41 protein-coding genes (1 of these 41 cut by a window edge) are annotated in these 47,702 nt (G+C 63.0%); 26 read left to right on the top strand and 15 right to left on the bottom strand.

What is annotated here, in order from left to right:
• Positions 1-755, top strand: partial view of a PAS domain-containing sensor histidine kinase gene (locus tag M5G18_RS27665; RefSeq protein WP_273897127.1) — the 3' end only. The gene continues 2,011 nt to the left of window position 1, outside the view; the window shows 755 of its 2,766 coding nt (coding positions 2,012-2,766); its start codon lies beyond the left edge, outside the window; the stop codon is at positions 753-755.
• On the opposite strand, the gene M5G18_RS27670 is transcribed toward M5G18_RS27665, so the two are convergent.
• The 5 genes from M5G18_RS27670 to M5G18_RS27690 all read right to left on the bottom strand — a co-directional run bounded on the left by M5G18_RS27670 (position 725) and on the right by M5G18_RS27690 (position 5,144).
• On the bottom strand, positions 725-2,704 hold the full coding sequence (locus M5G18_RS27670) for a pilus assembly protein TadG-related protein (RefSeq protein ID WP_273897126.1): 1,980 nt from the start codon (positions 2,702-2,704) through the stop codon (positions 725-727). The two genes, M5G18_RS27665 and M5G18_RS27670, sit on opposite strands and share 31 nt — an antisense overlap.
• Before the next feature lie 149 nt (positions 2,705-2,853).
• The gene (locus tag M5G18_RS27675; RefSeq protein WP_007951006.1) at positions 2,854-3,411 is read right to left on the bottom strand and encodes a DUF4136 domain-containing protein; all 558 of its coding nucleotides are present in this window, start codon (positions 3,409-3,411) and stop codon (positions 2,854-2,856) included.
• Positions 3,412-3,465: 54 nt separating this feature from the next.
• Positions 3,466-4,080 carry a DUF4136 domain-containing protein gene (locus tag M5G18_RS27680; protein ID WP_085748621.1) on the bottom strand — a complete coding sequence of 205 codons (615 nt, stop codon included), beginning with the start codon at positions 4,078-4,080 and terminating at the stop codon, positions 3,466-3,468.
• 12 nt (positions 4,081-4,092) lie between these two features.
• Positions 4,093-4,842: a methyltransferase gene (locus M5G18_RS27685; protein WP_262159174.1), complete on the bottom strand. Its 750-nt coding sequence runs from the start codon at positions 4,840-4,842 to the stop codon at positions 4,093-4,095.
• A complete protein-coding gene (locus M5G18_RS27690; protein WP_007951009.1) occupies positions 4,842-5,144 on the bottom strand; it encodes a MazG-like family protein in 303 nt (100 codons plus the stop codon). Before M5G18_RS27690 ends, M5G18_RS27685 begins: the two co-directional genes overlap by 1 nt.
• Before the next feature lie 143 nt (positions 5,145-5,287).
• Here M5G18_RS27690 and M5G18_RS27695 point away from each other — a divergent pair, with 143 nt between their 5' ends.
• Positions 5,288-5,581: a hypothetical protein gene (locus M5G18_RS27695; RefSeq protein ID WP_007951010.1), complete on the top strand. Its 294-nt coding sequence runs from the start codon at positions 5,288-5,290 to the stop codon at positions 5,579-5,581.
• A 37-nt stretch (positions 5,582-5,618) separates the two neighbouring features.
• Positions 5,619-6,968 carry an MATE family efflux transporter gene (locus tag M5G18_RS27700; protein WP_102718484.1) on the top strand — a complete coding sequence of 450 codons (1,350 nt, stop codon included), beginning with the start codon at positions 5,619-5,621 and terminating at the stop codon, positions 6,966-6,968.
• Positions 6,969-6,977: 9 nt separating this feature from the next.
• On the opposite strand, the gene M5G18_RS27705 is transcribed toward M5G18_RS27700, so the two are convergent.
• The 6 genes from M5G18_RS27705 to M5G18_RS27730 form a co-directional block, all read right to left on the bottom strand.
• Positions 6,978-7,772 (bottom strand): DUF4123 domain-containing protein, encoded by a 795-nt coding sequence (locus tag M5G18_RS27705; protein WP_273897125.1) that lies wholly within the window; start codon positions 7,770-7,772, stop codon positions 6,978-6,980.
• Positions 7,769-9,118: a type VI secretion system Vgr family protein gene (locus M5G18_RS27710; RefSeq protein ID WP_273897124.1), complete on the bottom strand. Its 1,350-nt coding sequence runs from the start codon at positions 9,116-9,118 to the stop codon at positions 7,769-7,771. Before M5G18_RS27710 ends, M5G18_RS27705 begins: the two co-directional genes overlap by 4 nt.
• Positions 9,119-9,350: 232 nt before the next feature.
• Positions 9,351-11,264 (bottom strand): arginine decarboxylase, encoded by a 1,914-nt coding sequence (speA, locus tag M5G18_RS27715; RefSeq protein ID WP_011332271.1) that lies wholly within the window; start codon positions 11,262-11,264, stop codon positions 9,351-9,353.
• Positions 11,265-11,482: 218 nt separating this feature from the next.
• Positions 11,483-11,854 carry a translation initiation factor Sui1 gene (locus tag M5G18_RS27720; protein ID WP_007951016.1) on the bottom strand — a complete coding sequence of 124 codons (372 nt, stop codon included), beginning with the start codon at positions 11,852-11,854 and terminating at the stop codon, positions 11,483-11,485.
• Between the two features lie 186 nt (positions 11,855-12,040).
• Positions 12,041-12,598: an NUDIX hydrolase gene (locus M5G18_RS27725; protein ID WP_007951017.1), complete on the bottom strand. Its 558-nt coding sequence runs from the start codon at positions 12,596-12,598 to the stop codon at positions 12,041-12,043.
• Positions 12,599-12,601: 3 nt separating this feature from the next.
• Entirely contained in the window at positions 12,602-13,669 is a 1,068-nt protein-coding gene (locus M5G18_RS27730) for a DUF2333 family protein (RefSeq protein WP_273897123.1), read from the bottom strand.
• Positions 13,670-14,097: 428 nt separating this feature from the next.
• On the opposite strand from M5G18_RS27730, the gene gcbA reads away from it, so the two are divergent.
• From gcbA to M5G18_RS27800, 14 genes are all read left to right on the top strand, one after another.
• Complete coding sequence (gene gcbA / locus M5G18_RS27735; RefSeq protein WP_273897122.1) at positions 14,098-15,768, top strand: diguanylate cyclase GcbA; 1,671 nt, start codon at positions 14,098-14,100, stop codon at positions 15,766-15,768.
• 50 nt (positions 15,769-15,818) lie between these two features.
• Positions 15,819-17,765: a methyl-accepting chemotaxis protein gene (locus M5G18_RS29120; RefSeq protein ID WP_273897121.1), complete on the top strand. Its 1,947-nt coding sequence runs from the start codon at positions 15,819-15,821 to the stop codon at positions 17,763-17,765.
• A 58-nt stretch (positions 17,766-17,823) separates the two neighbouring features.
• Complete coding sequence (locus tag M5G18_RS27745; RefSeq protein WP_273897120.1) at positions 17,824-19,581, top strand: protein-disulfide reductase DsbD; 1,758 nt, start codon at positions 17,824-17,826, stop codon at positions 19,579-19,581.
• Positions 19,582-19,713: 132 nt separating this feature from the next.
• The gene (gene aroQ, locus M5G18_RS27750) at positions 19,714-20,169 is read left to right on the top strand and encodes a type II 3-dehydroquinate dehydratase (protein WP_007951022.1); all 456 of its coding nucleotides are present in this window, start codon (positions 19,714-19,716) and stop codon (positions 20,167-20,169) included.
• Between the two features lie 24 nt (positions 20,170-20,193).
• The gene (accB, locus tag M5G18_RS27755) at positions 20,194-20,661 is read left to right on the top strand and encodes an acetyl-CoA carboxylase biotin carboxyl carrier protein (RefSeq protein ID WP_007951023.1); all 468 of its coding nucleotides are present in this window, start codon (positions 20,194-20,196) and stop codon (positions 20,659-20,661) included.
• A 17-nt stretch (positions 20,662-20,678) separates the two neighbouring features.
• On the top strand, positions 20,679-22,037 hold the full coding sequence (gene accC, locus M5G18_RS27760; RefSeq protein WP_273897119.1) for an acetyl-CoA carboxylase biotin carboxylase subunit: 1,359 nt from the start codon (positions 20,679-20,681) through the stop codon (positions 22,035-22,037).
• Positions 22,038-22,203: 166 nt separating this feature from the next.
• A complete protein-coding gene (gene prmA / locus M5G18_RS27765; protein WP_273897118.1) occupies positions 22,204-23,082 on the top strand; it encodes a 50S ribosomal protein L11 methyltransferase in 879 nt (292 codons plus the stop codon).
• Between the two features lie 30 nt (positions 23,083-23,112).
• Positions 23,113-24,381, top strand: a complete 1,269-nt coding sequence (locus M5G18_RS27770; protein ID WP_273897117.1) for a DUF3426 domain-containing protein — start codon at positions 23,113-23,115, stop codon at positions 24,379-24,381.
• 185 nt (positions 24,382-24,566) lie between these two features.
• Positions 24,567-25,577, top strand: coding sequence for a tRNA dihydrouridine synthase DusB (gene dusB, locus M5G18_RS27775; protein WP_007951027.1), 1,011 nt, complete (start codon positions 24,567-24,569; stop codon positions 25,575-25,577).
• A complete protein-coding gene (gene fis, locus M5G18_RS27780) occupies positions 25,574-25,894 on the top strand; it encodes a DNA-binding transcriptional regulator Fis (protein WP_002555375.1) in 321 nt (106 codons plus the stop codon). Before dusB ends, fis begins: the two co-directional genes overlap by 4 nt.
• A gap of 82 nt (positions 25,895-25,976) precedes the next feature.
• Positions 25,977-27,584, top strand: coding sequence for a bifunctional phosphoribosylaminoimidazolecarboxamide formyltransferase/IMP cyclohydrolase (gene purH / locus M5G18_RS27785; protein ID WP_273897096.1), 1,608 nt, complete (start codon positions 25,977-25,979; stop codon positions 27,582-27,584).
• Positions 27,585-27,739: 155 nt separating this feature from the next.
• The gene (gene purD / locus M5G18_RS27790) at positions 27,740-29,032 is read left to right on the top strand and encodes a phosphoribosylamine--glycine ligase (RefSeq protein ID WP_273897095.1); all 1,293 of its coding nucleotides are present in this window, start codon (positions 27,740-27,742) and stop codon (positions 29,030-29,032) included.
• Positions 29,033-29,134: 102 nt separating this feature from the next.
• Positions 29,135-31,912, top strand: a complete 2,778-nt coding sequence (locus M5G18_RS27795) for a hybrid sensor histidine kinase/response regulator (RefSeq protein WP_007951031.1) — start codon at positions 29,135-29,137, stop codon at positions 31,910-31,912.
• A 63-nt stretch (positions 31,913-31,975) separates the two neighbouring features.
• Complete coding sequence (locus tag M5G18_RS27800; RefSeq protein ID WP_273897094.1) at positions 31,976-32,569, top strand: MarC family protein; 594 nt, start codon at positions 31,976-31,978, stop codon at positions 32,567-32,569.
• A gap of 51 nt (positions 32,570-32,620) precedes the next feature.
• Here M5G18_RS27800 and cobJ read toward each other — a convergent pair whose 3' ends face one another.
• The 4 genes from cobJ to cobG are packed head-to-tail and all read right to left on the bottom strand — an operon-like array spanning position 32,621 to position 36,972.
• A complete protein-coding gene (gene cobJ, locus M5G18_RS27805) occupies positions 32,621-34,324 on the bottom strand; it encodes a precorrin-3B C(17)-methyltransferase (RefSeq protein ID WP_273897093.1) in 1,704 nt (567 codons plus the stop codon).
• On the bottom strand, positions 34,324-35,058 hold the full coding sequence (locus tag M5G18_RS27810; RefSeq protein WP_007951035.1) for a precorrin-2 C(20)-methyltransferase: 735 nt from the start codon (positions 35,056-35,058) through the stop codon (positions 34,324-34,326). The genes cobJ and M5G18_RS27810 overlap by 1 nt, the downstream gene beginning before the upstream one ends.
• A complete protein-coding gene (locus M5G18_RS27815) occupies positions 35,055-35,681 on the bottom strand; it encodes a precorrin-8X methylmutase (protein WP_011332253.1) in 627 nt (208 codons plus the stop codon). Before M5G18_RS27815 ends, M5G18_RS27810 begins: the two co-directional genes overlap by 4 nt.
• The gene (gene cobG, locus M5G18_RS27820) at positions 35,674-36,972 is read right to left on the bottom strand and encodes a precorrin-3B synthase (RefSeq protein ID WP_337993672.1); all 1,299 of its coding nucleotides are present in this window, start codon (positions 36,970-36,972) and stop codon (positions 35,674-35,676) included. Before cobG ends, M5G18_RS27815 begins: the two co-directional genes overlap by 8 nt.
• A 144-nt stretch (positions 36,973-37,116) precedes the next feature.
• On the opposite strand from cobG, the gene cbiE reads away from it, so the two are divergent.
• The 9 genes from cbiE to M5G18_RS27865 all read left to right on the top strand — a co-directional run bounded on the left by cbiE (position 37,117) and on the right by M5G18_RS27865 (position 47,672).
• Positions 37,117-38,328, top strand: coding sequence for a precorrin-6y C5,15-methyltransferase (decarboxylating) subunit CbiE (gene cbiE / locus M5G18_RS27825; RefSeq protein WP_273897092.1), 1,212 nt, complete (start codon positions 37,117-37,119; stop codon positions 38,326-38,328).
• Positions 38,321-39,418, top strand: coding sequence for a cobalt-precorrin-5B (C(1))-methyltransferase (locus M5G18_RS27830; RefSeq protein WP_273897091.1), 1,098 nt, complete (start codon positions 38,321-38,323; stop codon positions 39,416-39,418). Before cbiE ends, M5G18_RS27830 begins: the two co-directional genes overlap by 8 nt.
• The gene (locus tag M5G18_RS27835) at positions 39,415-40,134 is read left to right on the top strand and encodes a cobalt-precorrin-6A reductase (RefSeq protein WP_273897090.1); all 720 of its coding nucleotides are present in this window, start codon (positions 39,415-39,417) and stop codon (positions 40,132-40,134) included. Before M5G18_RS27830 ends, M5G18_RS27835 begins: the two co-directional genes overlap by 4 nt.
• A 187-nt stretch (positions 40,135-40,321) precedes the next feature.
• On the top strand, positions 40,322-40,723 hold the full coding sequence (locus M5G18_RS27840; RefSeq protein WP_273897089.1) for a DUF2946 domain-containing protein: 402 nt from the start codon (positions 40,322-40,324) through the stop codon (positions 40,721-40,723).
• Between the two features lie 48 nt (positions 40,724-40,771).
• The gene (locus M5G18_RS27845; protein ID WP_273897088.1) at positions 40,772-41,251 is read left to right on the top strand and encodes a copper chaperone PCu(A)C; all 480 of its coding nucleotides are present in this window, start codon (positions 40,772-40,774) and stop codon (positions 41,249-41,251) included.
• Between the two features lie 21 nt (positions 41,252-41,272).
• On the top strand, positions 41,273-41,719 hold the full coding sequence (locus M5G18_RS27850) for a DUF2946 domain-containing protein (protein ID WP_221534699.1): 447 nt from the start codon (positions 41,273-41,275) through the stop codon (positions 41,717-41,719).
• 84 nt (positions 41,720-41,803) lie between these two features.
• Entirely contained in the window at positions 41,804-43,924 is a 2,121-nt protein-coding gene (locus M5G18_RS27855; RefSeq protein ID WP_273897087.1) for a TonB-dependent copper receptor, read from the top strand.
• A gap of 79 nt (positions 43,925-44,003) precedes the next feature.
• Positions 44,004-45,383, top strand: a complete 1,380-nt coding sequence (locus M5G18_RS27860; RefSeq protein WP_273897086.1) for a PepSY-associated TM helix domain-containing protein — start codon at positions 44,004-44,006, stop codon at positions 45,381-45,383.
• Positions 45,384-45,545: 162 nt separating this feature from the next.
• The gene (locus M5G18_RS27865; RefSeq protein ID WP_273897085.1) at positions 45,546-47,672 is read left to right on the top strand and encodes a TonB-dependent receptor; all 2,127 of its coding nucleotides are present in this window, start codon (positions 45,546-45,548) and stop codon (positions 47,670-47,672) included.
• The last annotated feature ends 30 nt before the right edge of the window (positions 47,673-47,702 follow it).

The following is a 47,702-nucleotide window of genomic DNA, read 5'->3' on the forward strand; positions in this document are numbered from 1 at the left end:
CGCAGCAGCAACTGACCCAGAGCGCAAAAATGGCCACCCTCGGCGAGATGGCCACGGGGCTTGCCCACGAAATCAATCAGCCGCTGAACGTGATGCGCATGGCCATCGTCAACGTACTCAAACGTCTGGGCAACGGCGATGTGCAAATCGATTACCTGACCGACAAGCTCAACCGCATCGACGCACAGGTCCAGCGGGCGGCGCGGGTGGTCGATCACATGCGGGTGTTCGGCCGGCGCTCGGAAATCGAACAGCATCCGTTCAATCCGCTCGACGCCATCGAAGGCACCCTGTCGTTGCTGTCCGAAGGCCTGCGCGGCAAAGGGGTCGAACTGCGGATCGGCGAAGCGAACTTTCAGGTGCAGGTGCGCGGGTACGTCGATCAGCTGGAACAAGTGCTGATCAACCTGATGGTCAACGCCCGGGATGCGCTGCTGAGCAAGCGTGAATCCAATCGCGACTTCCAGCCGTGGATCGGTGTGCGTGCCGAACACGACGAACACGTGGTGCGGCTGTGGGTCGAGGACAATGGCGGCGGCATCGACCCGCGCTTGCTGGAGCGGATTTTCGAGCCGTTCTTCACCACCAAACCGGTGGGCGTCGGCACCGGTCTGGGCTTGTCGGTGAGCTACGGCATCGTCGAGAACATGGGCGGACGCCTGAGCGTGCGCAACGCCGACGACGGCGCACGGTTCTGCATCGAATTGCCGATCGCTTTGGACGATCAGATCACCAGCGTCGCCCGCCCCGACTGACAACTGAGATTGGCGCCGACATCGACCTGGTTGAGGTTGATCCCGAGGGCCATCAGCAGGGTGTTGATCAAGGTATCGAGCAACGGGCTGAGCACGGTGTTGATGGTGGTGACCAGCAAGGTCTTCACGGAGCTCAGAATCGCCCCCAATCCACTGACCAGACTGCCCGTCGGCCCATACATGTTGAGGTTGATGTTGTTCAGCGTGTCGCTCAGGCTGCCGACCACATTGCTGGTGGTGTAGCTGTAATAGAACGGCGGCTGGTTGATCTCCGGCAGGCTGGCGGCCGGCGGTGCGGAATAGACGTGGGGGATGTTGGCGGTCTGGCCGACGGTGGTATCGGCCGAGATGTCGAGCCCGCCGCCGACAGAAGGGATGCGCGGATCACAACTGACCGGCAACACGAGGAAGCGTCGGCAGGTCTTCACGCCGATATCGATCACCTTCAACGGTTGCACCACCACGGCCGGCGGCGTGACGTTATTGCCGAACACCGCTGCCGGATCCATCCGGCCGATTTTCAGGTTGGCGACCGACGTGGTGGTGTTGGTGGTCAGGGTCTTGTTGGTCGGCGTCAGGCAGCTGAACGCGGTGACGTAGCTGTTGGCCGCCGCCACATCCAGCGCCACATCGAGACGAATCGGCCCTGGCAGCACTTCGATCGACGGCGTCTGGCAGGGCGCGCCGAGCGCGCAGGTCAGCGAATCGATCACGCCCACCAGGTTCAGGCTGAGCAAGGCATTCAACGTATTGGTCAATGGGCCGGCGAGATCGGCCACACCGTTGACCAGCGACAGGATCGTATCCAGCAACGGTAGATTGACCGACAACAGGGTTCGCACCTGCGCGGTCTTCACGTAAATCCGGTTCGGCCCCAAGGGGTTGGCGGCCGCCAGCCGAGGGTTGCCGATGGCCGACAATTGCGGCGGTTCCAGCACCTGCACCCGAGCGGTGATTTGCGCCACGCCGAGGTTGATCGACTGGTTGGCCACCAGGCCGTTCTGCTTGTTGGCCAGTTGCACGAAGCCCTGAATCAGATCGAATGCCCGTAAATCCACCGCCAGCGCCGTGGCCTGAGTGCCGGCCTGAACCTTCAGCAGGTTGCCCAGCACTACTTGTGTGGCACCGGCCGCTGCCTTGATCGCCTGCAAACCGAGGATGGTCGCCGTGGCACTCAGGGTGCCGTTGGGGTCGAGGACGTTGATTGCGGTCTGGACGAGCTGACTGACCGCGATGGTGTTGCCGAGCACCTGCTCGTAGCCGCCGGCACTGAGACCGATGTCGACCTTCAACCGGTCCAGATATCCGAGCAGGTTGATGTTGGTGTTGACCAGACCATTCCAGCTCGCGGCGCTGAGCGTGAGGTTGCCACCCAGCAATCCGCCGAACAGCGCATTGAGTACGGCTGACCGGCCTGTATCGACACTCAATGTGGTGCTGCGGATGGTCAGTGAAGCCAACGGTGGTGGCAACGCCGCGACTGCCGTGGCGCTGAGGTTGATGGTTGCATTGCGCCCTGCGCCGCCGAACAGTCCGCCGATGGCACCGGCAAAGCTCTGAGGCACGGTATGGCTGACAACAACGCGGATCGCATCCGTGCTGGCGGCGTTGACGGCGAACACCCGCAGATTGCTGGCGTCCAGGTTCAATGTGCCGCAGGCGACGGCCAGGGCGCGACCGGCACTGGGAATCGGGAAATTGTTACGCACGACGCTGGCCAGCGCATAGGCGTTGGCCGTGGCCCCGGCGCCGCAATTGCCGCCACGGGTCGCGGCTTCGAGGGCGGCGACATCGGCGATCTGTTGCAGATGCCGACGCTCGAGGTACAGGCGGCCGCTGTCGACCACCACCAGGATGAACACCAGCGCCATGCCCAGGGTGAGCGCCGCCATCAGGCCGATAGCCCCGCGTTGTCGGGCAGGATCGATGAACGGCGAATGGCGGGACATGGCGCACTCCTTTGCCGGCGCACGGCCGGGCGCAACCTCCATGGATGGGTATGAGTGTAGACACGCGCAGGCAACACTGCTGGCAAGACGCCAGTTTCACCCGCCCATAAAAAACGGGAGCCATGGGCTCCCGTACTTTTTCAACAGACTCAGCGCGGTGGATAGTTGGACAGGATCCGCGCCACGGTCTCGCGGATGGCATTGCTGCGATCCGCCGGGTTCGGCGTGCGGCTGAGCATTTGCTCGTCGCTGCCACGCCACACCAGTTTGCCGTCCTTGCCGTCGAGCAGATCGACCTGAATGGTCGCCACCTTGTAGGTGATGTTGCGGGTTTCGTTGTACATCGGTGCGCCCCAGTAACCGTTCCACGGGCCACCCCAACCGCCGCCGTAGTTGGTGGTCACCTGTTGCTGACGGTCCTCGACGATCAGGTAAGTCTGCACAAACAGATCGCCCCGGGCGCCCGAGGCGGCCGGGCGCAGGCCGCGTTGATCCAGTTGATCGGCGACGGCCTGACGGATGCGCTGTTCGGTCAGGTCGCTCTTGATCCGTGGATCGTCTGGGCGGTATTGCAGGGCGGGGTCTTTCCAGCTCCAGCTGCGGTACGCGGCAAAGTCGCGGCTGGCGTCGAAGTCATGATTGACCTGGTTGGCGGCGCAGGCACTGAGCAGTGCGGCCACGGCCAGTAAAGCGAGACGGCGGAACATGGTTTTTCTCCGGTGGAAGACATGAACCTGAGGGAGCTCCTCATTGGCAGGAAGCTAACTGGGAGGATACGCCGACATGGCCTTTTCGACAGCCTCCCGAATCGCATCGGTGCGATCACTTTGCTTGCCCTGGGTACCGGTTTCGGCGCTGGCGCTCCAGACCGGCTGACCACTGCCGGCGTCGAACAGATCGACCCGCACCACCACGACCTGTTCCTGGTAGGTACGTACGATCGGCACCGTGTTGTACATCCCGTAACCGCGACCGTAACGGTCATAACCACCATAGCCGCCGCCGTAGTAACCGTAATCGTCCTGCACCTGACGCAGGCGGGTTTCCAGACTCAGGTTGGCACTGACCAGCAGGTCGGCCGGGCGATTGTCATGCAGCGGGCGCAAGCCGCGCTGGTCCAGCGCACTGCTGACGGCTTCGGCCACTTGCGCCGAATCCGCCCAGGCCGTGCCCGGCGGCAACTGACCGTTGAGCCACGCCCAGCTGCGGTAGCGCCCGTAATCCCGAGGCGGCGCGGGATAAGCGCTGCGGTCGAAGGTGGTTGCCGCTTGCGGTGGCGCCGGCGGCAATGGCCGCGACTGCGCCACGTAAGGGTTGCTGCCCTGGCAGGCGGCCAACCCCAGACAGATCAGCAGTAACCCTGAATGACCTTTCATATCTCGCTCCGATCAGATCGGCCGGCAGATCCAGTGCAAGTAGCGCCCAAGCCCGGCGAAGCTTGGGTGACGACGGTGGGCAAGCTCCATTTCGAGCAAATCAATCAACTCGGCGCGGGCCTGGAATTCCACCGGCATGTAATCATGGAAAACCCGCACCCCGCTCTGAGTTTCGACCTGCCACAACCCGGCGAGTTGCGTCGCCAGTTCCCGTGGATCGAGCGGCTGTTGCGGGGTCAGGCTCTGCTTTTCACCGGCCATATCGTTCTTGCGCATTTTCTTGAAATGGCCTTTGAGCAGGTTCCGGTAAATCAGCGCATCACGGTTGTAGAACGCCAGCGACAGCCAGCCACCGGGTTTGGTCAACTGATGCAGCACCGGCAGGATCGCGTGGGGTTCGGCCAGCCATTCCAGCACCGCATGGCACAGCACCAGGTCGTAGGGCTCGGTGAGCTGGCCGAGCAGTTCCTGCCAGGGCGCCTGAATGAACGTTGCGGTTTGCCCAGCATCGGCAAAGCGCTGGCGTGCGCCTTCGAGCATCGGCTCGGCCGGCTCGGTGAAGGTCACCTCGTGCCCGCGCTCGGCCAGCCACAGCGACATGTGTCCCAGGCCGCCACCGATATCCAGCACCCGCAACGGACGATCCGGCAGGGCTTCGGCGAGGTCGGCCTGCAACACCGCCAGGCGGATCGCGCCTTTGGCGCCGCCGTAGATTTTTTCGGCGAAACGGGTCGCCAACTGATCGAAATGACGGTCGCTCATCAGCTGAACCGCCGTTCGCTGTCGGCGAGTTTGCTGCGCACCACTTCATTCATGTCCAGCCCCAGTTCGCTGCACAGCAGCAACAGATAGAGAACGATGTCGCCGACTTCCTGCCCGGCGTGGGCGAGTTTGTCCGCCGGCAATTGGCGGGACTGGTCTTCGGTCAGCCACTGGAAGATTTCCACCAGTTCGGACATTTCCACGCTGGCGGCCATGGCCAGGTTTTTCGGGCTGTGAAATTGCCGCCAGTCATTGCGGTCGCGAATGGCGTGCAGGCGTTCGGTCAGTTCAACAAGGTTCATCGGGCTCTCCTGAAGACGTATAGCTTCGGGGGGATGCGGATCGAAGGCAAGGGCCAGTCGCCCGTTAAAACCCTCTATGCTTGCAGGGAACTCGACCGCACCCGCTGCGGCCCAAGGCTCAGCTCTTTCATCAGGAAACAGACATGCAGGTAGAAAGCTTTTTCGAATGGCTGGGCCAGGCGCTCGGCTCGATCATCCGCTTCATCGTCGATGGCCTCAGCGGCTTGTTCAATCTGCTGGGCAACGCCGGCGGCAACTTTGTCGACGGGCTGTCGAAGGCGCTGGGCATGGACACGTCGATCATCAGCATCATCGCGCTGATCGTCGGCCTGATGCTGCTGTGGTCGGCGATCCGCGCGTTCATGAATGCCTCGATCATTGCCGGGATCATCTGGTTGCTGCTGGGATTGTGGCTGCTGAGCTGGATCATTCACTGACACCTCCCGCTACAATGCCGCTCCCCAAGGAGCCCGCATGTCCAACCTGATCGCCGACTGGCGCGACCGCCCGACCCATCGCCGGGTCTGGGCCCTCGCCGCCCCCATGATCCTCTCCAACATTTCCGTGCCGCTGGTGGCGCTGGTCGACAGCACCGTCATCGGTCACCTTCCCCACGCCCATCAACTGGGCGCGGTGGCGGTAGGCGCCAGCCTGTACACCTTTCTGGCCTGGGCCATGGGCTTTCTGCGCATGGGCACCACCGGTTTCGCCGCGCAGGCAGCCGGACGCAGCGACGGTGCGGCCTTGCGGCAGATTCTGCTTCAAGGCCTGTTGCTGGCGATGGGGCTGGCGCTGCTGCTCGGAACCCTCGGCGTACCGCTGAGCGGCGTTGCGCTGCACTTCATGCAACCGTCGGCGGAACTGGATCAACTGACCCGCGACTTCTTCCACACCCGGCTGTTCGGGCTGCCGGCGGCGCTGGCCAGTTATGCGCTGGTGGGCTGGTTCCTCGGCACCCAGAACGCCCGGGCGCCGCTGGCGATTCTGTTGAGCACCAACCTGATCAACATTGTGCTCAACCTGTGGTTCGTGATTGGGCTGGACTGGGGCGTGGTCGGTTCGGCCCGCGCATCGGTGATCGCCGAATGGAGCGGCGCCCTGCTCGGCCTGTGGATGACTCGCAAGGCATTGCGCGCCTATCCCGGGCACATCGCCTGGGCCGCGCTGAAAGTCTGGCAGAGCTGGCGCCCGTTACTGGCGGTCAATCGCGACATTTTCATTCGCAGCCTGGCCCTGCAATCGGTGTTTTTCCTGATCACCGTGCAGGGCGCCCGGCTCGGCGATGCCACGGTCGCGGCCAACGCGCTGCTGCTCAACGGCCTGCTGCTGACCGCCCACGCGCTGGACGGTCTGGCCCACGCCGTCGAAGCCTTGTGCGGCCACGCCATCGGCGCCCGTGATCGTCTGGCCCTGCGCCGCTCGCTGGTGGTTGCCGGTGGCTGGTCGTTGCTGGCCAGCCTGGGTTTTGCAGCACTGTTTCTGTTGGCCGGCCACTTGTTCATCGAGATGCAGACCGACATCCAGAGCGTGCGCGAGACCGCGTTCATCTACCTGCCCTATCTGGCCGTCCTGCCGCTGATCGCGGTCTGGAGCTACCTGCTCGACGGCCTGTTCATCGGTGCCACCCGTGCCCGGGAAATGCGCAACGGCATGCTGGCGACCGTGATTCTGCTGCTGCCGGTCGCCTGGGCGCTGCAAGGTCTGGGCAATCACGGCCTGTGGATTTCATTCCTGCTGTTCATGGTGCTGCGCAGCCTGACGCTCGGAGGGCTGGCGTGGTGGTTGCGCCGCACCGATGGCTGGTTCAACGGGGCTGCTCACTGAAGCGGCGCCTCACGACGGGTCGTTCAGCCAACGCCGACGCAACAGCTCAAGCCGTTCCCGTGGGGTCAATCCTTGCGGCAGCGGCGTCAGTTCGGCACGCGGATGCTGCAAACGCAGCCACAACCAGTCGTCCAGCAACGCCTGCTCGCTGAACCCCAGTTCCAGGCCTTGCTCCTGAAAGGAAGACATCAGCCGATAGTCGTTCCCTGTCGCCTGACTCCAGCGCCAGACATGCTGATCCAGCAGGCAACGGTGCAGGCGTTCGCGCTGTCGGCGGGTCAGGCTTTGCTCGATCCGCAGCGGCTCCACGACCAGCCCCGGATTGCGCAGTTGCTGCCAGCCCTGACTGCCGCCGGCCAGATCGGCCCAGGTCCCGCCGAACCAGCGCAGCCACCCGATCGGCCCGAGCCAGCAGCTCAATTGCCGGGCATCACAGGCATCGAAAAAGTAGCTGGCGGTCTGCCGATTGTAGAAATTGAGCAGTGCCCGGTGATTCAGGCCGACGGACACGGTCAACATCCGCTGCAAGTGTTCGCGCAATACCTGCGCCGAGGCTTCGCTGCCCAGCAGCAGCCCTTGCCAGGTCTGCGGGTCGGCGTGGCAAAGCGCCGACAGCGCCGGGCTGTCATGCAGGTCGATCAGCCACGGGCCTTGTTCACTGACCGGCTGAAACTCCGTACCGTCAAACAGCTTCAGGCTGTGCACACCGGCAAATCCCTGGCGTAACGTCTGCACGGCCTGTGGTGCCTGTGCGATATCCAGCAACAACCATTGAGCGCGCTGTCCGGGGGCCGCGACGCTCATCTTCCGTCGCTCGTTTTGAGCCCGGCGACCAATCGACAGCTGCACAGTGACGCCGCGCAATGGCGATAACTGCCGCCGCCGGGTATCAGGCACAACAACAATAACGGCTCGGCCGCTTTCAGCCATTGAGGCAGGCCCGCGCTCGCCAGACGCTCGGGCAGCGGTGACGGTGCATCATCCTCGATGGCTTCGGTGAGTGCCGGGACCTGCAAGACGCCGCTGATCACGGGCTGCTCAGGGTCACCTTCCAGAAAGCTCACCACCACCTCTACCCCGTCCTTCAATGATGCCATCGGCGTATCGGCCAACGCCGGGGCCAGCGGCAGCCAGCAGTGGCTGGGGCGGGCCCCTTCTCCCTGATAGAGCCAGTCGAACTGAACGGCCACCGGGCGCACGGCATCCGGTTGCACCTCCTCGACCGACACCACCCACGCGCGTTGCGGACTGCACATGCGCGCCCCGCGGTATTCAACGGATGATCGGGGGCGCGGCAACTGGTCAGCGGCAAAAATCCGGTTGCTGTAGGGCGGCTCGAGGGACTGATCGGCCCGATGCTCGATTCGGCTCACCAGCCACTGCGCATTCGCGTCTGCCAGGGGCTGGCCGGAAATCGTCAACCAGTGACCACTGCGCAGGATTGGCGAGTCGGAATGCCCCTGCGCCGTGCGCGTCCGTCGCGAGCCTTCTGCGTGCAGACGGGCATGCTCGCCCAGTTGCCAGCGGCGCACTGTCGGCGACGCCTTCCCATCCTCGCCCTCGCATCGCAGGTTCCCGGCGCGTGGCAGCTGGGCCGGGTCATCACCGAACACCAGGCAATGCCCCCGACTCCCATGTTCGAAGTGATAGTGAATGCGTGCCTGCCCGCACAACCGCTGCACCAGTTGCAGATCCGACTCGCCGTACTGAGTACAGAATGTCAGGGGCCGATACCCGCTGTGCAGATCGAATCGGCGCCGGGTGCCCCTGATACCGTGTTCCCTGAGCACCTGATCAAGAATCTGCGGCACCGTACGATCGCTGAAGATGCGCTGGCTGAAGCGCAGGCCTAGGCAGCTCAACCGAGGCCCCAGCCGCGCCCGGCACAACCGGGCGCCGTGCCCCTGTTCATGCTGGACAAGGCTGTGCAACTGCCCGTGCAGACCATTGCCGGAAGGCCCGAAACACAGACGCGCCGAACGATACATCAGGCCGGCAAGGTCCAGATGCGGGTCATCGATCAGCACGTCGATCTCGAACGCAAAAGGCTCGCTGATGGCTTCGCAACCCGTGAATGCAAGGACTTCAAGGGAGTCGGAAAGGCCCGCTACATCGAGACGAAACGACGGCTCGTCGGGTGGATCGAACATGGGGGGATTCTCTACAGGGGGGCGGGCGGGGATTCTCGCCGAGACCCATGGCCGAGTAGAGGGCCGAACTACAAATTCGGAAATGACCTACGCGAAAAGCAGACGACGTCACTTTGCTCGCCTGGAAGCAAGCCGTTTCGCGAAGAGAAAAAGAAGCGTCTCACCTGGTTGTCTGAAACGTCCGCGGTGAGCGGAACAATTTCAGACAACCAGATGAAAGCGGAACCTGGCCTCAGGAAGACAGGTAGGAGGAGCGGGTCAGACCCAGGCGCAATGCATCGAGGAACTGGGTGCGCTCGCTGGCGCTGATGCGGGCACTGGCGCACTTGTCGCGGTAGTGGGTCATCAGCTCTTCCGGCGACAGGTGCACGTAGCGCAGCATGTCTTCGATGGTGTCGTGGGTTTCAATACCGGCGTGGTACACGCTGCCGTCGGCGTTCTGGTAGATGTTCACCGAGTCGGTGTCACCGAACAGGTTGTGCATGTCGCCGAGGATTTCCTGATAGGCGCCGACCAGGAACACGCCCAGCAGGTAGTCTTCACCTTCGTTCAGCGCATGTACTGGCAGGCTGGTCTCGATGCTCTGCTCATCGACGTACTGATTGATCTTGCCGTCGGAGTCGCAGGTCAGGTCTTGCAGAACGGCACGACGCAGCGGCTCTTCGTCGAGACGGTGCAGCGGAATGATCGGCAGGACCTGATCGATTGCCCAGGTGTCCGGCAGGCTCTGGAATACCGAGAAGTTGCAGATGTACTTGTCGGCCAGCTTGTCGTTGAGTTCGTCCAGCACCTGACGGTGCGAACGCTGACGCGCCTTCAGCGAGTTGTGCAGGCGACGGCACACGGCGAAGTAGCACTGCTCGGCCAGGGCTTTCTCGGCCAGGGTCAGTTTGCCGTCGGCGTACTGTGCGGCCACGTCGCTCATGTAGTGGGTGGCGCGCCAGTAGGTTTCGGTGACCATTTCGATGTCGGTCGGGCCGAGCAGGTCAACCAGCCACTGCACGGTTTCCGGCAGCGCTTCCTTGTTCTCGATCTGCGGCACGTCGTCGTTGTGCTTCTCGACGTCGGTCACCTGCACCACCAGCATCGCGTGGTGCGCGGTCAGCGAGCGGCCGCTTTCGGAGAAGATGTGCGGATGCGGCAGGGCCTGCGCATCGCAGAACTCCTTGAGCATGCCGACCACGACACCGGCGTAGTCGTCCATGTCGTAGTTGATCGAACTGGCGTTGCGCGAGTGGGTACCGTCGTAGTCGACGCCCAGACCGCCGCCGACGTCGATGTGATCGACCGGCAGACCGAGGTTGCGCAGCTCGCCGTAGTAACGGATCGCTTCCTTGAAACCGTGCTGATAGTCAGCGAGGTTGGCGATCTGCGAACCCATATGGAAGTGCAGCAGGCGGATGCCTTGATCCAGGCCCGCCGCGCGGAAGCGCTCGACCACCGACAGCAGTTGCGCCGCCGACAGACCAAACTTGGATTTCTCGCCACCGGTGTCCGCCCACTTCGACGACGCCAGGGACGACAGACGCACGCGCAGGCCGACCTGCGGCTTGACCTTCAGCGAGGCGGCTTCTTCGATCACCAGACCGACTTCGGATTCTTTCTCGATCACGATGAACACGTTGTGACCGAGCTTCTGGCCCATCAGCGCCAGACGGATGAACTCGCGGTCCTTGTAACCGTTGCAGACGATGGTGCCACCCTTCGGCGCCAGTGCCAGCACCGCCAGCAGCTCAGGCTTGGAGCCGGCTTCCAGACCGATGGAAACGTTCTGGGTGGCGATGATGTTTTCGATCACCGCTTCCTGCTGGTTGACCTTGATCGGGTACAGCGCGGTGTATTTGCTCTGGTATTCCAGACGCTCGATGTTCGCATCGAAAGCGCCGGTCAGCTGACGGACGCGGTCTTGCAGGATGTCGGGGAAACGCACCAGCAGCGGCAGGGACAAGCCACTCTTGCGCAACTGGTCGACTTGTTCGAACAGATCGATAGGCGAGCTGCTCGGGCCGTTCGGACGAACTTCGACGCGACCGGCGTCATTGATCGCGAAATACCCGGCCCCCCAATGGCGAATCCCGTAAACACTGCGGCTGTCCGCAACTGTCCATTGGCTGCCATCGTCTTTGCGTGTGCGTCGTACGGACATCGAAGTCCCCTATAAAGAAGTCATAGTGCGTCGCCTGATCTCAGGCCGGCGCAGTCTAAAGAATGAAAATGACGGTTCGTCAGCGGGGCGGTAGACCGCGCTGACAGCGTTGAGTTTAGAAACCGGTCATGAACAGGCTCTGTGAAAACCATGGAAACGACGTCAGGCCCAGGAATTCTGGAGCTGAATCAAGCCGCCGGTGGGTTTCACAGAGGCTGCTAGCCGCCGGACTTCTTCGCTTTGAAACCGTGCTTGACCAACTCGGCCAGGAGCAGCTCGACATGGTCGCCCTGGATCTCGATGATCCCGTCTTTCAACGCACCGCCGGTGCCGCAACGTTTCTTCAACGTTGTCGCCAGCTCCTTGAGTGCGTCTTCGGCCAGGGGCACGCCGGTGATGGTGGTCACCGTCTTGCCGCCACGGCCCTTGCTCTCGCGGCGCACGCGGGCAATGCCGTCGCCGGCCGGGATCACGGTTTGCTTGCAGATACAGGCGTCCACCGGCTTGCTGCATTCCGGGCAATGACGACCTGCGTCGGTGGAAAATACCAGGCCGCCCAGGGCGGCGAAGGATGCGGCTTTTTTGGCCACCGGCAATCCTCTCGGGAGGACAAAGACTGATCGCAGCCTTGGGCAAGGCTATCGACCGCGAAGCCCCACTCAGGCAGGGGCAGCGCTACTGTGCCATGAGCTCCTGAAAGCGGGCCGGCACAGCTTGAAAAGGTCGCGCAGTGTAACGGCAAAAACGCCGATTGCTAAGTGCCAATCGGCGCCAATTTATGTGTTCTTTGCGACGTCGCTTTGCTGAGCCTTCAGATAGCGTTTCAACGCGGCCAAAGAGTCCGGGCAATAAGGCTTTTGCTGGATTTCCAGCATGACCTGCTCGACCGGAATGAAGCGCGCTTCGAGCACTTCTTCAGGCTGCAGGATCAACGGCCCGTCCCACACCGCCGAAAACGCCGAACACCAGAGGCGATTGCCGGTGTCCTCGAAGTAGAAATGGTCGTGGGCTGTCAGCTCGACGCCGCTCACTCCCAATTCCTCTTCCAGCTCACGGGCTGCCGACTCGGCGTAGGTCTCGTTCGCCTGCACCATGCCGCCCGCCGCCACGTCCCAGTAGCCGGGATAAATGGCTTTGCTCAACGTACGCCGATGCACGCAGAGTTCACCGGCGGAGTTGAACAGCATGATGTAGGTGCCACGGCCGATCAGCCCGCGCTCGCGCAGGTCAGAACGCACCAAGGCGCCGAGCAGGTTGTCCTGCTCGTCGACCCAGGCGATCTGTTCGGCATCCGAGGCGGCGCGGTGGGCCGCCTCTTTGGCGCTCTCGTCCATGACTCAGCCCTGATTGAGCAGTTGACGCAAATCGATCACGGCGGCGTTGGCCCGGGAAATGTAGTTGGCCATCACCAGCGAGTGGTTGGCCAGCACACCGAAGCCGCTGCCGTTGAGGATCATCGGGCTCCAGATCGGCTCCTGAGACGCCTCCAGCTCACGAATGATCTGACGCACGCTGACGGTCGCGTTCTTCTTCGCCAGCACGTCGGCGAAATCGACCTCGATCGCGCGCAGCAGGTGCGACAGCGCCCAGGCCTGGCCACGGGCTTCGTAGAACACGTTGTCGATCTGCATCCACGGAGTCTCGACGACTTCCTCGTCGACCTGCGGTACTTCACCCACTGCCGGCACTTCGGTTTTCAGCGCGGTGTTGAGCTTGACCCGGCCAACGCTGGCCGACAGGCGTTGCGACAGCGAACCGAGACGGGTGCCGACATCGCCCAGCCAGTTGTTCAGGTTGTCGGCGCGGGCGTAGAACAGCGCGTTTTTCTGGGTCGGATCGGACAGGCGCGCCTGATAACGGCTCAGGGAATTGATGCCTTCCTGATATTCCGACTCGCTCGACGGCAGGATCCAGCTCTTGTTGTCGAAGTTGAAGCGCGGCTCGGCCTTGGCCAGGTCGGCGTCTTCAGCCGATTGCGACTGCGAACGGGCGAAATCCTTGCGCAGGGCACGGGTCAGGTCACGGACCTGCACCAGCACGCCGTATTCCCAACTTGGCATGTTGTCCATCCACAGGCCCGGCGGGAAACGGTCGTTGGAAATGTAACCGCCCGGCTTGTCGAGCAACGTGCCGGCCACGGTTTTCAAGGTTTCGACGGTGGTGTAGCCGACCACCATCTGCTTGCCCTCTTTCTCGGCGGCAACCTGAGCGTTCTGCGCGACGGGAAACAGCGCCGGCTCCTGGCTCCAGTACCAGCCAAGGGCAATAGTCACCAACAGGTAAATGGCGACCAGCGTGGCCAGCGCCCGGCTGAACAACAGCCCGCCGACATAGCTGCGGGCGGCCGACTTGGGCTCGGCGGCACGTTCAGGCGCGCTGGCCGCGCGGTTCTTCCAGTCCAGCATGGCGATATCCTTTCAATCTTGGGTTCAACGGTTCGACCACAACCATACAACAACGTGCCTCGACCGGGCACCCGTCAATATTGACAGGCGTTGTCTCGCCACCCGACACAAGGCCGGGACACACCGCCCTAAGGGATTCCCCGATAGCGGATTCATCGCCATTGCGCCGCCGATACCCGCAACGGGACAGCACAAACACCCTGCCCCACCTTTCTCATACTCCGATAAATTCACCCGCATGCAGATCGGCAAATGCCCGGTAGATGGGGACTTCCCCGACGATCAGGTTCAAATTGAAACCAATCAGTCAGAAACTGAATAGTGCCGCACTGCAGATTATTGACGTACGACACTCATGTAAGGGAAAAGAGGTGCTAGCATAGAGCCACCAGTCGATCTCAGCATGCACCCTAACTAGTAGTCAGGATATGACCGAGCCAGAAGACCCCAGCCGTGAGCGCCTCAAGCACCACTTTGCCCAGCGGGTAATTCATCAGGCACGTCAGATTCTTGAGATATGGCAGCGCCTGCAACGCAGTGAGTGGTCCACTGCCGATCTCGCCGAACTGAGCGAGGCCAATCTGCGCCTGCTGCGTTTTGCCGAGCGTTTCGAACAGCCCGAACACACGCAGCTGGCCCGCCACATCAGCCAGTCGCTGGAAGCGGTGGACGCCAATCGCGGACGCCTGAGCAGCGGCCTGATCACCGATCTCAACCGTTTGATGCAGCGCTTGTCGCGCACCGGCCTGCGCCATGGCGATCAGCTTGATCAGACCTTCCTGCCGCCCCTGCGCAAACCGATCTACGTGATGCTGCAGGATCACGACCGCGCCGAGCGGCTGGCCAAGCAGCTGGAGTTTTTCGGTCTGAGCGCCCAGGCGCTGGACAGCGTGTCGGCGTTTCGCTCCTCGATGGTCGAGCGTCTGCCGGCTGCGATCGTCATGGACGTGGATTTCAGTGGTGCCGGCGTCGGCCTGAAACTCGCCGCCGAAGCCCAGCAAGGTCTCGAAGAACCGCTGCCGCTGCTGTTCTTCAGCCTGCACGAAACCGACACCCCGACCCGCCTCGCGGCGGTGCGCGCCGGTGGCCAGGAATTCCTCACCGGCACCCTCGAAGCCTCGAGCCTGCTGGAGAAGATCGAGGTCCTGACCTGCGTCGCCCAGTACGAACCCTATAAAGTGCTGATCATCGACGACTCCCGCGCCCAGGCCCTGCACACCGAGCGCCTGCTCAACAGCGCCGGGATCGTCACTCGCACCCTGATCGAACCGATCCAGGCCATGGCCGAGCTGGCGGATTTCCAGCCGGACCTGATCATCCTCGACATGTACATGCCGGCCTGCACCGGCACTGAACTGGCCAAGGTTATCCGCCACAACGACCGTTACGTCAGCGTGCCGATCATTTATCTGTCGGCCGAAGACGATCTGGACAAGCAGCTCGACGCCATGAGCGAGGGCGGCGACGACTTCCTGACCAAGCCGATCAAACCGCGTCACCTGATCACCACCGTGCGCAACCGCGCCGCCCGCGCGCGCAACCTGAAAGCACGGATGGTTCGCGACAGCCTCACCGGCCTGTACAACCACACGCACATTCTGCAATTGCTCGAAGACTGCTCGTTCCGCGCCCGCCGCGAGAACAAGCCGTTGAGCTTTGCCATGCTCGACATCGACCACTTCAAGCGGGTCAACGACAGCCACGGCCACCCCATGGGCGACCGGGTAATCAAGAGCCTGGCGCTGTTCCTCAAGCAGCGTCTGCGCAAGACCGACTTCATCGGCCGTTACGGCGGCGAAGAATTCGCCATCGTTATGCCGGACACCGATATAGAAGCCGCGCACAAAGTGCTCGACGAGATCCGCCAGCGCTTCGCCGAGATTCACTACCCGGCCCAGCCGCAGGATCTGTGGTGCACCTTCAGCGCCGGCGTGGTGGAAATGCACGACGACTCCGACAGCCTGATGATGGCCAGCCAGGCCGACGAGGCGCTGTACCGCGCCAAGGGCGAAGGACGCAATCGGGTGCAGACCGCGCGCGACTCAAAGCAAAGTGCCACTTTTTCATCGCAATCCACTGATTCGGTCATAACCCCGTAACAGAACCGCAATAAATTCAGGCGCTTACCATTCTGCCGTTGGTAGCCGTCATGCGCCTGAAGTTGCTCACCAATCTCAATACTCTGTTGCTGGTCGCCGTCTGCGTGGCCCTCGGCGCCACGCTGTGGTGGTCGCAGAAAGCCCTGGAACGCCCGTATCTGTTGATGGAGCGTTACCTGGGGCTGTCGCAGCAATTTCAGAATGACGTGGCACGCAACGTCGAGGATTACCTCGCCAGCGGCGACGCCCTGCGCCTGAGCAGCGCCAGCCAGGCCATCGATCAGTTGCAGAAAGAACTCGGCGAGCTGCCGCCGTCGCTGGCCGACACCTTGCGCCCGAGCCTCACCGGCCTCGATGAATTCAGCAAGACCGACCTGCTGGCCGCCGGCAAACTGGCCGGCGATCCACAGGCGCTGCTGTTGCAGGCCGAGCGGGAATTGAGCGCCAGCCTAGATCAGCTCAGCACCTACGCTGGCGGCAACGCGACTTACCTGACGCCCCTGCTGGTCGCCTCTCAACATCTGGGCAAACTGTCGCTGGCCCGGGACAAACTGGTCAGCAGCGGACGCAGTGAACTGGCCACCGATGTCGAACGCGAAGTCAGCAACATCCGCGCTCAGGCCCAGACGATCGATGCCCTACCCTTGCTTGGCGTGGTCGCCAGCAGTGAATCCGGCAGCGACGATTTCGCCGCGATGATGGGCATCGAAAGCACAGAAAAAGCCGCTGCCGAAGATGCTGGTGTGGGTCTCAAACGCGAGCTCAACAGCTTGCTCGGCCGTTACCCGGCAGAGCTCGCACGCACTCGCGATCAGATCCAGAAACGCACCGACCTCAGCACCGCGACCCACCAGAAAATCGCCGCCGTGCAGCAAGCCATCGCCGGCCTCGAGCCGGTGGTACGCGCACAACACGGGCAGATCCAGGGCGAAGTGCGGCTGATGCAAGGCGTGATGATCGGCCTGATTCTGCTGATCGCGCTGCTGATCGACACCCTGCAGCGGCGCCTGGCCCGCACCCTGACCAATCTCGCCCCAGCGCTGTCGACCTGGGCCGAAGGCGACTTCAGCCGCGACATTCATCTGGGCAAGACCAACCGCGAACTGCACGACATCGAAGCCTCGCTCAATCGCCTGCGCGCCTATCTGGTGGATCTGGTCGGGACGATTCGTGGCAATGCCGAGCAGGTGGCGGGCAGCAGTCGCACCCTCGCCGAACTGAGCAATGACTTGCACAGCGGCGCCGAACATCAGGCTGGTGACACCGCGCTGATCCGTGATTCCCTCGGCGAACTGGAAGCGACCATCCAGCAAGTGGCCGGCGATGCGCGCCAGGCCGCCGACGCCAGTCGCCATGCCGGGCTGGCCGTCGAACACGGGCAACAAGTGATCGGCCAGAGCCTCACCGGCTTACACGCGCTGGTCGGCGAAGTGCAAGGCAATGCGCAAATGATCGAACACCTGGCCGAAGAGTCGGCAACCATCGGCGGCGTGCTGACGGTGATCCGCTCGATTGCCGACCAGACCAACCTGCTGGCGCTCAACGCGGCGATCGAAGCCGCCCGCGCCGGGGAAATGGGTCGCGGATTCGCCGTGGTGGCCGAGGAAGTGCGCTCGCTGGCACAACGCACCGCCGGCGCCACCGCCGAGATCCAGACCCTGATCGCCGCCCTGCAAACCGCCGCCCGGCAATCGGTCGAGGGCATGCGCGCGCAGGTCGAACACGCCGAGGCCACGGCCAATCAGGCGCAATCGGCGGACGGTGCGCTGGACAAGATTGTCGGCGCGATCCAGACCATCTCCGACACCGCGATCCGCATCGCCGACATCACCGCACAACAGAGCGGCGCGGTCAGCGAGATCCGCGATCACAGCGAACGGATTCACCAATTGGGCGGGGACAATCTGCTGCGCATCGGCCAGGGCCGCGAGCAAGGCGAGAACCTGCTGTTGCTGGGCGGTCAGCTGCACACCGCCGTGCAGGCGTTCCGCGTGTGACACACAGCGCAGGGCCAAGTCCGCTATCATTCCCGCACCTTTGATTCGCGAGATTGTCATGCGCCGTCTGCTCTGCCTGCTGCTTTTCGTCTTCGCCCTGCCGGCCGGCGCCGCCGGTCTGTTCGACAGCAAACCCAGCGCCACGCTGGGCTCGGTCAACAACAGCGCCGATTTCCTGCCGGTGCGCGAAGCCTTTCAACTGAGCCTGGTCGAGAGCACCCCGCAATCGGTCAAACTGCGCTTCGTCGCCACCGAAGGCTATTACCTCTACCGCCATCGTTTCCAGTTTCGTGTCGAGCCTGCCGAGGTAAAACTTGGCGCCGCACAACTGCCCCAAGGCGAACAGAAACACGACGAGTATTTCGGCGACGTCGAGGTCTACCACGGCATTCTCGACGTGGAACTGCCGCGCAATGATTCCCGGGCGTTCACGCTGGCCGTCACCTATCAGGGCTGTGCCGACAAGGGTTTGTGCTATCCACCGGAAACCGAACGCCTGAGCATCGAGGGCAACGCAGCGGCAAATGACACGTCCGCTCCGGTGACGGGTTGGGACTGGCGTGATCTGGCGTTGTTCTTCCTTGCGGGCCTGGGCCTGACCTTCACGCCTTGTGTATTGCCGATGCTGCCGATCCTGTCCGGCGTGGTGTTGCGTGGGCAGGTCGGCGGTTTGCGTGGTTTCAATCTGTCCCTGGCTTATGTGCTGCCGATGGCTGCGTGCTTCGCGCTGCTTGGGGCGCTGATGGGGCTGTTCGGTGCGCAACTGAATTTACAGGCGCGGCTGCAATCGGCGTGGGTGCTGGTGCCATTCGCGATGTTCTTTGCGGTGTTCGCGCTGGCGATGTTCGGCGTGTTCGAGCTGAAACTGCCGCACTTCATCAGCAGCCGCCTCGACCGGATTGCCGGCCGCACCGAAGGTGGCTCGTTGTGGGGCGCCGCGGTATTGGGCGTGGTGTCGAGTTTGCTGGTATCGCCATGCGTTTCCGCCCCGCTGGCCGGCGCATTGCTTTATATAAGCGCCAGCGGCGATGCGCTGGGCGGCGGTCTGAAGCTGTTCATGCTCGGCCTGGGCATGGGCGCGCCGCTGTTGCTGGTGGCTACCGGCGGCGCGACGTGGCTGCCGAAAAGCGGGCCGTGGATGATGTACGTGAAGAACGGCATCGGCGTGTTGCTGCTCGGGCTGGCGATCGGATTGCTCAGCCGGGTGTTGCCGGGACAGATCACGTTGCTGCTGATCGGCTTGCTGGCCGGCGGCGTCGGCCTGTTCCTCGGTGCTCTGGAATTCGTCTACAAACCGCCGCGCAAACGCCTCGGCCAACTGCTGGGCATGTTCCTGCTGTTTTATGCGCTGGCCTGCTGGTACGGCGCGTTCAGCGGGCAGACCGACCCGTTGAATCCGATAGCCCCGGCGCGCCTTGCCGACAGCGGATCGCCCGCGCAAAACAGCGGTTCATGGCAGACCGTCAGCACCCCGACGGAACTGGATCGGGTACTGCTCGAAGCGAAAACCGCCGGCACCCCGCTGCTGCTCGACTGGTACGCCGACTGGTGCATCAGCTGCAAAGTCATCGAACACGAAGTGCTAAACGACGCCACGGTCGTCGATCGGCTCAAGGGCTATCGGCTGATCCGCTTCGACATCACCGCCAGCAATGCCGAACAGCGCACCCTGCTCGACCGCTACAGCCTGTTCGGCCCACCGGCGCTGATGTTCTTCGGCAAGGACGGGGCAGAACGTCGCGATGTGCGGGTGATCGGCGAGATCAACGCCAGCGACTTCGCCGAACGTGTTGCCAAAGCGAATGACCGGATTTAATCAGTCAGTCACATATTTTGCGCAAACATCGGTCATCGTGCTGGCTATTGCAGAGAACTGGACAGTCACAAAGTCTTTGCGGCATAGTCGCCGGGTTCTGACGAAGGCTCACCCATAACAAGGAACACGCAGATGGCAACGCTACTGGTGCTGCACGGCCCCAACCTGAACCTGCTCGGCACCCGGGAACCCGGGACCTACGGGTCGACCACCCTGGCGCAGATCAATCAGGATCTGGAACGCCGCGCCCGTGAAGCCGGCCATCATCTGCTGTATCTGCAAAGCAACGCCGAGTACGAATTGATCGACCGCATCCACGCCGCTCGCGGCGAGGGCGTGGACTTCATTCTGATCAACCCGGCAGCATTTACACACACAAGTGTCGCATTACGTGACGCGCTGCTGGGAGTGAGCATCCCATTCATCGAAGTGCATTTGTCCAACGTGCACAAACGCGAACCTTTCCGCCATCACTCTTACTTCTCCGACGTAGCGGTAGGAGTGATCTGCGGCCTTGGCGCCAGCGGTTATCGACTGGCCCTGGAGGCTGCACTAGAGCAGCTTGAACAACAAGCTATACGCCCCTGACCGACCCTTGGGAGTTGATGATTCATGGATATCCGTAAAGTTAAGAAACTGATCGAATTGCTGGAAGAGTCCGGCATCGACGAGCTCGAGATCAAGGAAGGCGAAGAGTCCGTACGCATCAGCCGTCACAGCAAGACCCCGGCGCAGCAGTACTACGCACCGGCTCCGATGCAGGCTCCGGCCGCTGCACCTGCCGCCGCTGCCGCTCCGGTTGCTGCTGCCGCAGCTCCGGCTGCCGCTGCTGCTCCAGCGCTGAACGGCACCGTTGCCCGTTCGCCGATGGTCGGCACCTTCTATCGCAAATCTTCGCCAACCTCGCCGTCCTTCGTTGAAGTCGGCCAGACCGTGAAGAAAGGCGACACCCTGTGCATCGTCGAAGCCATGAAGATGATGAACCACATCGAAGCTGAAACCAGCGGTGTGATCGAGTCCATCCTCGTCGAAGACGGCCAGCCGGTTGAGTACGACCAACCGCTGTTCACCATCGTTTGAACTGCGGAGAGCCTTTGATGACTGCGAAGTTGGAAAAAGTTCTGATCGCTAACCGCGGTGAGATCGCCCTGCGGATTCTGCGTGCCTGCAAAGAGATGGGCATCAAGACCGTCGCCGTTTACTCCAAGGCCGACAAAGAGCTGATGCACCTGGGTCTGGCAGACGAATCCGTCTGCATCGGCCCGGCTTCTGCCGCGCACTCCTACCTGCACATCCCGGCAATCATTGCGGCCGCTGAAGTGACTGGCGCTACCGCCATTCACCCAGGCTACGGTTTCCTCGCGGAAAACGCCGACTTTGCCGAGCAGGTCGAGAACTCCGGCTTCGCCTTCATCGGCCCGAAAGCCGACACCATTCGCCTGATGGGCGACAAGGTATCGGCCAAGCACGCGATGATCGAAGCGGGCGTGCCAACCGTTCCAGGTTCCGACGGCCCGCTGCCGGAAGACGAGGAAACGGCACTGCGCATCGGTCGTGAAGTCGGCTACCCGGTGATCATCAAGGCCGCCGGCGGCGGTGGTGGTCGCGGCATGCGTGTGGTGCACAAGGAAGAAGACCTGATCGCCTCGGCGAAACTGACCCGCTCCGAAGCTGGCGCGGCGTTCGGCAACCCGATGGTCTATCTGGAAAAATTCCTGACCAACCCGCGTCACGTCGAAGTGCAGGTTCTGTCCGACGGCCAGGGCAACGCCATCCATCTGGGTGACCGCGATTGCTCGCTGCAACGCCGCCACCAGAAAGTTCTCGAAGAAGCGCCGGCACCGGGCATCGACGAGAACGCGCGCAAGGAAGTCCTGGCTCGCTGCGTCAAGGCGTGCATCGACATCGGCTACCGTGGCGCCGGCACCTTCGAGTTCCTGTACGAGAACGGTCGTTTCTACTTCATCGAAATGAACACCCGTGTTCAGGTGGAGCACCCGGTTTCGGAAATGGTCACCGGTATCGACATCGTCAAGGAGATGCTCAGCATCGCCGCTGGCAACAAGCTGTCGTATACCCAGGATGATGTGGTCATCCGCGGTCACTCGCTGGAATGCCGGATCAACGCCGAAGACCCGAAAACCTTCATGCCGAGCCCGGGTACGGTCAAGCATTTCCACGCTCCAGGCGGCAACGGCGTTCGCGTCGATTCGCACCTGTACAGCGGTTATGCCGTTCCGCCGAACTACGACTCGCTGATCGGCAAGCTGATCACTTACGGCGCGACCCGCGACGAAGCCATGGCCCGCATGCGCAATGCCCTGGACGAAATCGTGGTCGACGGGATCAAGACCAACATCCCGCTGCACCGTGATCTGACCCGCGACGAAGGCTTCTGCAAAGGGGGCGTGAACATTCACTACCTCGAGCACAAGCTGGCTGGCGAGAAGCACTAAGCTTCAGCCCGCACCAGACAAGGCCGCCTTCGGGCGGCTTTGTTGTTTCTTAAGGTTTCATCTGCTCACACATTCCCCGCTCCCACAAAACCGTCGCGCTCGCGTAAACTTGCGCGCTTCTCGCAGGCCGCTAGGCTGCAATCAATCTTTTTCACAGGTGCCCGCCATGCCTTGGCTGCAAGTCCGTCTCGCCATCAGCCCAGAACAAGCCGAAACCTACGAAGACGCTTTCCTTGAAGTGGGCGCCGTTTCGGTGACCTTCATGGACGCCGAAGATCAGCCGATCTTCGAACCGGAACTCAATACCACCCCGCTGTGGGCGCACACCCACCTGCTGGCCTTGTTCGAGGGCGGCACCGAAGCCGCCCCGGTACTGGCCCATCTGGAACTGCTGACCGGCAGCCCGCTGCCCGAGCACCACAGCGAAGTGATCGAAGACCAGGACTGGGAACGCAGCTGGATGGACGGTTTCCAGCCGATGCAATTCGGCCAGCGCCTGTGGATCGTGCCGAGCTGGCACGCCGCACCGGAGCCGGACGCGGTCAATCTGCTGCTGGATCCGGGCCTGGCGTTCGGCACCGGTACTCACCCGACCACCGCCCTGTGCCTGGAATGGCTGGACGGCCAGGACCTGAAAGACTGCAACGTGCTGGATTTCGGCTGCGGCTCGGGGATTCTGGCGATTGCCGCCCTGCTGCTGGGCGCGAAAGAAGCCGTGGGCACCGACATCGACGTGCAGGCACTCGAAGCCTCCCGCGACAACGCCGGGCGCAACAACATCGCAGACGAACTGTTCCCGCTGTACCTGCCGGAAGACCTGCCGCAGGTCAAAGCCGACGTACTGGTCGCCAACATTCTGGCCGGCCCGCTGGTTTCCCTGGCGCCGCAACTGTCCGGTCTGGTCAAGTCCGGCGGGCGTCTGGCACTGTCCGGGATCCTCGCCGAACAAGGTGACGAAGTCGCTGCCGCCTACGCACAGGACTTCGATCTCGACCCGATCGCCAATCGTGATGGCTGGGTGCGCATCACCGGCCGTCGGCGCTAGAATGACCGCCTGCTCAATCCGGATCGCCGCATGACCGACAGCTTCGTCACCCAGTGCCCGCATTGCCAAACCAGTTTCCGCGTCAGCCACGCTCAGTTGAGCGTGGCCCGCGGGGTGGTTCGTTGCGGCTCCTGCCTGCAAGTGTTCAATGCCGCCAAGCAATTGCTGGAGCAACACGCAGGCAAGGAAGCGGTCACGCCGGTGGCGCCGTTAATCAGCGAGCCGCCACCGATCAGCGAGCCTGCGTCTGTCGAGCAACCGGCCATCGTCGAAACGCCCGAGCCGCGCGCCATCAGCCAGAAGCAATGGAGCGCCGCCGAGCTGGATCTGGACAGCCTGGATCTGGACGAAGAGCTGGCCCGCCTCGAGCAACGGGAAATCCAGCCGACCACCGAGTTCGGCCGTCCACGCGAAGACGCCCTGAGCGCCCGCCGCGACAGCCACGAACCGGAAGACACGACGTGGCCGGACAGCCTGTTCAGCGAACCGGCAGATGGGCGCGCACCCGAAGTCGAAGATGAACCCGACGCCGTCGAGCCCGAGCCGATCCGACCGGAGCGCACCGAACCTTCGCTATCGCTGGAGCCGGTCGATCTCGATGACGAACCGCCGATCCCGCAACTGCGTCTGCACGATCCGATCGACCCGAATGCCCGCCGCGAACGCCTGTCGGCCAGCGACGACGTCGACGACGAACTGCCACTGATCGAAGCACCGCGCAAAAAGCGCGAACGCGTCGAATCCAGTGTTCGCGCCGAAGCCTTGCAGGATCTGACCGACGATCCGCTGCAACTGGACTGGCAGAAACGCCGCTCGCCCTGGGGCCGTCGCCTGCTCTGGCTGTTGCTGATCGTGCTGGCCGCCGCCGGCCTGGGCGGACAATACATCGCCTATCACTTCGACGAACTGGCGCGCCAGGATCAATACCGGCCATGGTTCCAGCAACTGTGCCCGCAAGTCGGCTGCACGGTGCCGTCCAAGGTGGATATCGCCAAGATCAAGAGCAGCAACCTGGTGGTGCGCAGCCATCCGGAATTCAGCGGTGCGCTGGTGGTGGACGCAATCATCTATAACCGCGCGCCGTTCTCGCAGCCGTTTCCGCTGCTGGAGCTGCGCTTCGCCGACCTCAACGGCCACCTGATCGCCAGTCGTCGCTTCAAACCCGGCGAATACCTCAACGGCGACCTCGAGGGCATGGCGGAAATGCCGCCGCAGACGCCGATCCACATCGCCCTGGACATCCTCGATCCAGGCCCGAAAGCCGTGAACTACAGCCTGAGTTTCCACTCGCCCGAGTGAAACGCTTCACCGCTCCCGGATTGACGGCAGTTTTCTGACTGCGCAGCGCACGACCAAACCGGCGGTAATAACAGAATAACTGTTCAGATTTTGTTCAATTCAGCCTTTATCCAGTCATCGAGAGCGGGTATCATGCCAACCCTTTTTCGAACTCTCATGATCCGGCCCCACTTCAGGGAAGTCCTATGTCGGCGGTACGCATCGGCCCATATACATTGCAGAACGGCTTGATCCTCGCCCCGATGGCGGGTGTCACCGACCAGCCCTTTCGTCAGCTGTGCAAGCGTTTGGGCGCAGGGCTTGTAGTCTCGGAAATGGTCACCAGTGACATGAGCCTGTGGAACACCCGCAAGTCGCGCATGCGCATGATCCACGAAGGCGATCCCGAGCCACGCTCGGTGCAGATCGCCGGTGGCGATGCGCAGATGCTGGCGGATGCAGCCCGGGCCAACGTCGAACTGGGCGCACAGATTATTGATATCAACATGGGTTGCCCGGCGAAGAAGGTCTGCAACAAGGCCGCCGGCTCCGCGTTGCTGAAGGATGAGGCGCTGGTTACCGAGATCCTGCACGCCGTCGTGGCGGCAGTTGATGTGCCGGTGACCCTGAAGATCCGCACCGGATGGGATCGCGACAACAAGAACGGCCTGACAGTGGCGAAGATCGCCGAGCAGGCCGGGATCACGGCGCTGGCGGTGCATGGCCGCACCCGCGCCGATCTGTACACCGGCGAAGCCGAGTACGACACCATTGCCGCGATCAAGCAGGCGGTGTCGATTCCGGTCTTTGCCAACGGCGACATCGTATCGCCGGAAAAGGCCCGCTACGTGCTCGACGCGACCGGTGCCGATGGCCTGTTGATCGGCCGGGCCGCCCAGGGGCGGCCATGGATTTTTCGCGAGATCGAACACTTCCTGCGTACCGGCGAAAAACTGCCGGCGCCGGAGCTGATCGAGGTGGAACGCATTCTGCTTGAGCATCTGGCCGCCCTTCACGCCTTCTATGGGGACGTGATGGGTGTGCGAATTGCCCGCAAGCATGTGGGCTGGTATCTCGCAACCTTGCCGGGCGCCAGGGAATTTCGCGCCCACTTCAATCGTTTGGATGGTACGGAAACACAATGCGCCAACGTTCGGGAGTTCTTCGCCGAACGTTACAAGAGCCTGACAGGGGACGGAGAAGGGGTGGCCGCATGACGATGATGACCGAGACTTTAGTGAGTGGAACAACACCCGTGAGCGACAACGTGAATTTGAAACAGCACCTCAATACCCCGAGCGAAGAAGGCCAGACCCTTCGCGGGAGTGTCGAGAAGGCGCTGCACAATTATTTCGCCCACCTTGAGGGCGCGTCCGTCACGGACGTGTACAACCTGGTGCTCTCCGAAGTCGAGGCTCCCCTGCTCGAAAGCGTGATGAACTACGTCAAGGGCAACCAGACCAAGGCCAGCGAGCTGCTCGGACTGAACCGCGGCACGCTGCGCAAGAAACTCAAGCAGTACGATCTGCTGTAAGCATTCAATCAAACCAGAAAGGCGCCCGCGTAAAACCGGTCGCCTTTTTTGCTGACTTCCCTTGCTTTTGATGGAAATTGAGATGACCGACCAGACTACCCGCCTGCCGATCCGCCGCGCCTTGATCAGTGTTTCCGACAAGACCGGGATCCTCGAATTCGCCAGGGAGCTGGAAGCCCTGGGCGTGGAAATCCTTTCCACCGGCGGGACCTTCAAACTGCTGCAGGACAACGGCGTGGCCGCAGTGGAAGTCGCGGATTACACCGGTTTCGCAGAGATGATGGACGGTCGGGTGAAAACCCTGCACCCGAAAATCCACGGCGGGATTCTTGGTCGTCGCGGTATCGACGACGCGATCATGAACGAGCACGGCATCAAGCCGATCGACCTGGTAGCCGTCAACCTGTATCCGTTTGAAGCCACCATCAGCAAGCCAGGCTGCGACCTGCCGACCGCCATCGAGAACATCGACATCGGCGGCCCGACCATGGTCCGTTCGGCCGCGAAAAACCACAAAGACGTGGCCATCGTGGTGAATGCCAGCGATTACGCCAACGTCCTGGAAAACCTCAAGGCCGGCGGCCTGACCTACGCTCAGCGTTTCGACCTGATGCTCAAGGCGTTCGAACACACCGCCGCCTACGACGGCATGATCGCCAACTACATGGGCACCGTGAACCAGGCTGCCGAAACCCTGAGCACTGAAGGTCGCAGCGAATTCCCGCGCACCTTCAACAGCCAGTTCATCAAGGCCCAGGAAATGCGCTACGGCGAGAACCCGCACCAGAGCGCGGCGTTCTACGTTGAAGCCAAGCCTGCCGAAGTCGGCATCGCCACCGCGACCCAGCTGCAAGGCAAGGAACTGTCGTACAACAACGTGGCCGACACCGACGCCGCGCTGGAATGCGTGAAGAGCTTCGTCAAACCGGCCTGCGTGATCGTCAAGCACGCCAACCCGTGCGGCGTGGCCGTGAGCCCGGACGCCGAAGGCGGCATCCGTCAGGCCTACGAACTGGCCTACGCCACTGACACCGAATCCGCGTTCGGCGGCATCATCGCCTTCAACCGTGAACTGGATGCCGAGACCGCCAAGGCGATCGTCGAGCGTCAGTTCGTTGAAGTGATCATCGCACCAAGCGTCAGCGAAGAAGCCCGCGCCATCGTTGCTGCCAAAGCCAACGTACGCCTGCTGGCCTGCGGCGAGTGGTCGGCGGATCGCGTTCCGGCCTGGGACTATAAGCGCGTCAACGGTGGCCTGCTGGTACAGAGCCGTGACATCGGCATGATCGGCGCCGACGACCTGAAAGTGGTGACCAAGCGCGCCCCGACCGAACAGGAAGTCAACGACCTGATCTTCGCCTGGAAAGTGGCCAAGTTCGTCAAATCCAACGCCATCGTCTACGCCAAGAACCGTCAGACCATCGGTGTCGGCGCCGGCCAGATGAGCCGCGTGAACTCGGCGCGTATCGCGGCGATCAAGGCTGAGCACGCCGGTCTGCAAGTGGCTGGTTCGGTAATGGCGTCGGACGCGTTCTTCCCGTTCCGCGACGGTCTGGACAATGCGGCCAAGGTCGGTATCACGGCGGTGATCCAGCCAGGTGGCTCGATGCGTGATGCCGAGGTGATTGCTGCTGCCGACGAGGCTGGCATCGCCATGGTGTTCACCGGCATGCGTCATTTCCGCCACTAAGTACACGATCCACTGTGGGAGCGAGCTTGCTCGCGAAGACGGCGGCACATTCAATTCAGATGTGACTGAAAATCCGCTTTCGCGAGCAAGCTCGCTCCCACAGAAAAGCGCCCCAGCGGCGCTCAACAGAATTAGCGTCATCCGAGGTTTTTGAAATGAATGTTTTGATCATTGGCAGCGGTGGCCGCGAACACGCCCTGGCCTGGAAAGTGGCTCAGGATCCGCGTGTGCAGAAAGTCTTCGTGGCGCCAGGCAACGCCGGCACTGCGATTGAAGCCAAGTGCGAAAACGTCGCCATCGACGTGCTGGCCCTTGAGCAGCTCGCTGACTTCGCCGAGAAAAACGTTTCCCTGACTATCGTCGGTCCGGAAGTGCCATTGGTGGCCGGCGTCGTCGACCTGTTCCGCTCCCGTGGCCTGGATTGCTTCGGTCCGACCGCTGGCGCCGCGCAGCTGGAAGGCTCGAAAGCCTTCACCAAGGATTTCCTGGCGCGCCGCAAGATCCCGACCGCCGACTACCAGAACTTCACCGAGATCGAGCCAGCCCTGGCTTATCTACGTGAAAAAGGCGCACCGATCGTGATCAAGGCCGACGGCCTGGCCGCCGGTAAAGGCGTGATCGTTGCCATGACCCTGGCCGAAGCCGAAGACGCCGTGCGCGACATGCTCGCCGGCAATTCCTTTGGCGACGCCGGTTCGCGCGTTGTCATCGAAGAATTCCTCGACGGCGAAGAAGCCAGCTTCATCGTCATGGTCGACGGCAAGAACGTTCTGCCGATGGCCACCAGCCAGGACCACAAACGCGTCGGCGACGGCGACAGCGGCCCGAACACCGGCGGCATGGGTGCTTACTCCCCTGCACCAGTGGTCACCGCCGACGTGCACCAGCGCGTGATGGACCAGGTGATCTGGCCGACCGTGCGCGGCATGGCCGACGAAGGCAACGTCTACACCGGCTTCCTGTACGCCGGTCTGATGATCGACAAGGCCGGCAATCCGAAGGTCATCGAGTTCAACTGCCGTTTCGGCGATCCGGAAACCCAACCGGTGATGCTGCGTCTGCAGTCGAGCCTGGTGCTGCTGGTCGAAGCTGCTCTCGCCCAGGCACTGGACAAGGTTGAAGCGCAGTGGGATCCACGTCCGAGCGTCGGCATCGTGCTGGCCGCTGGCGGTTACCCGGGCGACTACGCCAAGGGCGCGCCGATCAACGGTCTGGACGCAGCCGCCGCACTGGAAGGCAAGGTCTTCCACGCCGGTACTGCGCTCAAAGACGGCAACGTCGTGACAGCCGGTGGTCGGGTGCTGTGCGCCACCGCCATGGGCGCCAGCGTCGGCGCCGCCCAGGAGCAGGCCTACAAACTGGCCAAGGCCATCGACTGGGAAGGCTGCTTCTACCGCACCGACATTGGCTACCGCGCCATTGCCCGTGAACGCGGTGAGTCTCAGTAATAAGCTACGCTGTGTTTCCGGTAGGGGCTCATTGCCCTTGCCGGACTGTTCCGACGCTGCGCATCGTTATATTCTGGCATCAACCTACGAAGGGATTTCGCCGTGCGCTGGCTCAGGATTGCCATAGGCTTCACCGTCACGCTGTTGACTTTGCTCTGCATGCTCCCGGCCCAGGCCGCGCAAGGCAGTGGCTGGTCGGTATTGCTTGACGATCAGGGCAACCTCCAGCTGAGCGACATCCGCTCCGCCCGCTACACCAATCAATTCAGCCCTATCGAGCTTGACCGCCTCACCGCGGCCGAACCCGATGGCGCCTTGTGGCTGCGCTTCAGGCTGGCGCCCGGCAAGCACGAACAAGTGCTGCGGATCTTCGCCCCCGACCTGTCGCACCTCAATCTGTATGTCCTCGACGGCGATCGCCTGATCGAACAACGCGACACCGGCACCACCCAGCCCCAGGTGGAACGACCGCTGCCCAGCAGCGACTTCATGCTGCCGTTGCCGCAGAGCGACAAACCCCTCGACGTTTACCTGCGCCTGGTCTCCGATCACCAGTTGCGCCCGTACATCACCCTGCAATCGGCGGTGATGGCCGCGGCCAATCACAACCAGACGCTGATCTACGGCCTGCTGTTCGGCTGTCTGGCGATGCTGATCCTGCACAACCTGATCCGCTACGCCTACACCCGCTCGCGCAGCAGCCTGTGGCTGGCGGTGTGTGAAGGCCTGTTGAGCCTGAGCCTGTTGCTGCTGCTCAACCTCGCCGGTCCGTGGCTGCCGAACTGGCACGCGATCCAGACCCCGGGCGCCTATCTGGCCCTGCTGCTGACTGCACCCGCGGGCCTGATGTTCGCTTACCGCTTCTTCGCGCCGCTCGGCCCGCATCCGCTGAACAAGCTGCTGATCGGCGACATCCTGTTCATCGTGATCTGCAGCCTGCTGCTGTTGTTCGTCAACACCTTGCCGCTGAACATCATCACCTACGCGCTGGTGGCCCTGGCCGGGCTGAGCATGTTGCTGGTGGCGTTCTATCACTGGCAGAAAGGCTACCGCCCTGCCCGCTTGTTCGTCGCCGCGATGGTGGTGTTCAACATCGGCACGCTGATCATCCTCCCGGCCTTGCTGGGGCTGACCCTGGTCGCGCCGCAAGGCCTGATCATGACCCTGATGGGTTTCATCTGTATCAGTGGCCTGTTGATGAGCATCGCCCTCGGCGAGCGTCAGCGCAGCATCACCGAAAGCCGTTTCAGCATCAGCCGCGACCTCGCTGCGAGCAACGCCGAGATCAACGCCAAGGCCGAGTTCCTGGCCAAGATCAGCCACGAAATCCGCACGCCAATGAACGGCGTACTGGGCATGACCGAACTGCTGCTCGGTACGCCGCTGTCGGTCAAGCAACGCGATTATGTGCAAACCATCCACAGCGCCGGCAACGAACTGCTCACCCTGATCAACGAGATCCTCGACATCTCGCGGCTCGAGTCCGGGCAGATCGAACTGGACGACGTGCAGTTCGACCTCAACGCGCTGATCGACGATTGCCTGAGCATCTACCGCGCCAAGGCCGAACAGCAGAACGTCGAGCTGATCAGCTTCATCCAGCCGCAAGTGCCACGGGTCATCAGCGGCGACCCGACGCGCCTGCGTCAGACGTTGCTGAGCCTGCTGGAAAACGCCCTGAAGAAAACCGAAGAAGGCGAAGTATTGGTAGTCGTCGCCCTCGACGAACGCAGCGCCGGGCCACGCCTGCGCATTGCCGTGCAGGACAGCGGCCAGCCGATGGATCAGGAAGAGCGCGACGCGCTGATGCACGCCGAGTTGCACAGCAAGCACTTCCTGTCGGCCAACCGTCTGGGCGGCAACCTCGGGCTGGTGATCGCCCGCCAATTGATCCGTTTGATGCAGGGCGAGTTCGGTATCAAGAGCGGCGCCAGCCAGGGCAGTACGCTGTGGCTGACCCTGCCGCTGGACCCTGATCGCCTGGAGCACCCGACCTCGGACCTCGACAGCCCGCTGCAAGGCGCACGCGTGCTGGTGGTCGACGACAACGACACCTGCCGCAAGGTGCTGGTGCAGCAATGCAGCGCCTGGGGCCTGAACGTCAGCGCCGTGCCGTCGGGCAAGGAAGCGCTGGCCCTGCTGCGCACCAAGGCGCATTTGCGTGATTACTTCGACGTGGTCCTGCTCGACCAGAACATGCCCGGCATGACCGGCATGCAACTGGCGGCCAAGATCAAGGAAGACCCGAGTCTGAACCACGACATCCTGCTGATCATGCTCACCGGCATCAGCAATGCGCCGAGCAAGATCATCGCGCGCAACTCGGGGATCAAGCGCATCCTGGCCAAACCGGTGGCCGGCTACACCCTCAAGACCACGCTCGCCGACGAACTGAACCAGCGCAACCGTGGCCAGGTGGTGTTCCAGCCACAGGTTGCGAGCCCCGCTGCGCCGGTCAAGGTGCCAAGCGATTTCCGCATTCTGGTGGCCGAAGACAACACCATTTCCACCAAGGTGATCCGTGGCATGCTCGGTAAACTCAACCTGCAGCCGGACACCGCCAGCAACGGCGAAGAAGCCTTGCAGGCGATGAAAGCCCAGCGCTACGACCTGGTGCTGATGGACTGCGAAATGCCGATCCTCGACGGCTTCTCCGCCACCCAGCAGCTGCGGGCCTGGGAAGTCGGCAATCAGCGCATCCGCACGCCGATCGTCGCGCTGACCGCGCACATCCTTGCCGAACACAAGGAACGCGCGCGCCAGGCCGGGATGGACGGGCACATGGCCAAACCGGTGGAGCTGTCGCAACTGCGTGAGCTGATCGAGCACTGGGTGGCCCAGCGTGATCAGCAGAACCGAGCGACGACACAACCGTCGTGAGCCGACAGACACGATAGCGCCTGTTAGACTCCCCCCGACTTTCCCCGCCAGCGAGCCCGCGCCATGCTCCACGTGTTATTCAGTGTTTACCTGAAGATGCTGGTGCTCTACAGCCCGTTCTTCGTGTTGTCCTGCTTCATCAGCCTGACCCGCGGTTATTCACGCAAGGAACAACGCCGCCTGGCCTGGAAAGTGGCAGTCGCCACCCTGGTCTCGAGCGTGCTGCTGTATCTGTTCGGGCGGGTGATTTTCGATGTATTCGGCATCACGGTGGATGCCTTCCGCATCGGTGCCGGCAGTGTGCTGTTCATTTCGGCGCTGGGCATGGCGCAGGGCAAGTCGGCCGTGCAGACCGACAACGTGCAGCAGGACGTGACGATTGTTCCGCTGACCATTCCGCTTACGGTTGGCCCCGGCACCATCGGTGCGCTATTGGTGATGGGTGTCAGCCAGCCACACTGGGACGACAAGCTGTTCGCGATCATGAGCATCGCCCTGGCCAGCTTCACCGTCGGGGTGGTGCTGTACCTGTCGAACCGCATCGAACGAATTCTCGGCGATCAAGGGCTGCAGATTGTCAGCCGTCTGATGGGCCTGTTTGTTTGCGCTCTGGCCGCACAGATCATCTTCACCGGGGTGAAAGGTTATCTTGGCTGACCTGCCACCACTGGAATGAAAAGCGGCTCCGAAGAGCCGCTTTTTTATGCCTCAAGTATTGGGTTTCTCGCCATACCAGCGCGGGGTGTACACCCAGTCGCCACCGCTGGCCCGGGGGAAAGTACAGGTCATGGAAGACCCGACCAGCACCATGGTGCGCATGTCCACCTGATCCGGGGTCAACGCGCCCAACGTGGTGGTACGTAGAGTCTGCCCCGGCCTGCCGATATCGCGCCCCAGCACCACCGGCGTTTGCGGCGTGCGGTGTTGCGCGACGATTTCCAGCGCTCGCCCCAGTTGCCACGGACGGGCACGGGAGATCGGGTTGTAGAACGCCAACGCCAGATCCGCCTCGGCGGCCAGATCCAGACGCTTCTCGATGATCGACCACGGTTTGAGGTTGTCCGACAGCGACATCACGCAGAAGTCGTGGCCCAGCGGTGCCCCGGCCTGAGCGGCGGTGGCGAGCGACGCGGACACACCCGGCAGGATTTCCAGATCGACGCTGTGCCACGCCGGATCCGTCGACTCGTGCAACGCTTCGAGCACTGCCGCCGCCATGGCAAACACACCCGGATCGCCGGACGAAACCACGATCACCGAACGGCCCTGAGCGGCCAGCCTGAAGGCGTGGCGGGCACGCTGCATCTCTTCGCGGTTGTCGGTGCAATGCTGCACCTGATCGTCACGGAACGGGCCGGCCATGCGCACGTAGGTTTCGTAACCCAGCACGTCAGTTGCACGGGCCAGTTCGGCTTTCACCGCCGGCACCATCAGCTCTGCCGCACCTGGGCCGAGGCCGATCACGGCCAGACGTCCACGCGGGCGGCCGACCTGCGAAACATCCAGCGGCTGTTCGGCCACGGCGATGGCAATGTCGCGGGATGTTGTGATGATTCGAGCGCCGGGGACTGCATCGCGAGCCAGCTCACCGATGTCACTCGCCGGCGCCACAAAGCGCAGCGGCACTGCCAGTTCAAGCGCTGCTTCACGCAATGCCGGACTGGCCATCTGAATGTCCGCCGCCACCAGACAGGCCAGCGATTGAATCGCTACACCGGCCTGCTGCAACGCATCGCGAATCGCGCCCGGCAAGTCGGCCACATCCACACCGACCGCCACCGCCACGCTGCGCGGATAAATCAGCAACTCACTGGCGCTCGCCGCACGGGCATCGCTGCCCACATGAATCGAGCGCTGCGCCTGTGGATCTTCCGGCAGTTGCGCTTGCTCAAGCCACGGCGCAGCACCGTCGATGCGCACGCTGTGGCCGGCGAGCAGATCGGAGACAAAACGCTTGCCCTGCTCCAGATCGCCAAGGGCATAACCACCGGGCGGGTTGAGCAGACAGGTGCCGAAGCGCAACTCACCGCTGGTGGTGATCGCCGCTGCCACTTCAAGCGCAGCCGCGATCTCGCGGGCCATGACATTCACCCCGCCCAGGCCGCCGAGCAAAGGCACCACGGCGCTGCCGTCCTCAGCCACGGCGAGCACTGGCGGCTCGACGCCTTTCTCCAGCAACAGCGGTGCCAGCGTGCGGATGACAATGCCTGCCGCGCACAGGGCAATAATCGGCGTGTCCTGTTGATACAGCTCGCGCAGGGTCGCGCCGAAGTCGCTGTAAGTCAGGTCGGCGCCATCGACGCGCCCTTTCAGTCCGTGAATCTGTGCAGCCGGATAAACCTGTTGAAGGCGACGGGCCGTGGCCAGCGCGCCCTGGCCGAGAATGACGATGGCCGGTGTGGATTGGGTCATCAGCCTTGCCACCGTTCGCCGGGAACAATGATCAGCGAGAAGTACGGCGACGACATCGGCTCGACCTCGTCCAGCGGCACGATCTTCTGGTTGGCCATGGTCGCGCGTTCGACGTACAGCGCACGTTCGGCCAGACCCAGCTCTGCCAAAACGTCGCGCACCTTCGGGAAATTGCGCCCCAGTTTCATGATCACCGCCGCGTCGGCATCGGCCAGACGGCGCTTGAGTTCATCGTGAGGCAGCACGCCGGACAGCACCGACAGGCTCTGATTGCGATACACCAGCGGTGCGCCCAGCACCGACGCGCCACCAAGCATCGAGCAGACGCCCGGCACCACTTCGGCTTCGTAACGGCTGGCGAGGCGATCGTGCAGGTACATGTAGGAGCCGTAGAAGAACGGGTCGCCTTCGCAGATCACCGCCACGTCGCGACCGGCATCCAGATGCGCGGCCACTTCCTCGGCAGCGTCATCGTAGAAATCGCTGATCACTTGCTCGTAGGACAGCGGCGCCGGCAGCACTTCGGTGGTCACCGGGTACACCAGCGGCAGCAGATTCTGCGCGTCCTGCAGGTGCGCCTCGATGATGCCAAACGCGTTGCCCTTCTTGCCCTTGGCCACGAAATACGCCACCACCGGCGATTCGCGCAGCAGGCGCAGGGCCTTGACGGTAATCAGTTCCGGATCACCGGGGCCGACGCCCAGGCCAATCAAACGTCCTTGAGCCTGCATCATTCGATCTCCGTAGCGAGGGCATTGACCGCGGCGGCGGCCATGGCGCTGCCGCCGAGGCGGCCTTGCATGATCACGAATGGCACGCCACGGCTGTTGGCGGCCAGCTCGGCCTTGGATTCGGCGGCGCCGACGAAGCCCACCGGGAAGCCGAGGATCAGCGCCGGTTTCGGGGCACCGGCGTCGAGCATTTCCAGCAGATAGAACAGCGCGGTCGGCGCGTTGCCGATCACCACCACGCTGCCTTCCAGATGCGGGCGCCACAGTTCCAGTGCGGCAGCGGAGCGAGTATTGCCCAGCTCGCGCGCCAGCTCCGGCACGCTGTCATCGCGCAGGGTGCAGATCACTTGGTTGTTGGCCGGCAGGCGCGCACGGGTCACGCCCTCGGAAACCATCCGCGCATCGCACAGAATCGGAGCGCCGGCGGCCAGCGCATCGCGCCCGGCCTTGCCGGCGCCCTCGGAGAATTGCAGCCCGTCGATGGCCTCGACCATGCCGCAGGCGTGGATCACCCGCACGGCGAGTTTTTCCAGGTCGGCCGGGATGCGCGCCAGGTTGGCCTCGCTGCGAATGATCGCGAAGGAGTTGCGATAGATCTCCTGACCGTCGCGGATGTAATCAAGCATCAAGGGGGCTCCGTGAGCGGGCGGCGAGCAATTTCGCCGCCGCTTCGATAGTAAGGTTGTGAGCGTGCAGCGCGCCGAAACCCGGCAGCGCTGCATCGCGAAAATAGAGATCGTAGTGACCGGGGCCGACCGCCAGCAGAGTCACCGCAGCCCGATGCGCCGCGGCGCAGGAACGCGGGCAGCCGGACAGGTGCACATCCACGGCATGTGGCAACAGCGTAGCCAGCAGGCGGGCATCGTGTTTGGTGTCGGCCAGGCCTTTGCCGCAGCCGTTGGCGCCGGTGCAGGCGATCAGGTGCGCCAAAGGATCTTCGATATGGGTCAGCAGGTTCAGCTTGCTCATTTCGTCGAGCACTTGAACCGCATCGGTTTCCCGCACATTGGGCAGCAACAGACTCTGCCAAGGGGTGAAACGCAGGCTGCCGTCACCGAAGGTTCTGGCCAGTTGTGCGGCGCCACGCAGCATGTCCGGATCGAGGCGGCCGAGCGTCGGTGCGGCACCGACATAGACCTGACCAGCCGATTGCTGAGGGCGGATGCCGAGGTGCAAACCCTCCGGTCCGGCTTCGCGCTGCCAATCAGCAGCGGCTTTCAGATTGATCCGCTGACCGAGTTTTTCCAGGAACACCGGCGCCGGACATTCATCCAGCAGATGCCGCATCCGCGTCTGCTCCGGCCGGGCCAGATCGAGAAACAGTTCCAGCACCGCCACCACCAGCGCATGTCCATCCGAAAGCGCCACGGCGGCCAGCGGTCGATCCGTCGGACAACCCGCCAGCCCGAACGCCAACAGCGTGTCGCCGCGATCTTCGAATGCGGACAACCACAGGTCATGAGGATGTTCGAGCATCGCCAGCGCTTCACCGCCATCCAGTTGCACGGCGAACTTGGCGCTCAGCTCGTGGAAGCGCGGATGGCTTTGCAGGGTCTCGAGAATCTGCCCGGCCAGTGGACGAGTATCGAAGCGCATCTGCGGGTCGATGCCCGCCGTCGGGCTGAGCATCAGGTTGCGCACATCGTCGCCCGCTGCGGTTCGCGGCCCGAGACCGGCGGCCAGCAGGCTGTCGATCAGCGCAACGGACTGGTCACCGATGCCGCGAATCTGCAGATTGCCGCGGTTGGTTGCCTCGATCGCCCCGCCGGCAAACCGCTCGGCAGCATGGGCCACCGCATCGGCCTGATCGGCCGTGATCGAACCGCCATCTAGCTTGATCCGACAGATCCCGCCATCCAGCGCCTGGACGATACGCAGCAACCCCGGACAAGCCGAGGGGCGTATGGCGTTGGACATCGGACGTTCGTTCAAGGGCTGGCAGCTCTGTGGGAAAGGCGCTTCGCGGGCGAAGGCGCGGTATTATGCCTGCTTTGTCCGACGGCATGAAAAGTCTGCCCGTCGGAACGGCGCGTTTGCGGACACTTTTTTGAGGGGCTACAGATGTCACCCTGGCTGACAGTAGTAGGAATCGGTGAAGACGGCTTCAAGGGCCTGGGCAAGAATGCCCGGCGCGCCTTGATGGGCGCTTCACGGATCATCGGCGGTCAGCGTCAGCTGGATCTGTTGCCGGCGTGCATCCGCGGCGAGCGTCAGTTGTGGCCGAGCCCGTTTTCCCTGGCCCCGGTGCTCGAGCGTCGCGGTGAAGCGGTGTGCGTGCTGGCCAGCGGTGATCCGATGTTCTACGGCGTTGGCGCGAGCCTGGCGCGGCAAGTTCCCGGCAGCGAGATGCTGGTTCTGCCGACACCAGCCTCCTGCTCGCTGGCAGCCGCCCGATTGGGCTGGCCGTTGCAGGAGGTGGTGATCGTGTCCTTGGTGGCGCGACCATTGGCCGCTCTGAACGCACAGTTGTTTAGCGGCGTGCGCCTGTTGCTGCTGAGCAACGATGGCCAGAGCCCGTCCGCCGTTGCGCAATTGCTGCGTGAGCGCGGATTCGGCGCCAGTCGCCTGAGTGTGCTGGAACATCTGGGCGGCGACGCTGAACGCCGGATCGATGGCACCGCCAACGACTGGAACGATCCGCTCATTGCCGATCTCAACGTGATCGCCATCGAATGCCTGGGCGATCCGCAGACACCGCGCCTGTCGCGTCTCGCCGGTCTGCCGGACTCGGCCTTCCAGCACGACGGCCAACTGACCAAGCGCGACGTGCGCGCGATCACCCTCGCCCGCCTCGCCCCGACACCGGGCGAATTGCTGTGGGACGTCGGCGCCGGCAGCGGTTCGATCGGCATCGAGTGGATGCGCACTCACCCGACCTGCCGCGCCCTTGCTATCGAAGCCGATGACGGCCGACAACAGTTGATCGAACACAACCGCGACGCCTTGGGCGTGCCCGGCTTGCAACTGATTCGCGGCAGTGCCCCGCAGGCTCTCGCCGGGCTGGAACGCCCGGACGCGATTTTCATCGGCGGCGGCGTGACCCGCGAAGGCGTGCTCGACACCTGCTGGGAACAACTCAAACCCGGCGGCCGACTGGTCGCCAACGCCGTGACCCTGCAAAGCGAAATGACCTTGATGAGCTGGCGCGAACGCCACGGCGGCGAGCTGACCCGCATCCACATCGCCCAGGCCCAGCCGCTGGGCGAGTTCGATACCTGGCGCCAGGCGTTGCCAATTACTCTGCTCGATCTGGTCAAACCCCTCGATGCGTGACGAAACCGCCGAACAACCCGCGCCCCTGCGCAGCGGCCTGACCACCGGCAGCTGCGCCACGGCCACCAGCCTCGCCGCTGCCCGCCTGCTGCTCGGCGGCGTGGTGGCGGACGCCGTGCAGATCGTGTTGCCCAAGGGCAAGCAGGTGCAGATGCGCCTGGAGTTCTGCCGGCTGACCGAGAACGGCGCCGAAGCCGGAACCATCAAGGATGCCGGCGACGACCCGGACGTGACTCACGGCGCTCTGCTCTATTCACGGGTGCAATTGATGGCCGAGCCGGGAATCCGCTTCATTGCCGGTAAAGGTGTCGGCACCGTCACTCGGCCGGGGCTGGTGCTGGGCGTCGGCGAACCGGCGATCAACCCGGTGCCGCGCAAGATGATCAGCGATCACCTGACTTTGCTGGCCGAAGAAACCGGCTATCGCGGCGGCTTCGAGGTGACGGTCAATGTCGAGGGTGGCGAAGCCCTGGCGCTGAAAACCATGAACCCGCGCCTTGGGATTCTCGGCGGGCTGTCGATCCTCGGCACCAGCGGCATCGTCCGGCCGTTTTCCTGCGCAGCGTATATCGCCTCGATCCATCAAGGCATCGACGTGGCGAAAACCAACGGCTACCTGCACATCGCCGCCTGCACCGGCAACGCCAGCGAAGACACCATGCGCCGGGTCTACAACCTGCCGGAAATCGCCCTGATCGAAATGGGCGACTTCGTCGGCGCCGTGCTCAAGCACCTGCGCAAAGTGCCTGTGGATAAACTCAGCCTGTGCGGCGGCTTCGGCAAGATCAGCAAACTGGCGGCCGGACACATGGATCTGCACTCGCGCCATTCGAGCATCGACCTGCCGCAACTGGCCGAATGGGCGGCGGCGATTGGTGCTGACGATGCGCTGCAGCAAGCCATTCGCGGGGCGAACACCAGTCAGCAGGCGTTGGCGATGGCCAGTGCGGCGGGCGTTGCCCTCGGTGATGAGGTCTGTCGCCATGCTCTGGAATTCGCCCGTAGCGTGGTACCGGCGCAGGTGCAGGTCGAGGTGTTTGCGATTGATCGTCAGGGCGGTATCGTCGGCCATGCGGGAGCTTTTGTATGAAACGGATTCTGTTGCTGGGCGGCGTGACCGAAGCGCTGGCCATCGCGCGCACTTTGGGGCCGGAACACATTTACAGCCTGGCCGGCGTCGGCCGGGTGCCGACCGATCTGACGTGTCAGGTGCGCGTCGGCGGCTACGGCGGTGCCGAAGGTCTGGCGCAGTTCATTCGCGACGAAGGCATCAACCTGCTGCTCGACGCCACCCACCCTTACGCCGCCCAAATCAGCCAGAACGCCGCCACTGCTGCGCAACTCACCAGCATCCCCTGCTGGGCCCTCCGCCGCCCGGCGTGGCAGCCGCAACCGGGCGATGACTGGCGCGAAGTCGCCGACTGGGCGGAACTGATCGCCGCCCTCGAACCCTTTCACCGCCCACTGTTCACCCTCGGCCGCGAACCGCTGCAACACCTCGATGAAATCCCGGCGCACCAGTTCTGGACCCTGCGCGCCCTTGACGTTTATCCCGGCAACGAACGCTGCGAAGTCATCGGTGCCCGTGGGCCGTTTCTGCTGGAGGATGAGCGAGCGCTGTTCGAACGCCGGCAGATCGACGTGCTGATCAGCAAGAACAGCGGCAGCACCGCAACCGAGCCGAAACTAGAAGTGGCGCGGGCGCTTGGGGTGCCGGTGATGGTGTTGAAGCGACCGCTGTTGGCGGGGGTTGATCGGGAATTTACGACGGTTAATGACGTCATCTCGGCTCTTGAAAAACCTTGATCGGGACGGAGCTTTTTCCTCTCGCGATAGCTTCAGTTGTTGATGCAAGTCCCATGCAATGCAAATTCGAGCCGCTACACTCTCTTGAAAGAGCGCTGCGACACCAAACCGCACGACGCTTTTTTACTTATCGGTCCTGATCAGGCTAAATAGCCGCGCCTGATCGCCCACCCTACGGATCTGTCCCATGAACCGACACCGGCTCGCATTTGCCTGGATCGCCTGCTTTGCAGTGCTGTTCAACATGCTCGCCATGCCGTTGACGGGAGCGATGGCGCAGGCGGCGCAGACACCGGCCGAGCAGTTGCTGTGGAGCAGTTTCTGCACCGGCAGCGGGACGAAGATGGTGGCGATCGACATCGGCAGCCTCGATCAGAAAGCGCCGCAAAGCGGTGACCATCATTCGACCATGCAGCATTGCTGGTGCTGTTCCGGATCGGCGCCGGTGGTGGCGTTGCCGGGGCATTCGCCGCAGCTGTATTTCGCCCGATACGAAAGCAATCGCAGCGTGGCGCCCGCCTTGCTGCAGACTCCGACACCGCGCAAGCAATGGCCGAGCCTCAATCCCCGCGCCTCTCCTCTGGTTTGATTTGTTCCCGCATTTGACCTGCGTTTCAAATCGTTCTGGAGAACTGCCATGTTGAACAAATTCATCGTCATCGCTGCGCTGTTGCTGCCTGCGTGCTTCGTCCATGCCCACGAATACAAGGCCGGCGAGCTGGAAATCGCCCACCCGTGGTCGCAGGAACTGCCGCCGAACGCACCGACCGTTGCCGCGTATTTCATCATTCACAACGCCGGCAAGACGGCTGACCGCCTGCTCAGTGTCGACTCGCCCATCGCCCCGACGGCCGAACTGCACGAGCACGTGATGCAGGGCGATCTGATGAAGATGCAACAGGTGCCGAACGTGGCCATCCCGGCCGGTGGAAACGTGACCTTCGCGCCGATGGCCTATCACGTGATGCTGATGAATCCGACCGACCGCAGTCTGCTGACCGACGGCAAGCGCTTTCCCCTGACGATGCACTTCGAAAAGGCCGGTGACGTGACCGTCGAAGTCGCCGTGCAGAAGAAGCCGCCGGAAGCCACGCAAGCCCACGCGCACGCCCAGTAACCGTTCCGGCAGACTCCGCCCATGCGCCCCCTGAGCGCCAGGCCCTCCCTGCAACGCCGTCAGACTGAACACCTGACCCGCGGCAGCTGGATCGCCCTGTTCGCCATGTTGATGATCTTCATCGGCCCGCTGATTTCCCAGTCGATGCCGATGGATCAGCACGCCTCGACCTCCATGCCGATGAGCATGGACATGTCGATGGACATGGCGGGCATGGATCATTCCGCGCATGAAGCAAAACCCTCGGCCGAACACTGTCCGCCGCAATCCTCGCACCATGTGCTGTGGGAAAAATGCGGTTATTGCAGCCTGCTGTTCAACTGCCCGGCGCTGACCGGCGGCGGCAGCTTCGCCACCTTCAGCATTCCACTCGTCAACACCTTCACCCCACCCTCCCCGCGTCTGGGCCATGCCCGGCAGACCTTCTTCCCCGGCGCCCGCACCCGCGCCCCGCCCGTCGCAGCGTAAACACCCACCTCTGATTGCACACGGTTGAGAAGACAGCCTCAGGCTGCCGGCCGTGTCGTTTACGACTGTTTGATGGAAATTGTCATGTCCAGGTTTTCTGCTGTCCCACGCCCGGCTTCTGCCCCAGCGCCCTTTGCCCTGAACGAATCCCGCGTTCGTTTCAGGCACGCTACCGCCGTCCTTTGCGGCGTCCTGCTGTCCCCGCTGGTCCACGCCGACGAACACGCTGGCCACACTGATGAGCTGAGCCCGACGGTGATCACCGCCATCGCCCCGAGCTCGCCGCTGACCATCGTCACCAACCCGAAAGACCCGCGCCAACCGGTGCCGGCCAGCGACGGCGGCGACTACCTGAAGACCATTCCCGGCTTCGCCCTGGTGCGCAACGGCGGCACCAACGGTGATCCGGTGCTGCGCGGGATGTTCGGTTCGCGCCTGAACATCCTCACCAACGGCAGCATGATGCTCGGCGCCTGCCCCGGCCGGATGGACGCGCCGACCTCGTACATCTCGCCCGAGACCTACGACAAACTCACCGTGATCAAAGGCCCGCAAACCGTGCTCTACGGACCAGGCGCCTCGGCCGGCACGATCCTGTTCGACCGCGAGCCGGAAAGCTTCGGCGAACTCGGCACCCGGGTGAACGCCAGCGTGCTGGCCGGCTCCCACGGGCGCTTCGACAAGGTCGTCGATGCGGCGGCCGGCGGCTCGCTGGGTTACGTGCGGGTGATCGGCAACACCGCGCATTCCGATGACTACCGCGACGGCAACAACGACATCGTTGCCTCGCGCTATGACAAGTGGAACGGCGACGTGGCGCTGGGCTGGACCCCGGATGCCGACACCCTGATCGAACTCACCGCCGGCAAGGGCGACGGCGAAGCCCGCTACGCCGGACGCGGCATGGATGGCTCGCAATTCCTGCGTGAAAGCCTCGGTCTGCGTTTCGAGAAATCCAACATCACCGATGTGCTGGAGAAGCTCGAAGCGCAGGTCTACTACAACTACGCCGACCACGTGATGGACAACTACACCCTGCGCACGCCGTCCGGCACCGGGATGATGGCCGGTCCCATGGCGTCCAACGTCGACCGCCGCACCCTCGGCGCACGGATCAAGGCCACCTGGCGCTGGGCCGATATCCAGCTGATCACTGGCCTCGATGCGCATACCAACGAACACCGCCAGCGCAGCGGCATGGGTATCGATACCTATAAGGATCAGCCGTTCACCAAGGACGCCGACTTCCATAACTACGGGGTGTTCAGCGAAATGACCTGGTACGCCGCCGACCGCGACCGGCTGATCACCGGCGCCCGGGTCGACCGTGCCTCGGCCAGGGATTTCCGGCAGACCACCGGCTCGGGAATGATGTCCCGCCCGAACCCGACTGCCGGCGATACCCGTGCCGACACCCTGCCGAGCGGCTTCATCCGTTACGAGCATGACCTGGCCGACAGCCCGACCACGCTCTACGCCGGCCTCGGCCACGCTCAACGTTTTCCGGATTACTGGGAGCTGTTTTCGCCCAAGTCCGGCCCGGCCGGTTCGGTCAACGCGTTTGATTCGATCAAGCCGGAAAAGACCACTCAGCTCGACTTCGGCGTGAACTACAAGAGCGCCGAGCTCGAAGCCTGGGCCTCGGGCTACATCGGCCAGGTGCGCGATTACATCCTGTTCGACTACACCCCGGGGATGATGGGCATGAGCACTTCCCGCGCCGAGAACATCGACGCGCGGATCATGGGCGGTGAACTCGGTGCCGCTTACAAACTCACCGACAACTGGAAAGCCGATGCGACCCTGGCCTACGCCTGGGGCAAGAACAGCAGCGACGGCAAGGCCCTGCCGCAGATGCCGCCGCTGGATGCGCGCTTCGGTCTGACCTATACCGAAGACAACTGGAGCGCCGGCGCACTGTGGAGGGTGGTCGCCGCGCAAAACCGTATCGACCAGAACAAAGGCAACGTGGTCGGCAAGGATTACGACAAGAGTTCAGGCTTCGGCGTGTTCTCGCTCAACGGTGCCTACCGGATCAACAAACACTGGAAGGTCAGTACCGGCGTCGACAACCTGTTCGGCAAGGCTTACGCCGAACACCTGAACCTGGCGGGCAACGCCGGGTTCGGCTACCCGGCTAACGACCCGCAAGCGATCAATGAACCGGGGCGCACGCTCTGGACCAAGGTGGACATGAGTTTCTAACCCTCAAGGGCGCTCGCTCCCTTCAGGGAGCGGGCGGCAACAGACAACTAGAAGATCCAAGCCAAGCGGAGCACACGTGATGAAACAGCCCAAACCGAATTTCTACAACCTGGCCTGGCGTTGGCATTTTTATGCCGGATTGTTCGTCGCGCCTTTCATGGTGATGCTGGCCCTGACCGGCATCATTTACCTGTTCAAGCCGCAACTCGATTCGCTGATGTACAGCAGCCTGCTGAACGTCCCCGCCGGGCATCACACCGTGCCGGCCGATGACTTGCTGCAAAAGGTCAAAAGCGCTTATCCACAGGGCCAGGTCACCCAGTACCTGCCGCCGGTGAATGCCGAGCGCAGCGCGCAGTTTGTCGTGGCCAATGCCGGCCATGAGCTGAACGTGTTCGTCGATCCGTACCACGGCGACATCCTCGGCGAGCAGGATGCCAGGCAGAACCTGCAAGCCATCGCCCGGGCGATCCACGGCGAGTTGATGATCGGCACCGTCGGTGACCGACTGATCGAAATGGCCGCCGGCTGGGGCGTGGTGCTGGTGGTGTCCGGGGTTTTCCTGTGGTGGCCGCGAGGCCAGGCAGCGGGGATTCTGTGGCCACGCCTGAGCAGTCGCGGCCGCGTGCTGTGGCGTGACCTGCATGCCGTTACCGGATTCTGGGGCGCGGCCTTGCTGCTGGTGATGCTGCTCAGCGGCATGACCTGGACCGGCTTCTGGGGCAAGCAGTACGCCCAGGTGTGGAACGTGTTCCCGGCGGCGATGTGGGACAACGTGCCGACTTCCGACGTCGAGGCCGGCAGCCTCAACAACGCTGCCCGCCAGACCGTACCCTGGGCGATGGAAAACACCCCGATGCCGATGTCCGGCGACCACGCCGAACACATGGCCCACGGCGGCATGCAACACGGCCCCGCCGCGCCGACCATCCCCTTGCAGGACGTGCAAAACATCGCCGTTGAGCGCAAGGTCGAGCCGGGCTACAGCATCACCCTGCCGACCACCGCCACCGGTGTGTTCACCATCGCCCTATTCGCCGACGACCCGCGTAACGATGCGACCCTGCACGTCGATCAGTACACCGGCAAGGTGTTGGCCGACGTGCGCTTCGAGCAGTACGGCGCAGTTGCCCGCGCTACCGAGATCGGCGTGATGCTCCACGAAGGCAAGATGTTCGGCACCTTCAACCAGATCATCGTGTTGCTGATCTGCCTGATGATCCTGCTGAGCGCCGTCAGCGGCGTGGTGATCTGGTGGAAACGCCGCCCGCAAGGAAAATTCGGCGTACCGCCGCTGCGTCACGATCTGCCGAAGTGGAAAACCGGCGTGGCGATCATGCTCGCACTGGCGGTGGTGTTTCCGCTGGTAGGGGCTTCTCTGGTGGTGGTGTGGTTGCTGGATCGGCTGCTGTTGTCGCGTCTGGGCCGACAAGCTGAATCTGCCTCAACTTCATCATGAAACAGGCGAGATGCGCGATCCAGACAGATCTTTAAACTGCCGGGGCTTAAACTCCGGCATTTTTTAGTGTTACTGTATAACGCAAATTTGCTGCTCTGCCCGCAGCCATGCATTGTCATGAGCCTGCGGGCTTTTCTTTTGAAGAAGTGATTCACCGCCCCGATGAACAAGTACCTCTTGTCCAGCCTCTGTCTGTTCGCCCTGAACCACAGCGCCCACGCCGACAACACCCCGCTGACGCTGCCCACCGGCACCATCACCGCCCCGGCCAATGAAGACCAGACCGTCAGCCTGACCACGCCGACCAGCGCCGGCTCGCGCCTGAACCTCACGCCCATGGAAACCCCGGCCAGCGTCGAAAGTCTCAGCGGCGAACAAGTCCGCACACGTGGCGATCGCAGCGTGCAGGACGCGGTGTCGCGCAGCACCGGCATCAGTCGCACCGGCACGCCGGGCGATGGCGGCACTTCGTTGCAGGCCCGGGGTTTTACCGGGCAGAGTTCGGTGATGCAGTTGTATGACGGCAACCGCATGTACACCGGCATGGGCACCGTGACGTTCCCGGTCGACACCTGGTCGGTGGAGCGCGTCGACGTACTGCGCGGCCCGGCCTCGGTGCTGTACGGCGAAGGCGCGACCGGTGCGGTGGTCAACGTGATCCCGAAGAAGCCGTTCGAAGGCGAAATCGAAAACCATGTGCGCGTCGGTTACGGCTCGTTCGACCTCCAGCAGCAGGCGTTCGACAGCGGTGGTTCGCTGACCGACACCCTGAGCTATCGCCTCAATCTCAATCGCCTGCGCAGTAATGGCTGGGTCGATCGCGGTGATTCCTCCAGCGACTTCATCAGCGCCGCCCTGCGCTGGCAGGCCACTGATGACCTGACCTTCACCCTCGCCCACGATTACGGCGTTCAGCGCCCGCAGAACTACTTCGGTACACCGTTGATCAACGGCCAGTTGAAAGACAGCCTGCGCAACAAGAACTACAACGTGCGCGACGACAAGCAGCACTACAACGATCAGTGGACGCGCCTGACCACCGACTGGCAGATCAACGATGCAGTCAGCGCCAGCAACGAGCTGTACTACCTGAAAGCCCAGCGCCGCTGGCAGAACGCCGAGAACTACAACTTCGACGCTGACAGCCAGCAACTCAGCCGCAGCGGCTACTTCGGCATTGGCCACAAACAGGAACAGGTCGGCGACCGCCAGACCTTCACCTTCAAGCACTCGCTGTTCGGCCTCGACAGCCAGACCGTGACCGGTGTTGATTACAACCGCATCCGTTTTCAGCTCAACAGCAACTCGCCGTTCAACGACCTGTTGCCGAATGGCCAGCCGCTGGACCGGTATCACCCGCAAAGCGGTTATTTCGAGAGCGCCGATCCGTATCGCGATCAGTTCGACAGCACTACCAAACAGATGTCGGTGTTCGCCGAAAACCGCACGCAACTGAGCGAGCGCTGGTCGCTGGTGACCGGTGTGCGCCGCGACTACGTGCATGTGGATCGCAACAACCTGGTCGACGGCAGCCAGAGCGACAAGACCCTGACCGGCAACAACTGGAAGGCCGGCCTGGTGTTCGCGCTGACGCAGGACACCTCGTTCTACGGCCAGGTCGCCACCAGCACCGATGGCATCGGCGGTCTGATTTCCCTGAGCCCGAGTCAGCAGCAATATGACCTGTCGACCGCACGGCAAACCGAGATCGGCATGAAGCAGTTGTTCTGGGATCAGCGCGGCGAGTTCACGTTGGCGGCGTATCGCATCGTCAAGAAGAAGCTGTTGACCGACGACCCGGGCAACCCGACGCTCAAGCAGCAGGTCGGCCAGCAATCGTCGAACGGCCTGGAAGCCAGCCTTGATCTGCAACTGCCACACGCCTGGCAACTGCAAGCCAACGCGGCGATCGTGAAGGCCAAGTACGACGATTTTGAAGAAGTGGTCGGCGGCGTGCCGGTGTCGCGCAACGGCAATCGCCCGGTGGACGTGCCACGGCGCACCGCCAATCTTTGGCTGAGCAAGGCGCTGACCGATGACCTGAAAGCCGGCGCCGGTGTGCGTTACGTCGATGCGCGTTACGCCGACATGGCCAACCGCAACGAGCTGCCGAGCTACACCGTGGTCGATGCAACGCTGTCGTGGAAAGCCCTGCGCAACACCACGCTGGGGTTGCAGGTGAACAATCTGTTTGACCGGACGTATGCGCAAAGCCAATACAATGAGGGCCAGCAGTGGATTCTGGGTGAGCCTCGTTCGTTCTTTGTCACCGCTGACTACACCTTTTGACTCACTGGCCCCGCCCTCACCCTAACCCTC

Source organism: Pseudomonas aphyarum (genome assembly GCF_028657055.1).
In the GTDB taxonomy this organism is placed as follows: Bacteria; Pseudomonadota; Gammaproteobacteria; order Pseudomonadales; family Pseudomonadaceae; genus Aquipseudomonas; species Aquipseudomonas aphyarum.

Excerpts from the sequence above, each read along its gene's own strand:
- aroQ (WP_007951022.1), top strand. The coding sequence starts at position 19,714 with ATGGCAACGCTACTGGTGCTGCACGGCCCCAACCTGAACCTGCTCGGC.
- M5G18_RS27810 (WP_007951035.1), bottom strand. The coding sequence starts at position 35,058 with ATGATGCAGGCTCAAGGACGTTTGATTGGCCTGGGCGTCGGCCCCGGT.
- purD (WP_273897095.1), top strand. The coding sequence starts at position 27,740 with ATGAATGTTTTGATCATTGGCAGCGGTGGCCGCGAACACGCCCTGGCC.
- cobG (WP_337993672.1), bottom strand. The coding sequence starts at position 36,972 with ATGTCCAACGCCATACGCCCCTCGGCTTGTCCGGGGTTGCTGCGTATC.
- M5G18_RS27860 (WP_273897086.1), top strand. The coding sequence starts at position 44,004 with ATGAAACAGCCCAAACCGAATTTCTACAACCTGGCCTGGCGTTGGCAT.
- purH (WP_273897096.1), top strand. The coding sequence starts at position 25,977 with ATGACCGACCAGACTACCCGCCTGCCGATCCGCCGCGCCTTGATCAGT.
- M5G18_RS27680 (WP_085748621.1), bottom strand. The coding sequence starts at position 4,080 with ATGAAAGGTCATTCAGGGTTACTGCTGATCTGTCTGGGGTTGGCCGCC.
- prmA (WP_273897118.1), top strand. The coding sequence starts at position 22,204 with ATGCCTTGGCTGCAAGTCCGTCTCGCCATCAGCCCAGAACAAGCCGAA.
- M5G18_RS27845 (WP_273897088.1), top strand. The coding sequence starts at position 40,772 with ATGTTGAACAAATTCATCGTCATCGCTGCGCTGTTGCTGCCTGCGTGC.
- M5G18_RS27725 (WP_007951017.1), bottom strand. The coding sequence starts at position 12,598 with ATGGACGAGAGCGCCAAAGAGGCGGCCCACCGCGCCGCCTCGGATGCC.
- M5G18_RS27695 (WP_007951010.1), top strand. The coding sequence starts at position 5,288 with ATGCAGGTAGAAAGCTTTTTCGAATGGCTGGGCCAGGCGCTCGGCTCG.
- M5G18_RS27745 (WP_273897120.1), top strand. The coding sequence starts at position 17,824 with ATGCGCCGTCTGCTCTGCCTGCTGCTTTTCGTCTTCGCCCTGCCGGCC.
- M5G18_RS27830 (WP_273897091.1), top strand. The coding sequence starts at position 38,321 with ATGCGTGACGAAACCGCCGAACAACCCGCGCCCCTGCGCAGCGGCCTG.
- M5G18_RS27690 (WP_007951009.1), bottom strand. The coding sequence starts at position 5,144 with ATGAACCTTGTTGAACTGACCGAACGCCTGCACGCCATTCGCGACCGC.
- M5G18_RS27705 (WP_273897125.1), bottom strand. The coding sequence starts at position 7,772 with ATGAGCGTCGCGGCCCCCGGACAGCGCGCTCAATGGTTGTTGCTGGAT.
- M5G18_RS27730 (WP_273897123.1), bottom strand. The coding sequence starts at position 13,669 with ATGCTGGACTGGAAGAACCGCGCGGCCAGCGCGCCTGAACGTGCCGCC.
- M5G18_RS27700 (WP_102718484.1), top strand. The coding sequence starts at position 5,619 with ATGTCCAACCTGATCGCCGACTGGCGCGACCGCCCGACCCATCGCCGG.
- gcbA (WP_273897122.1), top strand. The coding sequence starts at position 14,098 with ATGACCGAGCCAGAAGACCCCAGCCGTGAGCGCCTCAAGCACCACTTT.
- M5G18_RS27815 (WP_011332253.1), bottom strand. The coding sequence starts at position 35,681 with ATGCTTGATTACATCCGCGACGGTCAGGAGATCTATCGCAACTCCTTC.
- M5G18_RS27710 (WP_273897124.1), bottom strand. The coding sequence starts at position 9,118 with ATGTTCGATCCACCCGACGAGCCGTCGTTTCGTCTCGATGTAGCGGGC.
- M5G18_RS27855 (WP_273897087.1), top strand. The coding sequence starts at position 41,804 with ATGTCCAGGTTTTCTGCTGTCCCACGCCCGGCTTCTGCCCCAGCGCCC.
- accB (WP_007951023.1), top strand. The coding sequence starts at position 20,194 with ATGGATATCCGTAAAGTTAAGAAACTGATCGAATTGCTGGAAGAGTCC.
- M5G18_RS27800 (WP_273897094.1), top strand. The coding sequence starts at position 31,976 with ATGCTCCACGTGTTATTCAGTGTTTACCTGAAGATGCTGGTGCTCTAC.
- speA (WP_011332271.1), bottom strand. The coding sequence starts at position 11,264 with ATGTCCGTACGACGCACACGCAAAGACGATGGCAGCCAATGGACAGTT.
- M5G18_RS27850 (WP_221534699.1), top strand. The coding sequence starts at position 41,273 with ATGCGCCCCCTGAGCGCCAGGCCCTCCCTGCAACGCCGTCAGACTGAA.
- M5G18_RS27770 (WP_273897117.1), top strand. The coding sequence starts at position 23,113 with ATGACCGACAGCTTCGTCACCCAGTGCCCGCATTGCCAAACCAGTTTC.
- M5G18_RS27685 (WP_262159174.1), bottom strand. The coding sequence starts at position 4,842 with ATGAGCGACCGTCATTTCGATCAGTTGGCGACCCGTTTCGCCGAAAAA.
- M5G18_RS27835 (WP_273897090.1), top strand. The coding sequence starts at position 39,415 with ATGAAACGGATTCTGTTGCTGGGCGGCGTGACCGAAGCGCTGGCCATC.
- cbiE (WP_273897092.1), top strand. The coding sequence starts at position 37,117 with ATGTCACCCTGGCTGACAGTAGTAGGAATCGGTGAAGACGGCTTCAAG.
- M5G18_RS27670 (WP_273897126.1), bottom strand. The coding sequence starts at position 2,704 with ATGTCCCGCCATTCGCCGTTCATCGATCCTGCCCGACAACGCGGGGCT.
- M5G18_RS27865 (WP_273897085.1), top strand. The coding sequence starts at position 45,546 with ATGAACAAGTACCTCTTGTCCAGCCTCTGTCTGTTCGCCCTGAACCAC.
- M5G18_RS27840 (WP_273897089.1), top strand. The coding sequence starts at position 40,322 with ATGAACCGACACCGGCTCGCATTTGCCTGGATCGCCTGCTTTGCAGTG.
- fis (WP_002555375.1), top strand. The coding sequence starts at position 25,574 with ATGACGATGATGACCGAGACTTTAGTGAGTGGAACAACACCCGTGAGC.
- M5G18_RS27675 (WP_007951006.1), bottom strand. The coding sequence starts at position 3,411 with ATGTTCCGCCGTCTCGCTTTACTGGCCGTGGCCGCACTGCTCAGTGCC.
- cobJ (WP_273897093.1), bottom strand. The coding sequence starts at position 34,324 with ATGACCCAATCCACACCGGCCATCGTCATTCTCGGCCAGGGCGCGCTG.
- M5G18_RS29120 (WP_273897121.1), top strand. The coding sequence starts at position 15,819 with ATGCGCCTGAAGTTGCTCACCAATCTCAATACTCTGTTGCTGGTCGCC.
- dusB (WP_007951027.1), top strand. The coding sequence starts at position 24,567 with ATGTCGGCGGTACGCATCGGCCCATATACATTGCAGAACGGCTTGATC.
- accC (WP_273897119.1), top strand. The coding sequence starts at position 20,679 with ATGACTGCGAAGTTGGAAAAAGTTCTGATCGCTAACCGCGGTGAGATC.